Genomic DNA, 56,877 nt, shown 5'->3' with positions numbered 1-56,877 from the left:
CACCGTGGACTGGATGCTGGCCAACCTGAAGTAACCTTGCGCCTCCCGCACGCCACTGCGCCGCCTTCGGGCGGCGCATTCGTTTCCGCGCCCGTCGCGTGCCGGCGCAAACAAGGAGAGTGATCGCATGCGCATGCCGCCGCCATCGTTGTTGTCGTTGCTGCTGCTGGTCGCAGCCCCCGCCGCGCAGGCGCTGACGCCGCCGACGCTGCTGCCGATCGGGCAGTTGCGCCCGGGGCCGCAGGCGCAGGGTGTGGTGTTCGAGGGCGTGGTCACTGCGCGGGTGGAAGCCGGCGGCAGCGGCTACCTGGTGCAGGATGCCGGCGACGACGATCCGCTGACCGCCGACGCGCTGCTGGTGCGCGGCGATGCCGAGCGCAGCCTGGCACCGGGCGACCGCGTGCGGGTGTGGGGCGAGCTGGCGCCGCAGGCCGCCGCGTCGGCCAAGGCCGGCACGGCTTTCGTCGGGCGCAGTGTGCTGGAGCAAGGGCATACCGTGCTGGCACGGGCGCAGCCCTTGCCGCTGCAGGTGCTCGATGCGGCGCCGGCCGACTGGTCGGCGCTGGCCGGCATGCGCGTGCGCATCGCCGCGCCGCTGACCGTGGTCGACAACGATGCGCTGGGCAAGACCGGCGAACTGGGCGTGGCCTTCGGCGGACGCCTGTGGCAGCCCAGCGAAGTGGCCGCGCCCGGCAGCGCCGAGCAGGCGACGGTGGTGGCCGACAACGCGCGGCGCGGGCTGCGCCTGGGCACGCTCGGTGCGCCGACGCCGACGCCGACGCCGACGCCGACATCAACATCGGCAACGGCAACGGCAACGGCAAAACTTCCGGACTATCTGGGGAGTGCCGCTGCACCGCCGCGCGCGGGCAGCACGGTCCAGGACGTGGAGGGCATCGTCGGCGGGGTGATCGATGGCGTGGCGCGGCTGTACCCGACCGCCGCGCTGCAGCTGACGCCGCCGCAGGAACCGGCGCCGCCGCAGGTCGACGGCACCTTGCGCATCGCAGCCTTCAACCTGGAGAACTTCTTCAACGGCGACGGCCGCGGCGGCGGTTTCCCGACCTTGCGCGGCGCGCGCACGGCGGCCGAGTTCCAGGCACAGCTGCGCAAGCTGGTGGCGACGATCCGCCCGCTGCAGGCCGACGTCGCCGCACTGATGGAACTGGAGAACGACGGCTACGGCCCGACCTCGGCGATCGCCAGCCTGGTCGACGCGCTCAACGCCGGCGGGGGCGACTGGCGCTTCGTCGACGCCGGGCACGGTCCCGGCGACAACCCGATCCGGGTCGGGCTGATCTACCGCGCCTCGCGGGTGAGCCCGGTCGGCAAGCCGGCGATGCTGGAAGGCGGCCCGTTCGCCGAGCACAGCCGGGTGCCGCTGGCGCAGGCCTTCCGCCACGGCAGCGGCGCGCCGTTCGTGGTGGTGGCCAACCACTTCAAGTCGAAAGGGTGCGGCGAAGCCAGTGGCGCCGATGCCGACCGCGGCGACGGCCAGGGTTGCTGGAACGCGACCCGCACCGAGTCGGCGCGCCGCCTGGACGCCTGGCTGCGCAGCGACCCCACCGGCACCGGCAGCACGTCCAGCGTGCTGCTCGGCGATTTCAACGCCTATGCGATGGAAGATCCGTTGCGCCTGCTGCGCGACGCCGGCTGGCGCGACGCGCTGCAGGAGGCGCATGTCGCGCAGCCCTACAGCTTCGTCTATCGCGGCCTCAGCGGCCGGCTGGACCATGCCTTGCTGAGTCCGGCGCTGGCAGCGCGGTTGCGCGGCGCCGCCGAATGGCACGTCAACGCCGATCTGCCCGACAGTGATGGTTACCGCGAGCGCGATCTGCCCGGCCCGTGGCGCAGTTCGGATCACGATCCGTTGTTGCTGGGGTTTGATCTGTAGGCTGGGAGTGGGGAAACGGGAATGGGGAATCGGGAAAGCCGATTGTCGGCCTCCTTTTCCCATCCTCGCTGTGCGGGACGTTCCTACCTGGGATCTTGTCGTTCGCAAAGCGGACGACTGCTGTCATGTGGAGTTGCGCTGTGTTTCGGGGTGATCGGCCGCTGCGCATCCTGCCTTGCGTGTCACCAGCGATCTTGAAGGACGCTTTTGTCTCTCGCGGTGCTGGTTACGCGTTTTGCCGTTGTGCCGATCGAAGCTGATAGATGCGGTGCTTTTGCCCGATAGAGCGGCAGCATCGGCTGTCGCTGTCGCTGTCGCTGTCGCTGTCGCTGTGGCAGTTGCTGTGGCCTTGGCTTTGGCCGTTGCCCTTGCTTTTGACTTACCGGGTTCCCTTCCGAAGCGGCGGCCAGCGCGGGGAAAAACCCCGAAGGGGCGGCGCACAGGGACGTGCGCCGTCCGCGGCAGGGGCAGGATGCCCCTTCCGCGGATCCCCGGGCTGGACGCGGACCCGGAGCGCGTTAGCGCGGAGGGCGCGTAGGCAGGGTGTGCTTTCTTTTGGTTACTTTTCTTTGCACAAGCAAAGAAAAGTAACTCGCCGCAAGGCGAAAGCTTTGCTCTTGCACTTGCTGCTGCTTGATCTTAGAAGCGGCTTACGCAGCGACATGCATGACCGAGTACGTTTGTCGCGGCTGAAGCAGTTCCTACAGTTCTTCTTGTCCGACACGAGAGCTTGAAGCAACAGCAAAGGCTTTCGCCCTTTCGGGCGAGTTACTTTGATCAGCCTTCGGCTGCTGAGAAGCGCTTCTTTGCTCGCGCAAAGAAAAGGTAACCAAAAGAAAGCGCGCCCTGCCTTGCGCCCTCCGCGCTGCGCGCTCCGGGTCCGCGGATGCACCGGGGATTCGCGGAAGGGGCATCCTGCCCCTGCCGCGAACGGCGCACATCCATGTGCGCCGCCCTTCGGGTTTTTCCCCGGTCCATCCGCCGCTGCGGAAGGGAACCCGGTAAATCAAAAGCCAGAGCAAAAGCCAGAGCAGCAGCAACAACCAGAGCAACAACCAGAGCAACAACAGCAACTGCCAAAGCGTCGGCAACAGCAGAGGCAACGGCAACTGCCAAGGCGACCACCACAGCAAACCGCGCCTTGATCATGTTGCCGTTCGGCGACCGCACGTCATGCGCCATGCGGCATAGCGTGCGCCCGGGCTCAATGCCGGCAACGCCGCCGATGCCGGCGCCAGTTCCACAGATGCGCACTGGCCAACGCCAGACTGCCGCTCACCGTCATCGCGGTCTCGCTGGCCTCGTCGGGAATGCCAAAAGCGCCGGCCAACAGACCGAGCAGGCCCAGTGCCGCCAGCGTCCACAGCGGCCAGGGCAGCGCGTCGCGCTGGTGCCCGCGCCACAGCGCCAGCCCCGCCAACGGCGCGGCGATCGCCACGAACACCACGTGCACCCACTCGGCCTCGGCCCAGACGCCGAACAGCGGCAACGCCGCGGCCAGCAACGGCAACGCCAGGCAGTGCAGCAGACACAGCCCGGACAACACCATCGCCGAGGCGTCGAAGAAGGATTGCGGCAGGGATTTCATGGACGATCACTCCAATGCATCAAGTGTTATATAGTAACATTTCCAGCCCGCCACGCCTCCGCGCCGATGCCCGCCATGTCCACGTCCGCCGTTTCCGATTCCCGCCTTCCCGTCACCGTCCTGTCCGGCTTCCTGGGTGCCGGCAAGACCACCCTGCTCAACCGCGTGCTGCACAACCGCGATGGGCGCCGGGTGGCGGTGATCGTCAACGACATGAGCGAGGTCAACATCGACGCGGCGCTGATCCGCGACGGCGGCGCCGCGCTCAGTCGCACCGAAGAGACCCTGGTCGAGTTCAGCAACGGCTGCATCTGCTGCACCTTGCGCGACGACCTGCGCCAGGAGGTGCAGCGCCTGGCCGAGAGCGGGCGCTACGACTACCTGTTGATCGAATCCACCGGCATCTCCGAGCCGATGCCGGTGGCCGCGACCTTCGCTGTGCGCGATGCCGACGGCCGCGGCCTGGCCGATGTCGCGCGCCTGGACACCATGCTCACCGTGGTCGACGGGGTGAGCTTCCTGCGCGATTTCGGCTCGGCCGAGCGCCTGGCCGACCGTGGCCTGCAGGCCGGGGACGACGACGACCGCGGGCTGGTCAACCTGCTGGTGGAGCAGATCGAGTTCGCCGACGTGATCGTGATCAGCAAGGCCGACCTGACCGATACGGTCACGCTCGACCGCACCCGCGCGGTGCTGCGCGCGCTCAACCGCGATGCGCGCATCGTCGAGGCCAGCCGTGGCGACGTGCCGCTGGAGCTGGTGGTGGATACCGGCCGCTTCGACTTCGTGCGCGCGCAGCTGGCGCCGGGCTGGATGCAGGCGCTGCGCGGCGAGCACGCGCCGGAGACCGAACAGTTCGGCATCGAAAGCTTCGTCTATCGCGCGCGCCGGCCGTTCCATCCGCTGCGCTTCGCGCGGCTGGCGCAAGGCGGCCTGCGCGACGTGATCCGCAGCAAGGGCTTCTTCTGGCTGGCCAGCCGCATGGACTGGGTCGGCGAACTGTCCATCGTCGGCGCGGCCACCCAGACCCAGGCGGCCGGCTTCTGGTACGCGGCACGCGAGCGCGTGGACCGCGGCCTGCTGGACACGCCGCTGGCGCTGCCGCCATCGCCGCTGCCGTACACCGAGCTCGGCTGGCAGCGCCAGCAGACCGCGTGCTGGAACGCGCCGCCGCCGCAGGCCGAAGAGGTCGGCGACGCCCGCGAGTACGCGGCGCTGCGGGCGATGTGGCATCCGCTGTGGGGCGATCGCCGCCAGGAACTGGCGGTGATCGGCGTCGGCCTGGACGAGGCGCGGGTGCGCGCCGAACTCGATGCCTGCCTGCTCGACGACGCCGAACTGCGGCAGGGGCCGGTGGTGTGGCAGGGCTTGGAAGATCCGTTTCCGGTGTGGAGGCGCTGAAGGGCCGGGAATGGGGAATCGGGAGTGGGGAATCGTAAGAGCGGGGTGCGGGTGCTGATGGTTAGCTGCCTGCGCCAGGGCGCCCCACCGTGATTCCGGTGCCGTTGCTCGATTTGCGCCGGTCCGTCTCCAGCCTGGATGCGCTGAGGCGGGTGGGATGCGGAAGTCGCGCGTCGATGCGCAGGCGCGCTGTGGGCTAGACGCGCGTGCCCATCGCGATCAGGACGATCGCCGGCACCGCCAGCAGCAGGCCGAGGCGGTTCCAGCGGGTGGTGCGTTCGCCGAACACGGCGATGCCGAGCAAGGTGCCCAGGCCGATCACACCCAGGTTCATCGCCGCGAACACGCTGGCCGGGCTGTCCGGCAGGGCCTGGTGCGCGCGCACGTAGAACAGGATGTTGCCGAAGTTGAGCGCGCCCAGCAGCAGGCCGGCGCCGAGGTTGCGCCAGGCCAACGGGACGGTGCCGCGCAGGTGGCGCCACAGTTGCACGCCCAGCAGCAGCACGAAGGCCAGCGCGAAGGCGACCAGCAGCGAGGCGGCGAACGGCGTGCCGGCCTGGGCGATGCGCTTGAGCAGCACGTCGATCGCGGCGAAGCCGACCCACACCAGCAGCAGCCACGGCGTGGTGCGCGCGGTGCTGTGCGCGGCCGCCTGCGGTCGCTGCACGATACCGACGATCGCCAGCAGGCCCAGCGCCAGGCCGGCCAGCTTGGCGCCGTTGGCGCGTTCGCCGAACCAGAGGAAGGCCGCCGCCAGCGACAGCAGCAGCGACAGCCGCTGCGCCGCGTCGGTGCGCACGATGCCGGCGTTGGCCACCGTGCGGCCCAGCACCAGGAACAGGCTCGGCAGCAACACGCCCAGCGCCAGCAGCGACACCCACGGCGTGCGCGCATCGCCCAGCGCGGCCAGCGGCGGCTGCAGCAGGGCGGCGCACAGCAGCAGCGCCGCCAGGTAGTTCCAGGTCACCGCCTGGGCCAGGTCGATGCGCCGCTGCGGCGCCAGCTTCAGCAGCGCCGAGACCAGCACGCTGCACACCACACTCAACAGGACGAAGACCACACGCAGGATCCGGATCGGGAGGAAAAAGAACGCTGCGTGCACCGCTTCGGCATGTGGCCGCGACCCAGCCCCGGTATTATGACCGCATGACCTCTCCCGCTTTCCCCACCGCTTCCGGCGCACTGACGCTGCAAGGCCCCGCCGGCCCGATCGAGGCCGCGGTCGATCTGCCCGACGCCGACGTCGCCGCGCTGCCGGTCACCGCCATCGTCTGCCATCCGCTGTCCACCGAGGGCGGCAGCATGCACAACAAGGTGGTGACCATGGTCGCGCGCGCGCTGCGCGAGCTGGGCGTGCGCGTGGTGCGCTTCAACTTCCGCAGCGTCGGCGCCTCCGCCGGCAGCTTCGACCACGGCGACGGCGAGCAGCAGGACCTGGCCGCGGTGGCCGCCTGGGTGCGCGATCAGCGTCCGCACGACGCGCTGTGGCTCGCAGGTTTCAGCTTCGGCGCCTACGTCTCGCTGCGCGCCAGCGCCGCGCTGCAGCCGCAGGTGCTGATCTCGATCGCGCCGCCGGCCGGGCGCTGGGATTTTTCCGGCATGGCGCCGCCGCCGCAGTGGCTGGTGATCCAGGGCGAGGCCGACGAGATCGTCGATCCTCAAGCCGTGTACGACTGGCTGGAGACCCTGGAGGCACAGCCGGAACTGGTGCGCATGCCCGACACCAGCCACTTCTTCCATCGCAAGCTGATCGACCTGCGCGGCGCGTTGCAGCACGCGGTCAAGGCCTGGCTGCCGGCGGCACAGGCGTGAGCGCGGCGGCATTGCCGTCGCAGCGCTACGCCGAAGGCGTGGCGCGCGGCGACTGGCGCGACGATCCGGCGCAGCATGCGGCGCTGGCCGAACTGGACCGCATCCATACCGCGATCGTGGACGGCGACCAGGAGGGCTGGCTGGACCGGCTGTCGGCGTTCTGGAAAAAGCCCGAGCCGGTGCGCGGGCTGTACTTCTGGGGCGGGGTCGGCCGCGGCAAGACCTTCCTGGTCGATCTGTTCTACGACGGCCTGCCGATCGCGCGGAAGTACCGCACGCATTTCCACCGCTTCATGCGCGGCGTGCACGAGCGCCTGCGCGAGCACGCCGGGCAGAGCGATCCGCTGGCGAAGATCGCGCAGGAGTGGCGCAGCCGGCTGCGCGTGCTGGTGCTGGACGAGTTCTTCGTCACCGACATCGGCGATGCGATGCTGCTGTCGCGCCTGCTCGAGCGCCTGTTCGCCGAGGGCGTGACCCTGGTCACCACCTCCAACACCGCGCCGCAGAACCTGTACCTCAACGGCCTGCAGCGCGAGAGCTTCCTGCCGGCGATCGGCCTGCTGCAGACCTATTGCGTGGAGCTGTACGCCGAAGGCACCGAGGACTACCGCATGCGCGCGCTGACCCGCTCGCCGGTGTACCGCGCGCCGCTGGCCGAGGACAGCGATGCCTGGCTGGGCGAGCGCTGGAGCGCGCTGACCGGCAATGCCGAGGCGCGCCGCGGCAACATCGAACTGGAAGGGCGCAAGATCCCGGTGCGCGCGCGCGGCAAGAGCATCGTCTGGTTCGATTTCGTCGCCTTGTGCGAAGGCCCGCGCGGTCCCAGCGACTACATCGAGATCGCGCATGAGTTCACCACCGTGCTGCTCGGCGGCATCCCGCATTTCGGCCGCATGAACGAGGATGCGGCGCGGCGCTTCGTCAACCTGATCGACGAGCTGTACGACCGCCACGTCAACCTGGTCTGCACCGCGCAGGATCCGCCGCCGCTGCTGTACACCGGCGAGCGCCTGGCCGGTGCGTTCGAGCGCACCGCCTCGCGCCTGATCGAAATGCAGAGCGCCGAGTACCTGGCGGCGGCGCACCGGGTCTGAGCGCAGGAGCGTCTGCGGACGCTCAGCGCACCGCGCCGGGCGCACACAGCCCGGCGACGAAGCGCGGCATCAGGCCTGCGCCGGCGATCTCTTCCAGATAGGCGGCCGCCGGGCAACTGGCGCCGCCTGCGCTGTGCGCGCAGCGGGCCGGCCCGGACGCGCCGTCCTGCGGCAACTGCCGGTCCATGGCCTGGCGCTGCGCCGCGGACAGCCCATCGCGAAACGTCTCCTCGGCATCGAGCAGATCGGCCGGGGTGAGCCGGTCGGTCGGCACGCCGGGGCACTGGCGACGGGTTTCGCGGGCCAGCGCGTCGGCACCGGCACCCACCAGCACCGGGCCGTCGGGCAGGGTGTTGGGCACGGCCTTGGGCACGATGGGGGCAGCGCCGAGCGCGGCCAGCAGCAGGAACGATGCGCGCATGCGGAAGCTCCTCGAGTTGCGCGCAGCGTAGTCCTGCGCCGCTCGCAGCAGGAGGGGGAGGGCGGCGCCGGCTTCAGCGAGGAGTCTGCGGAGCATGAATATCGCTTGCTATTAAGTAGCGCGCTATGTAATGTAGTGCCCATGGACCGTACCTCCGCCCCCGACGCCACCGCGCTGCTGAAGCTGGATACCCAGCTGTGCTTCGCGCTGTATTCGGCCAACCTGGCCATGCACAAGCTCTACCGCGGGCTGCTGCGCGACCTCGGCCTGACCTATCCGCAGTACTTGGTGATGCTGGTGCTGTGGGAGCAGGACCAGCGCAGCGTCTCGGACATCGGCGAGAAGCTGTTCCTGGATTCGGCCACGCTGACGCCGTTGCTCAAGCGCCTGGAGGCGATCGGTCTGCTGACCCGCAGCCGCGCGGCCGAGGACGAGCGCCGCGTGCTGATCGCGCTGACCGCCGACGGCCAGGCCCTGCGCGCGCGCGCGCAGGCGGTGCCGGAAGGCGTGCTGTGCGCGGTCGCCTGCGACCTGCAGCAACTGACCCGGCTCAAGCACGACCTTGAAGAGGTCCGCGGCAAGTTGCAGGCCGCGGCCTGACCGATTCCCGTCCCGATCGCGCATTTCCCTCTACGCATTTCCCTCTACCCCATGGCGCCGCGGCGCCGCCCTCGAAGGAGAACCACCATGGTTTCACCGACCACCATCGCCTACACCGCCACTGCCACCGCCACCGGGGGCCGCGACGGCCGCGCCGCCACCCCGGACAAGGCGCTGGACGTCAAGCTGTCGACCCCGCGCGAACTCGGCGGCGCCGGCGGCGACGGCACCAACCCGGAGCAGCTGTTCGCGGCCGGCTACTCGGCCTGCTTCATCGGTGCGCTGAAGTTCGTCGCCGGGCAGGAGAAGGTGGCGCTGCCGGCCGAGACGAGCATCGAGGGTCATGTCGGCATCGGCCAGATCCCGGGCGGCTTCGGCATCGCCGTGGAACTGCGCATCGCCGCGCCGGGCCTGGAGCGTGCGACGCTGGAATCGCTGGTGGAGAAGGCGCACCAGGTGTGCCCGTACTCCAACGCCACCCGCGGCAACATCGACGTCAAGCTGGTCGTGCTCGACTGAGCCAGCGCGATGTCCGGGCCGGCGCCTGCGCCGGTCCAGGGCGACACACGACGGGCGGCCACTGGCCGCCCGTTCGCGTTGTGGGCGCCGCGCGTGTTGCCACGCACATTGAGGCCACCCCGCGGGGGTGCAATAGTGTGAGCTTGATCAAATCGGGCGCGCCATGCTCAGTTCCGCCTACAACGCCGAGACCGTCGCCGCCTTCATCCAGGGCGCACGCCGTCTGCTGGTGCTGACCGGTGCCGGCATGTCCGCCGAGAGCGGGGTACCGACCTTCCGTGGCCAGGACGACAGCCTGTGGTCGCGCTTCGATCCCGAGCAACTGGCCACCGAGGACGCCTGGCGTGCCGACCCCGCCCTGGTCTGGGGCTGGTACCGCTGGCGCATGGCGATCGTGGCGCAGGCGCAACCGCACGCCGGGCACCTGGCGCTGGCGCGCCTGGCCGAGGTCCGCCACACCACCCTGGTGACCCAGAACGTGGACGACCTGCACCAGCGTGCCGGCAGCGAGGTCGCCGCGCACGTGCACGGCCGCCTGTCGGCGCTGCGCTGCAGCGACTGCGGCCAGCCCTGGCGCGGCTTGCTGCCGCCGATCGACGTGCACACGCCCAGCCAGCGCCTGGTGCCGCCGGTGTGCGCGGCCTGCGGCGGCACGGTGCGCCCGGGCGTGGTGTGGTTCGGCGAGGCGTTGCCGGCGGCGGAGTGGGCGCGCGCGCAGACCGCGGCCGACGACGCCGACCTGGTGCTGGTGATCGGCAGTTCCGGCCTGGTCTATCCGGCCGCCAGTCTGCCGCTGCAGGCCAAGGAGCGCGGCGCCTGCGTGGTCGAGATCAATCCCGAACCCAGCGCGCTGTCGGCGCGCGCCGACCTGCACTGGCGCGACAGCGCCGCGGTGGCGCTGCCGTTGCTGCTGCAGCAGTGCATGGTGACCTGAGCCCGGTTGTCGTGGGGGCCGTGCGCGGCGCTCAGCGCAGCGTGTGCAGGAACGCGTCCACCGCCGCGGTATAGGCCGAGGGCAGGCCCAGGTCGCGGTTGATCTCCGCGTGGCTGGCATCCTGCGGCAGCACCTCGACGCGGATGCCGCGGGCGCCGGCCTTGCTGGCCAAGTGGCGCGCCTGCGCGCAGGCATCGGCACGGCGGCTGGAGCACACCGCCAGCAGCGGCGGCGCGCTGGCACCCATGACGTGGTACGGCGAGGCGGCGATCCAGTCGCTGCGGACACTGCCGAAGGCGCGGTCGTACAGCGGCAGATGCCGCTGCTGCATCACCTGCTCCACGTCCATCGCCGCACTGTCCAGCGCCACTGTGCCCAGCGGGCGGCGCGCCCCGGCCTGCGCCAGCAGGTCCGGCGACAGGTCCAGCAGGCTCACCAGATGCGCGCCGGCCGAGTGGCCCATCAACACCAGGCGCGCCGAGTCGGCGCCCCACTGCGGCGCCAGTTGCTGGATCCGCGCGACCGCGCGCGCCACGTCTTCCGCCTGCTGCAGCGGCGTCGCCTGCGGCAGCAGGCGGTAGTTCAGCGACACCAGCACATGGCCCTGCGGCAGCCAGTGCGCGACCTTGTTGGCGGCCACGCCGGGGTTGTCCTTGTCGCCGTCGGCCCAGCCGCCGCCGTGCACCATCACGATCAGCGGCGCCTGACGTGCGCCGGCCGGCAGGTACACGTCCATGCGCTGCGCCGGGTCCGGGCCGTAGGCGACGTCGCGCAGCACCTGAGCGCCGGTGGGCAAGGGCGCGCGTGCGCCGTCGGCGCCGTCGCGCGTGGCCAGGCGCTGCAGCAGGCGGGCGCGCAGGCGCCCGTCCTGGGCGTGGACGGGGGCGGCGAGCAACGGCAGCAGCAACATCAGGGCGAGCAGGCAGTGGGTGGGCGAGGGGCGGGACAGGCGCATGGGCGGATCACTCCATGGAGGACGGCGAGGAGGGGCGTGGCGCGGCCGACGCGTGCGGGCGTCGGCGCGCGCCGGGTTCAGGCCGGGCGCAGGTGCAGGATGGCGCACAGGCCGTGTGGGGCGATGGGTTGCAGCAGCAACGCGCCGCGATGCTGGCGCGCGACGCGCTCGACGATCGCCAGGCCCAGTCCGCTGCCGCCATGGCCGCCGTGCACGAACGGCTGCAACGCGCGCGCAGCCAGCGCCGGGTCCAGGCCGGGGCCGTGGTCGCGCATCTCGATGCGCCAGCCATCGCCGCCGTCGCCGTGCAGGCGCAGCCGGAACGGCGCCGCGCCATGCCGTTCGGCATTGCCGATGAGGTTGCCGAGCGCGCGCTGCAGCGCCAGCGGCCGCCCGTGCAGCGGCGCCTGCGCGGGCAGGACGGCCTCCCAGCCGGGCTGCGCCGCGCCCAGCGCCTGCCGGCAGAGGTCGGCCAGGTCCAGCGCGACGGCAGGTTCGTCGCGGCCGTCGCGGGCGTAGGCGATGAACTGCGCCAGGATCGCGTCGATCTCGCCGATGTCGCGCTCCATGCCTTCGCGCAGTTCCGGCTCCACCTGCGGCAGCAGCGCCAGCGCGTACTGCAGCCGGGTCAGCGGGGTGCGCAGGTCGTGGGAGATGCCGGCCAGCAGCAGCGCACGCTCGGCGGCGGCGTGGCGCACGTCGGCGCTGGCCGCGGTGAGCGCTTGCGCCAGCGCGGCGACCTCGCGCGGACCGCCGGTGGCGATCGGTGCGGCCTGTTCGCCGCGGACCAGGTGCGGCGCGGCCTGCGCCAGTTGCCGCAGCGGCCGCACCAGGCGCCGCGCGACCAGCGCAGCGGCCAGCCAGACCAGCAGCGCGCAACCGGCCAGCATCGCCACCGAGAACCGGCGCAGGCCGTGCTCGCGCGGCTGGCTGGAGAACGCCACCCACAGCGGGGTCGGCGTGGCCAGGTGCAGCCACAGGGTGCCGTCGGCATCGCGGCGCAACGCGCGCCCGGGGCCGAGCTGATCGGCCGCGCGGCGCTGCATCGCGTCGGCCAGCGGGCCGGCGGCGCTGGCGGTGGGCGGCGCGCTGCGCAGTTGCAGCCCGGCTTCGCGCAACGCCGGCGTCAGCGCCGCAGCGGCCGGCGAGCGCTGCAGCGCCTCGGCGACATTGGCGAAGCCGTGCAGCATGCGCAGTTGCTGCTGCGCTGCCGGCCGCACTGCCAGTTCGCGGCCGAGCAGCAGCGCCAGCAGGCCGGCGCCGGCCAGCACCAGCGCGATCACCAGCGCCAGTTGCCCGAACAGGCTGCGCGGCCAGCCGGCGACGCGGGAAGCCGGCGCGCTCACGCCTGCGGCTCCGGCGGCACGTACACATAGCCCACGCCCCACACGGTCTGGATCAGCCGCGGCGTGCGCACGTCGTCCTCCAGCAGCTTGCGCAGCCGCGCCACGATCACGTCGATGCTGCGCCCCAGCGGCTCGTGTTCGCGGCCGTGCGCCAGGCTGGAGAGGCGGTCGCGGCTCAGCGGCTGCTGCGGGTGCCGCAGCAGCACCGACAGCACCGCGAACTCGGCGGTGGTGAGTTTCAGCGGCTCGCCGTCGCGGCGCAGCTCGCGCCGCCCCAGGTGCAGGCGGAAGCGGCCGAAGCCGATCTCGCCGCCGTCAGGCTGCGGCGCGCCGGCCCCGCCCGGGCGGGTACGGCGCAGCACCGCGCGGATCCGCGCCAGCAGCTCGCGCGGGTTGACCGGCTTGGGCAGGTAGTCGTCGGCGCCGATCTCCAGGCCGACGATGCGGTCGATCTCGTCGCCCTTGGCGGTCAGCATCACGATCGGGGTGTGGTCGCCCTGGCCGCGCAGGCGTCGGCAGATCTCCAGGCCGTTCTCGCCGGGCAGCATCAGGTCCAGCACCACCAGGTCGTAGTGGCCGCGCGCCAGCGCCTGCTGCAGTTGCACGCCATCGGCCACCGCCTTGACCGCGAAGCCCTGGCTCTCCAGGTAGCGGCACAGCAGGGCGCGCAGGCGGTCGTCGTCGTCGACCAGCAGCAGGCGGGGAGCGGGCGCGGCATCGTCCATGGACGCCACTATCGGTTGCGCCGCGGCCCCGCGGCAACGGCCGCCGCGGCGCAACTGTAAGCGGATGTTTCCGCCGCGGCGTTCGGCAACATTTGCTGGTCGATGCGGCGCCCGCGGCGCCGGCGCCATGGCTACGGTGACGCTCGGCAGCACGCCGCTGCCGTCACCGGAGAACGCCATGTCGCTGTCCTGTCGCATCACTCCCTTGCTGCTGGCGCTGGCCGCCGGCGTCCTAGTCGCGCCCAGTGCACCGGCACGCGAACACACCCGCACGCGCACCGCCGGCGGCACCGACGGCGTCCGCCACGCCGCCGTGCAGGCCAGCGCCAGCGGCGCGCACGGCAGCGTGCAGCGCGCCCGCCAATGGCAGGCCGACGGCCAGGGCAACGCCAGCGCGCGCAGCGCCGCTACCCGCACGACCGCCGCCGGCGGCAGCGCCACGCGCCAAGGCAGCGCCGAGCGCAACGCCGACGGCAGCGCCAGCCGCCAGGGCAGTGCCAGCGTCCAGCGCGCCGACGGCGCCAGCGCGAGCAGCAGCGGTAGCCTGGCCCGGGCCGCCGACGGCACGCTCAGCGGCAGCCGCCAGAGCAGCGTCGATGGCACGCAGGGCAGCTACCAGGGCAGCACCAGCGTGCAGGACGGCAGCATCGTCCACACCGGCACCTGCACCGATGCGAGCGGCACCGTGGTGCCGTGCCGGCCGTAGGCGAGGGTGCGGTGTCGGCGGAAGTTCGGGGGCAGGGATGCGCCTGTCCGCGGCCGGCTTCACGGCCCCGTCACGGCCACGACTGGCTGCCGCGGCAGGGCCGGAATCGGCTGTCGTCGGCAAACCGTTGCCAGGCTTAGGTTTTCGTAATTTCACCCATATTTAGCGTTGACGTCGCCGACCGACCCCACTATCTTGGGGTGGTCGGTTCCGGCGGCCCCAAGCCGCGGGATCAAAAGGGAAGCCGGTGCGGCGTGCCAACGCCAACTCCGGCGCTGCCCCGCAGCGGTAATTGGGAACGAACCCGTCATCCGCACTGAGGCGCCCGCCTTGGGAAGCGACGGGCTAGGAACCGGCCACGGCCGTTGCCCATCAGCCCGAAGACCTGCCGACAGCCGCGCGAAGCACACCGCGCGGCGCCGACCGCGCGCTCTCCGGGGGGAGAGGGTCGGTGCAGCGTTGACCGCCCGCAGGCCCGGTGCCTGCGCCGTTTGCAGTCTTCGCGACACCGCCTGCCCACCATTGAACCCGGTCGGACCGCTGCCTGCGAGGGTCGGGCGGCCGCGTGCACTACGCTTGGAGACCTTCATGAGCCAGACCCACAGCCTGCCGGCCACCGCATCCGTCGACGCCGCCGTCGACCCCACGACCGCTGCCGCCACTGCCCAGCCTGAGCCGACGGCCAGCAGCGAGCCGAGCAACGACCAGCGCGCCGTGACCTGGATCGTCAAGGACGGCGGCAACCGCCGCATGGCCTTCGACCGCTCGCGCCTGCAGCGCACCCTGGACCGGATCCACGCCGAGTTCCCGCAGCTGGACGTGAGCGACTACGAGCGCAAGGCCTTCGCCTTCATCGAGAAGAAGGAAAGCCTGTCGGCCGACGACATGGTCGACTACCTGATCCGCGAGGCCGAGTCGCGCGTGGACATCGCCACGCCGGAGTGGGAGTACTTCGCCGCGCGCCTGTACCTGGACCGCCTGTACAAGCGCGCCAGCAAGAACCGTTTCTACGATGCCGGCGAGAAGTACGGCTCCTACGTCGGCCTCCAGGAAAGCCTGGCCGACCGCGGCGTGTACTCGATCGACATCCTCAAGAACTACTCCAAGGACGAACTGGCCGAAGCCGGCCGCATGATCGATCCGGAGCGCGACAAGCTGTTCGCCTACAACGGCCTGTACCTGCTGGCCACGCGTTACCTGGCCACCGACAACTCGCGCAAGGTCTACGAACTGCCGCAGGAGCGCTGGCTGACCATCGCCCTGTACCTGATGCAGGACGAGAAGCCGCGCGAGCGCCGCATGCAGCTGGTCGGCGAGGCCTACTGGGCGCTGTCCAACCTGTACATGACCGTGGCCACGCCGACCCTGGCCAACGCCGGCAAGATCGGCGGGCAGCTGTCGAGCTGCTTCATCGACACCGTCGACGACAGCCTGCAGGGCATCTACGACTCCAACACCGACGTGGCGCGCGTGTCCAAGCACGGCGGCGGCGTCGGCGCCTACCTGGGCTACGTGCGTTCGTCCGGTTCGGCGATCCGCGGCGTGAAGAACTCCAGCGGCGGCGTGGTGCCGTGGATCAAGCAGCTCAACAACACCGCCGTGTCGGTGGACCAGCTCGGCCAGCGCAAGGGCGCCATCGCCGTGTACCTGGACATCTGGCACCGCGACATCGAGGCGTTCCTGGACCTGCGCCTGAACAACGGCGACCAGCGCCTGCGCGCGCACGACGTGTTCACCGCGGTGTGCGTGCCGGACATCTTCATGGAAGCGGTGGAGCGCCGCGGCGAGTGGTACCTGTTCGACCCGCACGAGGTGAAGGAGGTCAAGGGCTGGTACCTGCAGGACTTCTTCGACGAGAAGCGCGGCGAAGGCAGCTTCCGCGCCCGTTACGAGGAAGTGGTGGCCGACGAGCGCATCGGCCGCAAGGTGGTCAAGGCCATCGACATGTTCAAGCGGATCATGGTCAGCCAGCTGGAGACCGGCAACCCGTTCATGTTCTATCGCGACGAAGTCAATCGCATGAACCCGAACAAGCACCAGGGCATGGTCTATTCCAGCAACCTGTGCACCGAGATCCTGCAGAACATGAGCCCGACGCGGGTCATCCAGGAGATGATCAGCGGCGACCAGATCGTCACCACCAAGCAGGCCGGCGACTTCGTCGTGTGCAACCTGTCCTCGGTGAACCTGGGCCGCGCGGTCACCGCGCAGCCGGACCTCCTCTCGCCGGACATCCTGGAGCGGCTGATCCGCGTCCAGGTGCGCATGCTCGACAACGTCATCGACCTCAACGAGCTGCCGGTGCCGCAGGCCACCATCACCAACCAGAAGTACCGCGCGATCGGCCTGGGCACCTTCGGCTGGCACCACCTGCTGGCGCAGAAGGGCATCGACTGGAATTCGCCGGACGCCGAGGCGTACAGCGATTCGCTGTACGAGCGCATCAACTACCTGACCATCCAGGCGAGCCTGGCGCTGGCCAAGGAGAAGGGCGCGTACAAGGTGTTCAAGGGCAGCGACTGGCAGAACGGCGAGTACTTCACCAAGCGCGGCTACGACAGCGCCGAGTGGCAGGAACTGGCCGCGCAGGTGAGCGTGCACGGCGTGCGCAACGCCTGGATGGTGGCGGTGGCGCCGAACATGAGCACCGCGCAGATCGCCGGCTCCACCGCGTCGATCGACCCGATCTACAGCGCGTTCTACTACGAAGAGAAGAAAGACTTCCGCCGTCCGGTGGTGGCGCCGGGGCTGACCGTGGACACCTACCCGTACTACGAGAAGGGCGCCTACAAGGTCGACCAGTTCGCCAGCGTGCGCCAGAACGCGCGCCGCCAGCGCCACGTCGACCAGTCGATAAGCTTCAACTTCTACGTGCCCAGCGGCATCCGCGCCAGCACCCTGCTGGACCTGCACATGACCGCGTGGAAGGAAGGCCTGAAGACCACGTACTACGTGCGTTCCAACGACATCGACATCAGCGAGTGCGAGTGGTGCTCGAGCTGATCGCCGGCGTCTGACGCCCGCGCCGCGCGGCAGGCCGGTCCTGTCGCGCGCGTCCCGCATTCCCGCGCCGTCCGCCGGCGCCGTTCACCCGACTACCGAAGCACATCCATGGCCATCGCGCTCGACCGCATCAAGATCCTCGAACCGCTGCACCCCAACCGTTCCACCGGCATCATCAACGGCACCACCAGCGGCATCCTCAACTGGAACGACATCCCGTACCCGTCCTTCTACCGGGCGTACAAGGAGCTGTCGACCAACTTCTGGATCCCCGACGAAGTGGACATGAAGGGCGATGCCAAGCAGTACGGGGAGCTGTCGGCGCGCGAGAAGAACGCCTACGACTCGATCATCGGCCTGCTGGCCACGCTGGATTCGCCGCAGACGCGCTTCATCTACAACGTCGCCGAATACATCACCGACCCGGCCGCGCACGCCAACGCCGCGATCATCGGCCAGCAGGAAGTGATCCACAACGAGAGCTACTCGTACGTGCTGGCCTCGATCGCCGGCCTGGCCGACCAGAACCGCGTGTTCGAGATCGCGCGCACGCATCCGACCATCATCGCGCGCAACCAGCCGATCATGCAGGCCTACGACGACTTCATGCGCGAGAAGACCGCAGAGACCCTGCTGCGCTCGCTGATCCAGTCCTCGATCCTGGAAGGCATCAACTTCTATTCCGGCTTCGCGTACTTCTACAACCTGGTGCGGCAGAACCGCATGACCGGCACCGGCAAGATCATCAGCTTCATCAACCGCGACGAGCTGGCCCACACCAAGTTCATCAGCGAGCTGATCCGCGCCATCATCGGCGAGAACGCCGAGCTGCAGACCAACGAACTGACCGACTACGTGCACCAGGCCTTCGAGCATGCGATCCGCCTGGAGACCGAGTGGTCCTCGGAAGTGCTCGACGGCATCGAGGGCATCGACGTGGACGAGATGATCCAGTACGTGAAGTACCGCGCCAACAAGATGTCCGGCATGCTCGGCATCGAGAAGCTGTACAGCGGCGCCAGCGACAACGTGATGCCCTGGATCAAGGCCTACGCCGACAACTTCACCGAAACCAAGACCGACTTCTTCGAGATGCGCAACGCCAGCTACAAGAAGACCAACTCGGACAACGGTTTCGACGATCTGTGAGGAGCCGGGATTGGGGATGATCAGCCGTTCGGCTGCTGAAAAGCCCGGCATTCGGGATTCGTAACAGCAACGTCGAACCCCGCTTTTGCGAATCCCCAATCCCGAATCCCAAATCCCCGCCCCATGCACATCCTGCTCGCCTACGCTTCGCTCAGCGGCAACACCCGCGACGTCGCCCGCCGCGTGCATGCGCAGTGCGAGGCGGCCGGGCACGCGGTCACCTGGATCCACACCGACCTGCAGACGTTGCAGGGCGCGCTCGGCGACGCCGCGCGTGCGGCGGACTTCGACCTGCATCTGCTCGGCAGTTGGAGCGACAACGCCGGGCGCACGCCGGCGGAGATGAAGCGCTATATCGCCGAGTTGGTCGAGGCGGCCGGCAAGACGATCGAGGTGGCGGCGTTCGGCACCGGCGAAACGCAGTGGGGGCTGGAGTACTACTGCGGGGCGGTCAAGCGCATCGCGCGGTTCTTCGACAGCGCTTATCCGTTGCTGGAGATCGAGCAGATGCCGCACGGCGACCGCGACAACGCGGCCATCGACGCGTGGTGCGCGCAGGTGCTGGCGTTGCGCGCGGCGCGCGCGTCGTTGGCAGGCGATGTGCCGGTGGCCGCTGCCGAGTCCGCTCCCGCGGGCACGGCTGGCTTCGCTGCGAGGGTGTTGCCGTTGCCTGGCAACGGCTGACGCCGTCGTCGTTCATCCGTTTCCTGGCATTGCCGGCGTTCCCATCGCACGCCGGGCTTCTTCCGACATCAGACAAGGTTTCGTTCCATGCTCACCACCATCACCGTTTCCAGTGCCGAACAGTTCGCCGATGCCCTCGCCGCGCACCCGCGCGTGCTGGCCGATTTCAACAAGGACAACTGCCCCGGCTGCCGCATGCTCGACAAGTCGCTGGAGCGTTTCGCCGAGGGCGAGAGCGCGCAGGGCGTGACCCTGCTCAAGGTGAAGATGGAAGACGTGGGCGAGGAGTTCTTCCGCGCGCAGGGCCTGCGCCAGACGCCGACGCTGATGCTGTTCCGCCAGGGCGAGGAAGTGGCGCGGGTGCCAGGCTTCGTGCCGCCGGCCAAGATCGACGAAGCGGTGCGCACGCATCTGGGCTGAGCGCGTCGCGTTCCTCGTACCTCGTATCTCATAGGAGCGGCTTCAGCCGCGACGGGCTTCACCGATAGAGCTTATCGCTGCCAAAGCTCACTCTTGCGGTTGTGCTTGTCCGACGCGTAAATCAAGCAGCAACAGCAATAGCAATAGCAATAGCAATAGCAACGGCTTTCGCCTTGCGGCGAGTTACTTTTCTTTGCTTGTGCAAAGAAAAGTAACCAAAAGAAAGCACACCCTGCCTCGCGCCCTCCGCGCTAACGCGCTCCGGGTCCGCGGATGCACCGGGGATTCGCGGAAGGGGCATCCTGCCCCTGCCGCGAACGGCGCACATCCATGTGCGCCGCCCTTCGGGTTTTTCCCCGGCCCATCCGCCGCTGCGGAAGGGAACCCAGTAAGTCAAAAGCCAACGCAACATCAATAGCCAACGCAACATCAATAGCAAAAGCTATTGCGGAGCGCATACATACGGCATTGCAATGGTGATGCGCCTGAGCTGGGCACACGCCGGCACAGCCACCTGCACGCCACGCACAACCGCGCCTGCAGCTTCTTCGAAAACCAGCGTCGTTGCGCGTCCACCACAATCAACAGCCGACATGGGCTACCACGCGAAGTGCATTCGCTGGCGGCCGCTGGAATGACGGGGGTGTGCGCTGCAGCGGCAGTCGCTTCGGTCTTTGCTGTTGCTTCGGCTTTTGACTTACCGGGTTCCCTTCCGAAGCGGCGGCCAGCACGGGGAAAAACCCCGAAGGGGCGGCGCACAAGGACGTGCGCCGTCCGCGGCAGGGGCAGGATGCCCCTTCCGCGGATCCCCGGGATGGACGCGGACCCGGAGCGCGAAGCGCGGAGGTCGCGTAGGCAGGGCGCGCTTTCTTTTGGTTACTTTTCTTTGCGCGAGCAAAGAAAAGTAACTCGCCGCAAGGCGAAAGCCGTTGCTATTGCTATTGCTGTTTCTGCTTGATTTACACGTCGGACAAGCACACCCGCACGAGTGAGCTTTGGCGGCGATGAGCTCTATCGGTAAAGCCCTTCGCGGCTAAAGCCGCTTGTGTCAAATAAGGGTCTATCGTTGTAGGTGAGAGCGGAGTGCGGCAGGCCGTTTAGCCGCAGTGCCAGCAAGCACGAGTAGGAGTCAGCGCCGCCGCACTCCGGTTCTCCTGCCTGACAAGCCCGAACAGTTGCCCGAGTGACGAGCTCGAACTCCACAAGCATGGGCATCGGCAGGAGCGCTCTCGTCCATGAGTCTACTGCGGAGAACGTCTATGCGGCGCCATGTCGGGATCGATGTATCCAAGGCTGAGCTGGTCATTCATGTCCTGCCGGACGAGCAGGCCTGGACCCAGCCCAATACGCCACAGGGGCAGCGTGCGCTGGCCCAACGTCTGGCTGGGATGGACTGCGAGCGGATCGTGCTGGAAGCCAGTGGCGGCTACGAACATGCCGTGCTGCAGGTGCTCCGAGAGGCGGACCTGCCGGCAGTGCGGATGGCCGCCGATCGTCCGCGCAAGCTCGCCCAGGCCTTGGGCCTGCATGCCAAGACCGATGCCCTGGACGCGCGCCTGCTGGCCATCGCCGCCCAGCACATCCCGACCACCCCCACGCCCGTGGTGCCCGGGCACCAGCAGTCTCTTCGCGAACTGCTGGACCTGCGTGCCACCCTGGTGGGCCAGCGCGATGCCCATCGGCGGCGCTTGGAACACATTACCAGCGCCAAGGCGCAACACCGCTGCCGAGAGGTGATCGCCCTGCTGAACCAGCAGATCCAGACGTTGACGCAGGAGATCGAGCAGCAGGGCAAGACCTGCTCGAGCCTACCCAAGGTGCCTGGGCTCGGGACGATCCTGCGCGCGGTTCTGGCCGCGCGGCTGCCAGAGCTGGGCACGCTGCCGCCACGCAAGCTCGCTGCCCTGGTCGGGCTGGCCCCGTTCAATCACGACAGCGGTTGCTGGAAAGGCCAGCGCCGCATCAAAGGCGGACGTGCCGACGTGCGGCGCGTGCTGTACATGGCCACCTGGGCCAGCATCCGCGCCAAATCCCCCTTGGCCAACACCTACGCACGTCTGCGCGCAGCGGGCAAGCCGGCCAAGGTCGCCATCGTCGCCTGCATGCACAAGTTCCTGCGCTGGCTCAATGCCATCGCGCGCGATCAGGCCCCGTACGCTCCTCCTGTCATCGCAGGTGCATGACAGTTGACTCCTACATTGCCGCTAGGGGAGTGCTGCCACCACTACCCACGCCTGCCCGCCGCACGCCCCTGCGCCAACTGCCACAGGTGGCGCACGATCGGCATCGCCTGTGCGGTGGCCGGCAGCGCGGCCAGGGCCAGGCGCGCCATAGGCACGCGGCCTTCGATGTCCAGGTAGCGCACGCCGGGCAACTGCACCTGCGCGGTCGAGGCGGGGACCACCGACACGCCCAGTTCGGCGGCCACCAGGTTGACGATGGACGACATCTGCGGCGCTTCCTGTTCGATCTTCAGTTCGAAGCCGGCCTGGCGGCAGGCATCGAGGATCTCGTCGTACAGGCTGGTGCCGAAGCTGCGCGGGAACAGGATGAAGGGTTCGCCGGCCAGCGCCGACAGCGGTGCGCGGCGGCGCTTGGCCAGGCGGTGCGCCGCCGGCACCGCGATCTTCATCGGTTCGTCGGGCAGCTTGAGCAACTGCAGTTCCGAGGGCGTGGCTACGCTGTAGCGGATGAAGGCCGCATCCAGCCGTCCCTGCAGCAGTGCGGCGAGCAGGCCGGCGGTGTTGGTCTCTTCCAGCGCCAGTGTCACCGCCGGCCAGCCGCGGCGGAAGCCGCGCACCAGGGTCGGCACGATCGGGTTGAACGCGGCCGAGGCGGTGAAGCCGAGCCGCAGCACACCGCTCTCGCCGCGCGCGGCGCGGCGCGCGGCATCGCCGGCGCGTTCCAGGTCGGCGAGCACGCGCCGGGCTTCGGTGCGGAAGGCGCGACCGGCATCGGTGAGTTCGGCGCCGCGCGGTGTGCGCACGAACAACGGCGTGCCCAGTTCCTCCTCCAGTGCGCGGATCTGCTGGCTCAGCGGCGGTTGCTGGATGCCCAACTGCGCGGCGGCGCGGGTGAAGTGCCCGGCCTCGGCCACGGCCAGGAAGTAGCGCAGGTGGCGCAGTTCCATGTCATATCCAGAACATATGGAGAGTGGGTCGATCATATATTGGACGCCGGGTGACGGCAGGCGAATACTGGCCATCCGTTTTCCGCCGCGACCCACACCGTGAACGCCTCCAGCCAATGCCCGCCGGTGCACGCCGTGGACGATGCGCCGCTGTTGCGCATCCGCCTGGCGCTGTTCCTGGCCGGCTTCGCCACCTTCTCGCTGCTGTACAGCGTGCAGCCGCTGTTGCCCGAGTTCGCACGCGAGTTCGGGCTCAGCGCGGCGGCCAGTTCGCTGCCGCTGTCGCTGGCCACCGGCGGCCTGGCGATCGCGATCTTCTGCGCTGGCGCGGTGTCGGAAACGCTGGGCCGGCGCGGGCTGATGTTCGTGTCGATCGCGCTGGCCGCGCTGCTCAACCTGCTGGCGTCGTGCCTGCCGCACTGGGGTTCCCTGGTGGTGGTGCGCGCGCTGTCCGGCATCGCCCTGGGCGGCGTGCCGGCGGTGGCGATGGTGTACCTGGCCGAGGAACTGCCGGCGAGCCGGCTCGGCGCTGCCACCGGGCTGTATGTGGCCGGCAATGCGTTCGGCGGCATGGTCGGCCGCATCGGCATGAGCATGCTCGCCGACCACTTCGACTGGCGCGTTGCGCTGGCCACGCTGAGCACGGTGGATCTGCTGGCCGCGGTCGGCTTCGTGTGGCTGCTGCCGCCGTCGCGGCACTTCGTGCGCCGCCAGGGAGTGAATCTGCGCTTCCACCTGCGCGCCTGGGGCGGGCATCTGCGCGATCGCCACCTGCCGTGGCTGTTCGCGATCCCGTTCCTGGCGATGGGCGTGTTCGTCAGCGTCTACAACTACGCCGGCTTCCGCCTGGGCGGACCGGAGTTCGGGCTGAGCCAGAGCCAGCTCGGCATGATCTTCAGCGCCTACGTGTTCGGCATCGTGTCGTCCTCGGTCGCCGGCGCAGCCTCGGACCGGTTCGGCCGCGGCCCGGTGGTGCTGGCCGGCATCGCCACCGCGGCGCTCGGCGTGGCGCTGACCCTGGCGCATGCGCTGGTGCCGGTCATCGCCGGCATCGTGCTGCTGACCATCGGCTTCTTCGTCGCGCATTCGGCGGCCAGCGCCTGGGTCGGGCGCCTGGGCGGGCAGTTCAAGGGCCATGCCGCCTCGCTGTACCTGCTGGCGTACTACGCCGGCGCCAGCGTGATCGGCTCGCTCAGCGGTGCGGCGTGGCAACACGGCGGCTGGAACGCACTGGTCGCCTGCTGCCTGGTGTTGCTGGGCATCGGCCTGGTCGCCGCGCAGGTGCTGCGCCGCGGCGCCGACGACAGCCGCCCCTACGGCCGCTTCGGGCCGCATCCGCCGCGCGGCGAGTGAACCGCGCTGCCGTCATCCAACGAGGGTTCCGCAATGCAGATCGACCATCTCGACCATCTGGTCCTCACCGTCGCCGACATTGAGGCGACCTGCGCGTTCTATGCGCGGGTGCTGGGCATGCGCGTGGTGACCTTCGGCGAAGGCCGCAAGGCGCTGGCGTTCGGCGAGCAGAAGATCAACCTGCATCGGCATGGTCACGCGTTCGACCCGAAGGCCCAGGTGCCTACGCCGGGCTCGGCCGATCTGTGCTTTCTCACCGCCACGCCGCTGGCGCAGGTGGCCGAGGAACTGCGCGCTGCCGCCGTGCGGATCGAGGACGGGCCGGTGCAACGCACCGGCGCCCGCGGCCCGATCCTGTCGCTGTACTTCCGCGATCCGGACGGCAACCTGATCGAGGTCGCCAACCCGTTGTGATGGGAGCCGCGTTGGCACCAGACGTGTGCCGTCCGCGCGCTGCCTGACCCTGTGCCGCCGCCGGTCCATCGTTCGTGCCGAGCGCTGTCCGCACGTGCGGCAATCACAGGCCTTGTGTTGCCGGCCAGCACGCACTACATACAGCGGCACGGCCGCCGCATTGGCGCGCGCCTTCACACCGACGGGAGCCGCCTGATGTCGCAGTTGCTGCAGGATCACGCCGCGTCCGCACAGCCAGCGGCGTCCGCGCTGGAAGCGTTCGTCGACCGCCATCGGCGCCTGTTCGTGCTGACCGGTGCCGGCTGCAGCACCGATTCGGGCATTCCCGACTACCGCGACGCCGCCGGCGACTGGAAGCGTGCGCAGCCGGTGACCTACCAGGCCTTCATGGGCGAGCTGGCGACGCGGCAGCGCTACTGGGCGCGCAGCCTGCTCGGCTGGCCGCGCTTCGGCCATGCGCGGCCCAATGCCACCCATGCCGCGCTGGCGCAGTTGGAAGCGCGCGGCCAGGTCGAACTGCTGCTGACCCAGAACGTGGACGGCTTGCACCAGGCCGCCGGCAGCCGCGCCACCATCGACCTGCACGGGCGCCTGGACGTGGTGCGCTGCATGGGCTGCGAGCGGCGCATGCCGCGCGAGGCGTTCCAGCAGCACCTGCTGCAGCACAATCCGCAGTGGGCGACGTTGCAGGCCGCGCCGGCGCCCGACGGCGATGCCGACCTGGAGGGCGAGGATTTCGCCAGTTTCGTGGTGCCGGCCTGCACGCACTGCGGCGGCGTGCTGAAGCCGGATGTGGTGTTCTTCGGCGAGAACGTGCCGCGCGAGCGCGTTGCCAGTGCCTTCGCGCATCTGCAGTGCGCCGACGCGGTGCTGGTGGTGGGCTCGTCGCTGATGGTCTATTCCGGCTTTCGCTTCGTGCAGGCCGCGGCCAAGGCCGGGCTGCCGATCGCCGCGGTCAACCTGGGCCGCACCCGCGGCGACGATCTGCTGAGCATGAAAGTGGAGCAGTCGTGCGCGCAGGCGCTGTCCTTCCTGCTACCGGCGGCGGCGCGCGTTCCGAATCCCGGCACGAACTGATCCATCGGCAGTGGTTGATCGCGCTGCATGGCAGGAGTGCAATGGTCGCTTCCCGCGCCGCGCGCGGCGTTTCCATGGATCCGTATCGTGAGTCACTTGTTCTCGCCCCTCGCGCTGGGGCCGCTGTCGTTGTCCAACCGCATCGTGATCGCGCCGATGTGCCAGTACTCGGCCGAGGACGGCCGTGCCAGCGACTGGCATGTGCAGCATCTGGGCCAACTGGCGCAGTCCGGCGCCGGGCTGCTGATCCTGGAGGCGACCGCAGTGGAGCCGCGCGGGCGCATCAGCTACGCCGACCTGGGCCTATGGGACGACGCCACCGAGGCGGCGCTGGACACGGTGCTGCGCTCCGTGCGGCGCTGGTCGCCGATGCCGCTGGGCATCCAGCTCGCGCATGCCGGGCGCAAGGCGTCCACGCACAAGCCCTGGGACGGCGGCGGCGCGATCGCGCCCGAGCAGCCGAACGGCTGGCAGACGGTGGCGCCGTCGGCGCAGGCATTCGCCGACGACGGCCCGTCGCCGCAGGCGCTGGATCTGGCCGGCATCGACACCATCGTCGAGGCGTTCGTGGCGTCGGCGCGGCGCGGCGAACGCCTTGGCTTCGAGCTGATCGAATTGCACGCCGCACACGGCTACCTGCTGCACCAGTTCCTGTCGCCGCTGAGCAATCAGCGCGCCGATGCCTATGGCGGCAGCCTGGAGAACCGCATGCGCCTGCTGCTGCGCGTGCATGCGGCGGTGCGCGCCGCGGTGGCGCCAAGCATCGCGGTGGGCGTGCGCATCTCCGCCACCGACTGGGTCGACGGCGGCTGGGATCTGGCGCAGAGCGAGGCGCTGGCGCAGGCATTGCAGGCGCAGGGCTGCGATTATCTGCACGTATCCAGCGGCGGGCTGGACCGGCGTCAGCGCATTCCGGTGGCGCCCGGCTACCAGGTGCCGCTGGCCGAGGCGCTGCACCGCGCGGTGCGCATGCCGGTGATCGCAGTGGGCCTGATCACCGAGCCGCAGCAGGCCGAGGCCATCCTCGCCGAGGACCGTGCCGATGCCATCGCGCTGGCCCGCGGCATCCTCTACGATCCGCGCTGGCCGTGGCACGCGGCCGCCGCGCTGGGCGCGCGGGTACGCCCGTCGCCGCAATACCTGCGTTGCGAGCCGCATGCGGCGCGCGGCGTGTTCGACGCCTGACCGGCGCGCTGCGCGCGCTGGTGGCGTCCTCCATTTCGATTCCTTCAGGGAGCCTGCAATGACGACGATTGGATTTCTCGGCCTGGGCACGATGGGCCAGCCGATCGCGCTCAACTTGCTGCGCGCCGGCCATGCGTTGACGGTCTGGAACCGCAGCGCCGCGGCGGCGCAGCCCCTGCTCGAGGCCGGCGCGCAGCAGGCCGCGCAACCGGCCGATGCGGTGCGCGGGCCGGTGCTGTTCTCGATGCTGGCCGACGACACCGCGGTGCGCGAGACCCTGCTCGATCGCGGCGCGCTGGACGCGCTCACCGCCGGCAGCGTGCACGTCAACATGGCCACCATCTCGGTGGCCTTGGCGCGCGAACTGCACGCGCTGCATGCCGAGCGTGGCGTCGCCTACCTGGCGATGCCGGTGCTGGGGCGGGTGGAGGTGGCCGCGGCCGGCCAGCTCAATTTGCTCGCCGCCGGCGACGCCGCGGCACTGGCGCGGGTGCAGCCCTTGCTCGACGTCATCGGACGCAAGACCTGGTATTTCGGCGCCGCCCCGGAACAGGCCAACGCGGTCAAGCTTGCCGCCAACCTGTGCCTGGCCAGCGCCATCGGCACCATGGCCGAGGCGTCGGCGCTGGTGCGCGGGCACGGCGTGGAAGCGGCCGATTTCCTCGACATGCTCACCAGCACCGTGTTTGCCGCACCGGCCTACCAGACCTACGGCGGGATGATCGCCGAACAGCGCTACAGCCCGGCCGGCTTCAAGGCCACGCTGGGCCTGAAGGACGTGCGCCTGGCCCTGAACGCCGGCGAGACCCGGCACGTGCCGATGCCGCTGGCGGCGGTGCTGCGCGATGCCTTCATCGAGGCGATCGCGCACGGCGACGGCGACCTCGACTGGGCGGCGCTGGCCAAGGTCGCCGCGCGCCGCGCCGGCCAGGCCTGAAGCGCCGACGGATCTTCAGCGGACCTTGGCGGCGCATGCCGCACACTGCGCACCCGCTTGAGCCTGGCGCGCGCTTGCCGCTAAGGTGCGGCGATTTGCTGGCGCATCACAGGAGGATGCCATGAGTCCGAATTCGTCCGATCCCGGCGACAGAGCCCCGATCCAGCCACCGCGCGCGGTGGTGCGCGAGCCCGTGCCCGGGCCCGATCACCCGGAGCATCCGGACCATCTCCTGTACGCGCAGATCCGCGAGGGTGTGCACGCGCTGGACGCCGCCTGTGGGCGCGCGCCGGACGCGATCAGCGAGCGCATGGTGGCGCGGCTGCTGCCGCTGGCCAAGGAATACGGTTTCGACCAGGTCGACCACGTGGTGCTCAGCCGCGAGATCGGCGACGTGGAGGATGGCGAGAATGTGTTCCTGGTGCGCGGCGACCTGGACGATCCGGCGCACCTGCGCGCGCACATCACCACTCACGAAGCGGTCGGCATGTCGGTGGAGGACTCGCTGGCGCGCCTGGAAAAGGTCAACCGTCGCCTGGCGCTGCGCCTGCGCCCGGAGTGAGCGCAGGCGAGTGAGCAGCGTCCTGGGTGAGGCGTCAGCTTCGACCCTGTTTCCGGGTAAGCATGGCTGAGCCCCTCTCCCTCCGGGAGAGGGGTTGGGGTGAGGGTCCGGACGCGCAGGGCACGCGGTGTTTCGACTGCACGAGGCTTCGCCCGAACCCTCATCCGCCCCTTCGGGGCACCTTCCCCCAAAAAGGGGGCCATGGTCCCGAGGGGAGAAGGAGAAGCCGGCCTCGGCTGGATGGCTCTTAGCCCCTCTCCCTCCGGGAGAGGGGTTGGGGTGAGGGTCCGGGCGCGCAGCGCATGCGGTGTTTCGACTGCACGAGGCTCCGCCCAGACCCTCATCCGCCCCTCCGGGGCACCTTCTCCCGGAGGGAGAAGGAGAAGCCGGCCTCGGCTGGATGGCGCTTAGCCCTTCTCCCTCCGGGAGAGGGGTTGGGGTGAGGGTCCGGGCGCGCAGCGTATGCGGTGTTTCGACTGCACGAGGCTCAGCCCGGACCCTCATCCGCCCCTTCGGGGCACCTTCCCCCAAAAAGGGGGCCATGGTCCCGGAGGGAGAAGGAAAAGCCGGCTGCGGCTGGATGGCGTGGCCTCTTCTCACCGTCCTGGTTGAGGCCGCGCCCACACTGCAGCACCGGCACGGTCAGGGACTGCACTGTGGGAGGGACTTCAGTCCCGACGTCGTGCAAGATCGGATGCACAGCGGACTTCGCCCGCCGTCGCTGCATGACAGTTGCCCCACCACGTTCGAGAAGTGGACTGTCCCGAATCCCGAATCCCCGTCTTTCCCCTATCATCGCCGGATGCGCCCCGACTACATCCTGACCCTGTCCTGCCCGGACTGTACCGGCATCGTCTTCCGCGTCAGCGGCCTGCTGTTCGAGCACGGCTGCAACATCCTCGATGCGCAGCAGTTCGGCGACGAGGAAAGCGGCCGTTTCTTCCTGCGCGTGCACTTCGACGTACCCGCCGACGGCATCGTCGCCGCGGTGAAGCTGCAATTGGAGCCGCTGGCCGCCGACTACGCGATGGACTGGCAACTGCACGACGCGCGCCGCCGTGCGCGCCTGCTGGTGCTGGTCAGCAAGCAGGGTCATTGCCTCAACGACCTACTGTTCCGCGCGCACAGTCGGCATTTGCGGGTGGACATCGCCGCGGTGGCCTCCAACCATCCCGACTTCGCCGCGCTGGCCGGGTCCTACGGCGTGCCGTTCCACCACCTGCCGGTGAGTGCCGCCAACCGCGCCGAACAGGAGGCGCAGTTGCTGGCGCTGGTCGAACGCGAACGCATCGATCTGGTGGTGCTGGCCCGCTACATGCAGATCCTGTCGCCGACGCTGTGCGCGGCGCTGGCCGGACGCGCGATCAACATCCACCACAGCTTCCTGCCCAGCTTCAAGGGCGCGCAGCCGTACCACCAGGCGCACGCACGCGGGGTCAAGATCATCGGTGCCACCGCGCACTACGTCACCGGCGACCTGGACGAAGGCCCGATCATCGAGCAGGACGTGGCCCGCGTGGACCACGCCATGACCCCGCGCGAACTGGTGCGCCTGGGCAGCGACACCGAGTCGCAGGTGCTGGCCCGCGCCGTGCGCCGCCACGTCGAGCATCGCATCCTGCTCAACGGGCATCGCACGGTGGTATTTCGCTGAGGCGGGGAGTGGAGATTCGGGAATCGGGAATGGGGAGCAGCAACAGCAACAGCAACAGCGGCTAAGAGCACCCGCTTGCCGTAATCCATGGTCGCGGCGCCGACTGTCTGCATCGACGATCATCCCCGCTCTCCAGTCACTGCACGGTGGCATTTCCGATGAAGCTGGGAATGGGGGTCGGGAATAGGGAAGGGCACCATCAGCAGCCGCAGCGCGGCGTTTGCTCTGCCGATTCCCCATTCCCGATTCCCCATTCCCAGCCCTCAACGCGCCGCGTTGGCGTTCATCGTCGCGTTGCGGCTGGCGTCCAGGTACTGCGCCGGATCGCGCATGCCGGTGGTGTGGCATTCGCCGGTGGTGTGGCCGCGATTGACGCCGCCGGGCAGCTGGCCGTTGACCTGCTCCACCGTGCCGTCCTCCGGGTCGCTCAGCACCAGGTCCGAGGCCGCATTGCAGTAGTCGTTGGTATACCAGTTGGTCTTGGCGAAGGAGGTGGTGTAGTAGTTCACCAGCGCCCGCGCCGAGTTGGGGATGCCGGCCAGCCAGGCCTTGGCGCCGTCGTAGGTCAGGTCGTTGTTGGTGCCGCAGCCCACGCCGAACCACGAGCCCACCGTGGCCAGGATGCCGGCCAGGTTGGTGCCCTGGTAGGGCGTGCCCACCGACTGCATCACCCGCCCGCCGCTGGCGTTGTCCAGGCCGCTCCAGTAGTACACGTACAGGTGCAACGCGGCCATGCCGCCCTGGCTGTGCGCCACCGTGCCGAACGAGTTCCACTGGCTGCCGAACTGCGCCAGGCGCTGCGCGAACTGGTCGTTGCTGCGGTTCTGGTTGACGTCCAGGAACGCGGAGGCATTGGTGAACTGCGCCACCGGCCACACCCCGCCCGAGCAATAGCCGTGCACCAGCACCAGGCGCTTGCCGGTGGCCTGTGCCTGCATGTCGGTGGCGGCGGTGCTCAGCTGTGCCGGGCGCTCGCCCATGCGCATGCTCTCGTCGATCGCGCCGGTGCTGCGCGCCACGCTGCTGCGGCGCAGTGCCGGCAGGGTCAGCGGCAACGTCGCGCGCGTGGCCAGCGGCACGAAGTTGTCCGGATCCTCCACGCGCAGGTTGCGCAGGGTGAACGGCGCACGCGCGCCGGCGCGGACGATCCAGCGCTCGTCCACGCTCAGCGGCAGGCGTCCGTCCTGCGGCGCGAGCATGCCGCCGAGCCAGGCCACCGGCACCGCGCTGCCGTCGCGGCCGGTGCCCCACAGTTCGCCGAGCACGCGGTAGTGCGCCGGCGCCTGGCCGGCGCCGATGCGCACCGGGATCGGCAGGGTCAGCCGGGTGCCGGGCTGGGCGCTGGCGGCGACCGCATCGGCGGTGATGCGCAAGGTGGTGTCCAGCACCGGCAGCACGTGCTCGCTGGTGCGCACGAAGGCCTGGCCGCCGGCGTCGTGACCATGCACCACCACCTGCGCGATGTAGGTGCCGGTGGCGATCGCCGGGAAGTCGCCGGCATACACGCCATCGCCCGCGGCACCGTCGCCGTGGCGGCCGTCGTCGGCCATCGGCCATTGGCTGACGGAGCCGTCCGGCGCGATCACGCGCAGCTGTGCGGTGTCGATGCGGCCGCTGCCGGCGCTGCGCGCCAGTGATACGCCGCCCTGCGCATCGATGCCGCCGAGCAGCGCGGTCAGGCCGATGCGCTGGCCGCGCTGCAGTTGCGCGCGGTCGCTGGGATAGGACGCCAGTTGCGTGCGTGGATCGCCCTCCATCAGCACGTAGCCACGCTGCACCGTGTTGCTGCCGTCGGCCTGTAAGGTCAGGGTCCAGTCGCCGTTGGCGGCGCTGTCCACGCGGTACTCGCGAGCCGGCAACGCGGCGCCGCCGGCGCCCAGTTGGGTGGCCTTGGCGCTGGGCGCGAGCATCGGCGTGGCGGCGGCGGTGCCCATGCGGGCGCTGGCCGTGGCCGGTGCGCTCAGGCGCGGCTGCCAGTCGTGCTCGCCGGACAGCACCACGAAGCGCAGCTTGCCGTTCTCCACCGGCAGGGTGGTGTGCCACTGCGCCGGGCCACTGCTGCGTGCGGCGGAGAACTCCACCGGCAGCAACGCGCTCTTGGACAGGATCGCCGCTTCCGCCGGGGCGGGCGCGCGCATCTGCGCGAACTCCTCCGGCGGTCCGGCCAGTTGTTTGGGAATCAGTTCGGCCGCGTGCAGCGCGGCGGCGGGGACGACGAAACACAGGACGCAGACGGCGGACAGGTTCGACAGCTTCGGCATGACGCGCTCTCCCTGGCGGTGCTGAGAAGCAGACGCACATGCCGGAGACCGCGGCGCAGTGCGCCGCCGGCAGCACGTCGGCGAGGACGCAGCGCCCCCTCGCCACGCGTTCGCCTGCGGTTATAGCCAGCGCACATTGCCGGACAAAGACGCAATGCAGCAATGCGTGCCGAACTGGGATGCCGGACATGCTGCAACCATCGCGATGCCCGGCGCACGTGGCGCCGGGCATCGCCAGGTCACGCTGCCTGCGCGTGCTGGCTGCGCAACTGCTGCGCCGCCGCCACCATCGCCTGCAGCGCATTGCGGGTTTCCGCCCAGCCTCGGGTCTTCAGCCCGCAATCCGGATTGACCCACAGTTGCTGCGGATCCAGCACCGCACGCGCCTTCTCCAGCAACGCCACCATCTCCTGCGTGCTCGGCACGCGTGGCGAGTGGATGTCGTACACGCCCGGCCCGATCGCGTTCGGGTAGCGGAAGCGCACGAAGGCATCGAGCAGTTCCATGCGCGAGCGCGAGGTCTCGATCGAGATCACATCCGCGTCCATCGCCGCCACCGCCTCGATGATGTCGTTGAACTCCGAGTAGCACATGTGGGTGTGGATCTGCGTGGCATCGCGCACCCCGGCCGCGGCGATGCGGAAGCACTGCACCGCCCAGTCCAGGTACGCCTGCCAGTCGGCGCGGCGCAGCGGCAGGCCTTCGCGGATCGCCGGCTCGTCGATCTGGATCACGCCGATGCCGGCCGCCTCCAGGTCGCGCACCTCGTCGCGCAGCGCCAGCGCGATCTGCCGGCAGGTCTGCGCACGCTCCTGGTCGTCGCGCACGAACGACCACTGCAGCACCGTCACCGGCCCGGTCAGCATGCCCTTCATCGGCCGCTCGGTCAGCGACTGCGCGTAGGTGGTCCAGCGCAGCGTCATGGGCGCCGGGCGCTGCACGTCGCCGTAGATGATCGGCGGCTTCACGCAGCGCGAGCCGTAGCTCTGCACCCAGCCATGACGGGTGAAGGCGAAGCCGTCCAGCTGCTCGCCGAAGTATTCGACCATGTCGTTGCGCTCGAACTCGCCGTGCACCAGCACATCCAGGCCCAGTTGCTCCTGCGCACGCACGCAGCGTTCGGTCTCGGCGGCCAGGAACGCGTCGTACGCGGCATCGTCGAGCTTGCCGGCCTTGTGCTGCGCACGCGCCTGCCGCACCTGCTCGGTCTGCGGGAACGAGCCGATGGTGGTGGTCGGATACAGCGGCAGCCGCAGCGCCGCCTGCTGCGCCTGCCGGCGCTGCGCATACGGCGATTGCCGACGGCCGGCGTCGTCGGTCAGCGCGTCCACCCGCCGCGCCACCTCGGCGCGGTGCACGCGCGCAGAGGCGCGACGGCTGGCCAACGCATCGCGCGCCGCGTCCAGCCCCGCCTGCGCCTGCGGCTGGTCGTCCAGCGCATCGGCCAGGGTGCGCAGTTCCTGCAGCTTCTGCCTGGCGAAGGCCAGCCAGCCGACCAGTTCGCGGTCCAGCCTGGTCTCCTGCTGCAGATCCACCGGCACGTGCAGCAGCGAGCACGAGGGCGCCAGCCACAACCGCTCGCGGCCGACATGGCCGGCGGCGTAGCGGGCCAGGGTCAGCGCGTTGTCCAGCGGGGTACGCCACACGTTGCGGCCGTTGACCAGGCCGGCCGAGAGCACGCGCCCGGCCGGCAGCGCCTGCAGCACGGCGTCCAACTGCGCCACGCCACGCACCAGGTCCACGTGGATGCCGTCCACCGGCAACGCCATCGCCAGCTCGAGGTTGTCGCCCAACTCGCCGAAGTAGCTGGTCAACAGCAGCTTCGGCCGCGGCGCCTGCGAAAGGACATCATAGGCGCGGCGATAGGCGGCGCGTGCGGCCTCGTCCAGGTCCAATACCAGCGCCGGCTCGTCGAGCTGCACCCAGCCAGCGCCGGCCGCATGCAGGCGCTGCAGCAATTCGGCATACACCGGCAGCAGGCTGTCCAGCAACGCCCAGCGGTCGCTGCCGTCCACGGTCTTGGACAGCGCCAGGAAGGTCACCGGCCCGATCAGCACCGACCGGGTCTGGATGCCCTGCGCCTTGGCTTCCAGGAACTCCACCACCGGCTTGTCGCCGCGCAGGCGGAAGTGCTGGCGCCGCGCCAGCTCTGGCACCAGGTAGTGGTAGTTGGTGTCGAACCACTTGGTCATTTCCAACGCGTGCAGATCCAGGCCGTTTTCCTGGGTGCCGCGCGCCATCGCGAAGTAGCCGGCCAACGGATCGGCATCGGCCAGCGCGCGGTAGCGTTGCGGGATCGCATCGAACAGGAACGCGGTGTCGAGCATCGCGTCGTACAGGCTGAAGTCGTTGCTGGGCGGCACGTCCACCCCGGCCTCGCGTTGCAGTTGCCAGTGGCGCTGGCGCAGTTCGCGTGCGGTGTCCTGCAGTTGCGCGCCGTCGATGTCGCGGCGCCAGTAGCGTTCCAGCGCCTGCTTGAGCTCGCGCCGCGCACCGATGCGCGGAAAGCCCAGGTTGGTCACGATCGTCATGTTGCGTTTCCTCATTGCGTTCAAGGGCATTGAGGAACGAAGGAACCGCGCGCCGCGCGTCCCGTTCGCACGGACCGCCCGCCACGCCAGCGACCTTCGCCCCCGCGGGCGAACCGGTACCGCGCGGGCAGGCGGACGGCGCGGCGCGGCGCAAGGCCGGGTCGCGGTCCGGCCGCCTCCCCGCGGAGGCGCCAGGTCGAATCGGAGGACGCACGGTCCTCCGGCCGGGGCCGGTATTCGGGCTGATGGACACGCGCACCACGTTGGCTGCGCACCTACTGTCCGTCGCTTCCCAGGCCGGCATGCGCCGGCCCAGTGCCATTGACGGAGGTCGTTTCCATTCACCGCTGCGGGGCAGCTCCGGAATGGGCAGGCGCTTGCGGCGCCGGCCGTCACCGGATTCCCGTTTAAATCCATCCCTTCATCCGAATGAAGCGATGAATACCTTCGGCGAGCGCACGATAGGCCGGATGCGGCGGCGGGTCAAGCGCCAGTGCGTTTGCTGACTGTGGCTCTGCAGCGCGAAGAGCGGTCATCTACGTCATTGATGCCAGTCGATGATTTGAATCTGCCGTTGATGGCTGGCAGCACTGGTCCGCCCTACGATGACGCTCCCCTTCCTCCGCTAACCCCGCAAGCAAGCTACGGCGAAAAACGCGTTGTAGCTTCTGATGCTTTTATTTGTCTCGAGAAAGTTACGGGACACATCGCTATCAATATTCTTGCGTATTCATCTCTATGATCAGTGGATAAAGGGGAGCTCACACGGGAACTGTACAGACCGGACTTGGGCGCGGCCCCCAATTCGTGGTTGCGAGAACGCGGTGGACATGGCAAATATGGCAAGGCAGGATCTGTAACATCGGATGCGGCTAGGGCGCCAAGAATGCTCCGGCCAGGGAAAGTTATCCAGCGGGTGTAGCCTAGGGGGCGCGCACATGGGCGCGAGGGGAAGCAGATGGTGGGGATTAAAGACTGGTGAGCAAGCAGGCTCATCGTCGGGGTATTGGCACGACGAGGTCTCCGATGCGGAGTTGCTAGATCTGCTGGCGTATGAATCCTCCATTGCGCAGGCGCCAGAGATTCTTGCAGATTTCGATTTATCTGAGAAGAGTGCCTACGATGAACGGAAATTCATTGAGGACGAGGTTGAGCGCATAACGTCCGACACGACCGGCTCCTCCTTTCTCGGCATTCTAGACACATTCGATATCGATACGGAGGTGAGCGCTTCGCTCGAAGGAGCCGCTTGGTCGGATCTTACGTTCGAAGTTCCGGATTTCAAGTTCGACCAATCAGGCCAGCCCACCGACTTTGTACCAGAGATAGAGATCACGCACGACGCTCGCGCACTCCAACAAGCCATCGAGTTCCTGCGGCGCATTGACGAGCTGTCCTGCCGGAACGTGGCTTGGATTGCCGACATCATCCTCGCTCGCCGTTGGAGCGCCGCCCAGCGGTGCGTGGTAGAACTGCTGAAATCTGGATTTTCTCTGCGATCAATCTACCTTTCATTTCTACTATCGGAGCATTGGCGGGAGTCAGATGTCTACGACGAGCGCTTCGACCAAGGTTTGCACCAGTTTTCATGGCAAAGAAGCTGCTTCCCAAGGATCACTTGGGAGGAGGCGGTGCAATTGATCGCCTTCCATGGCGAGGACTGCACGCTAGAAGAAGTTATAGAATTTATCGAACAGGAGCGAGAATTGTGGCGGCGAAGCAGTGCGCTCAAGCGTGATTTTCCGAGATTCAAGGGTTATCTCCTTCGACAACGTCTAGCAAAAGCATGTCAAGTCCCGTCAGGTTTGTGGTATCGAACCCTGGATCCGCGCGATGCTCGCCGTTTCGATGGCTCCGCCAATCCCGAATATACATCGCAGTGGTGGGAGGATGAGCTACCTGTCGTGGGCGGCGTGAGCTATCTCCAGCGCAGGATATACGTGGGCGATCCACTAAGTTTTTTGATCGTTGAACTCGATGATGGTCTGCATTGGCTGGAGGAATAGGAATGTCAACAGAAGCGCTATTGCCCGCTATCGGCTGCTGGGTCGTTCGTTGTGAAGGTGAAGATAGGGAAAAGCGGCCGGGACACGTGAAGCGTATCCTGAAATCCGGTCTAAAGATCAGCCTGTCAGTACACTGGATTTTCGAGAAACAAGACGATGTTATCGCGCTTGACCGTGTCGAGTGCGGCCTGCGTCCAGGGTTCGACGTATGGCATTCGCCGGAGTCTCAGAGCGAGCCATCTTTGGGGTTTGGCACCGTCGTTAAGAGCCGTGTTCTCGGTGGACGCCAGCAACTGTTGGTTGATTTTACGGAGCAGGGGAGCCGGCTGTGGATTCCTTGGCAGCGTCTTCGCTTCGCCAAGAGCGCTGCTTTTAGGTTCCGCCATGGGGACAAAGGTGGCGCGCAGGCAGCGGAGCGGCTACGCCTCCGTAATCTTGCCTATGCACTCAAACTATGGAATGAAAACACAGGTTCTCTGTCTAAGTTCGATATCGACCCATTGCCACATCAGATCCACCTCGTTCACCACATCCTCGCGAGCGGTAACCTCAATTGGCTGGTAGCCGACGATGTAGGTCTGGGAAAGACGATCGAAGCGGGACTCTTGATTGCAGCTCTACGACAGCGAGGAGCTGCTAAACGCGTACTTTTAGTCGTGCCGGCTGGATTAACCCGCCAGTGGCAGGATGACATGAAGATCAAGTTTGGTCTAGATGACTTCCTTATATATGGCTCTGATTTCAGCATTGCTGATAACGCATATTGGAAAATGTATGACCGCGTTATCGCTTCGATGGACAAGCTTAAGGGTGTAGATCATCTTGAGCGCATTCTAGCTGCAGAGCCCTGGGATCTCGTCATCTTCGATGAGGCGCACCGACTGACCCGCCGCCAATGGGGTATGAAGTTCGAGCGATCGGATCGCTATCGACTAGCCGAACAGCTACGCAATCGTACCCCCGCGTTACTTATGCTGAGTGCAACGCCGCACCAAGGGCGCTCGGACCAGTTTACGTCCCTCTTGGAATTGTTGCGGCCAGAGATGTCAGATCAGTTCAAGAATATAGACATGGACGCAAGTGTTTTGTCACAAATGGTCTTTCGTAATAGAAAGTCTGACGTGACAGATATGGATGGGAATTTTGTCTTCCATGGTCAGACATCAAGGATGGTCCAGGTTGAATCAAATCCCGACATGCGAGAGCTGGAGCGCCATCTTCGCGAGTACTTTCAGCAGGGGTACAGTGCGGCCGATCGACTGCCGGGACAGCAGGCTAAGGCCATTGGCTTTGTTATGACGGTTTATCGAAAGCTTGCGGCATCCTCAATTGTTGCTTTAAGAAAAGCGCTCGCACGACGCCTAGCGAGGCTGAAATCCATGCCCGCCGTAACAAGAGAGACGGTCGATGAAGATTACCGGTACATTGGTGAGTGGGAAGAGACGGCTGATAACTCACGGGAGGAATTCTTTGGAGGGGAGAAAGACCGCATAAATACACTGGTGCAGATGTGCATGGCAGCAGAGGGCGATGACCTAAAGATGTTGGCCTTCCTCAATAAAATTATTGATCCTATCCTGCAACGAAACGATCATGAGAGAGTGCTCGTTTTCACCGAGTATCGTGGTACCCAGGAATATATAGTTCGTGAGCTGGCTGCGCGCTATGGAGCGGGAAAGGTACACGTCGTCAATGGCTCCATGGACGTTGAGGAGCGACTGCAGTCGATAGCTAGATTCGAGAAAGAGGGTCAGTTCCTCGTTTCCACCGAGGCTGGCGGTGAGGGCATCAACCTGCATCGTCGTTGCCATCTCTTAGTAAACTACGATCTTCCCTGGAATCCGATGCGGTTGGCACAGCGAATCGGGCGCTTATACCGCTACGGACAAAAGCGTCATGTTGTTGCCTTTAACCTTCAGGGCATTGAATCTGCAGATGAACTGATCGTTGCAAAGATGTATGAGCGGTTAGATCAGGTTGCCAAGGATATGGCGCAAGTAGATGGCGCCACCTCTGAGAGCCTCGTCAGCGATATTGTTGGTCAACTTGCTGCCCTCATTGATGTTGAAGATATTCTAGAAGCCGCGCGAAATACCGATGTCCAGAGAACGGAAGAGCGAATCGAGGACGCCCTTAGGCGTGCCCGAGAATCTTCAGATCTTCAGAAGGCTCTTTTTCAGCACGCAGTGAGTTACGATCCGAACGAGATGCGCGCAGCCTTTCCTGTCAGTATGGACCATCTGCGTGCATTCACTTTTGGAATGCTGGAGTTCCTGGGTGGCAGTGTTCATGACAGTCGTCTCTTCTTTGGAAAAGCGTGGCGCATTGGGTTGCCTGATATGATTGTGGCTGCGGTGCCTGGACTTGGCCGAGAACCATTGGTGACGTTCGATCGAGAAGTTGGAAGGGAAGAGCAGATCATCCTGCTCGACATGGATAATCGGCTGATTCGATGGCTACTAGCTGTCGCTTGTGATTACGACTTCGAAGGGCTAACGGCGGCCATTGTTTTAAAGGGTGCTGGCCACGTTATGACCAGCATTCTCCGCTGGCAAGATGAGCGTGGCAACCGAATGCGACAAGAGTTTGTCGTGGTATCCCTGACGGCTAAGCGGTTCGAGCTGAATCCGGGGTGGTTTTCTGAGTGGCTATTGGTGCCTGCACGTGCAATCACTTTGAGTGAGAATTCGGTTGACCGTGAGATTGCACGAACAAGGATTGACGATGCTTTAGACGGCGTCCTTGCCGAGCGCAGCAGCAGGAACCTGCATCCTGAAAGTCGCGAATGGCTCTCCGCGACTTGGTGCGACTCGGGGACGATATCTGACGAACTATTGAGCCAATAACTGTTCGTCGTGGGCATCGGCGCTTGGTCGTCCATGCAGGTGAGCGATGCCGCCATCGAGGATGGCGACGCCTATGCGAGCTAGGCGCGTCCGGACGATGAGGCCAATGGCGGAATGCTGGGATCGGATTTTCTGACCAACGGCGGTGCGATTATCGACTTCGGCGACAAGACGCTGTAACAGCGGCTGTAACTGCGTAAGTCAGCGCGGCGAAAACCGCGGGATGATCCCGCTGCGTTCTAGCTCTGCGCGCATCCGCACCGGAAGCATTCATGGCGACGGTGTAAGCTTATTGGTCCCTAAGCCAATGACCTGGCGCTGCGGCGAATGCCGGCGGCGCTCGTCCGCCGTGCCGATGACGCCTCCGCTCCCCGCCGCCGACCTCTCCGCGCGCTACGCCGCCTCGCTGCGCCTGTCCGTGGCGCCCATGATGGACTGGACCGACCGCCATTGCCGGGTCTTCCACCGGCTGCTGGCGCCGTCGGCGCGGCTGTACACGGAGATGGTGCACGCCAATGCGGTGGTGCTGGGCGATCGCGCGCGGCTGCTGGATTTCGATGCGACCGAGCATCCGCTTGCCCTGCAACTCGGCGGCAGCGAGCCGGCGCTGCTGGCGCAGGCGGCGCGGATCGGCCAGGACTGGGGCTACGACGAGATCAACCTCAATTGCGGCTGCCCGTCCGACCGGGTGCAGGCCGGGCGCTTCGGCGCCTGCCTGATGCGCGAGCCGGCGCTGGTCGCCGAGTGCGTGGCGGCGATGGTCGCGGCGGTCGACATCCCGGTGACGGTGAAGTGCCGGCTGGGCGTGGACCAGGACGACGACTACGCGGTGTTCCTGGCCTTCGTCGACCAGGTCGCCGCGGCGGGCTGTGGGCTGTTCGTGGTGCACGCGCGCAATGCCTGGCTGCAGGGCCTGTCGCCGAAGGAGAACCGCGAGGTGCCGCCGCTGCGCTACGACTGGGCGCACCGGCTCAAGCGCGAGCGGCCGCAGTTGCAGGTCGTGCTCAACGGCGGTCTGGCCGCGGTGGAGACGGCGCAGGCGCAGTTGCAGGCGGTGGACGGGGTGATGCTGGGCCGCGCCGCCTACCACGATCCCTACGTCCTGCACCGGCTGGACGCGGCCCTGACCGGCGCCGCGCCGCGCCCGCGCGCCGAGTTGCTGCGCGCGCTGCGCCCCTACGTCGAGGCGCGCCTGGCCGAGGGCCTGGCGCTCAAGCACATCACCCGGCACCTGCTCGGCCTGTTCCACGGCCAGCCCGGTGGCCGCGCCTTCCGCAAGGTGCTCAGCGAGGGGGCGCACCGGCCGGGCGCGGACTGGGCGCTGCTGGAGCGGGCGCTGGCGGTCACCGACGGGGCGGCACGCGCGGCGGCGTGATCCGACGGGCGCCGCCGCGTGGTGCGGGGCACCTTTCGCATCGATGACCTGATCGCTCTCATCGCCAAGCGGTCGCCGACCCATGCGGCGTCTCGATCGACGACTGCCACGCCGCCGTCTTCCGCGCGTCGTTCAGGGATTCCGTTCAGGTTTCTGGGGCTAATCTCTGGTCCTGCGGAGACGCCGCGAAGCACCTGCCGAAGCGCCTCTCCAGCCCCCTGGCGCGGCCCTTGCATCGGCCTTCGACAGGTTCATTTGACTGAATGCTACCGGGGGCGTCCGGAAAAGTTCAGACCGGATTCACCCCGAAAAATCAAGAATTTGCCTCGATTTCTCGAGGTCGTCTTCGTTCCCGCGAGGTGTCGCGCTTCACAAGTTTTGAACGTTTCCGATCAGTCCGTTAGGATGCCCGTCGTGACTTCTTCCGCTTCCCGCCACTACCGCTTTGCCGCTGTCTTCGCGCTCGCGCTGGCGTCGGTCGCGGCTGGGCACGGCCGTGCGCAGCAGCCGCCCATGCCGGGTGTGATGGCGCCGCCGGAGCGCGATGCGGGGCGTAATCGGGACTATGGCGGTAGTTCGCTGTCCGACGCGGTGCGCCGGGTGCAGCGCTCCACCGGCGGGCAGATCCTCGGCGCCGAGCGCGTGCCGTTCGATGGCCGCGACATCAACCGCGTCAAGTACATGGACGGCCGTGGGCGGGTACGCTACATGGACGATCCGCAGCCTGGCCGTGCGGCGCCGCCGCGGGCGCCGCGGTCGGGCGAGCCTCCCGAGCCACCACGCGACGATCACCCGTGAGTCCGGATAGTTCGGTTCAGGTTCCACACACCGCCCCGGCCACCGGCCACCTGTAAGTTACTAGGGAGAGTTCATGCGTATCCTTCTGGTCGAAGACGAAGCTCCGCTGCGAGAGACCCTGGCCGCTCGCCTGAAGCGCGAAGGCTTTGCGGTGGATGCGGCGCAGGACGGCGAGGAAGGCCTGTACATGGGCCGCGAAGTGCCCTTCGACGTGGGCATCATCGATCTGGGCCTGCCGAAGATGTCGGGCATGGAGCTGATCAAGGCGCTGCGCGACGAAGGCAAGAAGTTTCCGGTGCTGATCCTCACCGCGCGTTCCAGCTGGCAGGACAAGGTGGAAGGCCTCAAGCAGGGCGCCGACGACTACCTGGTCAAGCCGTTCCACGTCGAAGAGCTGCTGGCGCGCGTCAATGCGCTGCTGCGCCGCGCCGCCGGCTGGAGCAAGCCGACCCTGGAATGCGGTCCGGTTGCGCTGGACCTGGCGGCACAGACCGTCAGCGTCAGCGGCAGCAACGTCGACCTGACCAGCTACGAGTACAAGGTGCTCGAGTACCTGATGATGCATGCCGGCGAACTGGTCTCCAAGGCCGACCTGACCGAGCACATCTATCAGCAGGATTTCGATCGTGATTCCAATGTGCTGGAAGTCTTCATCGGCCGCCTGCGCAAGAAGCTGGACCCGGACGGCGAGTTGAAGCCGATCGAGACCGTGCGCGGCCGCGGCTACCGGTTCGCGATTCCGCGTACCGAAGGCTGATCGCAGGCGCCGGCGAGCACACCGAGGAAGCGACCGCGTGGCGGCACGACCCAGGTGGTACAAGCGCTGGCGCCCGCGTTCGTTGCAGGCGCGCCAGCTGCTCGCCGCCAGCCTCAGCCTGCTGGCGTTCCTTGCCGCGGCAGGTTACGCGCTGGACCAGGCATTCGCCGATACCGCGCTGAGCAACCTGCGCGAGCGCCTGAAGAGCTACGCCACCGCGTACGCCAACAACATCGACGTCGCCCGCGACGGTTCGCTGTACATCAACAACGACAAGTCCTCGCCGGACCCGCATTTCGACCGGCCCGGCAGCGGCCTGTACGCGCAGATCGAGTTGCCCAACGAGCGCTGGATCTCGATGTCCAGTGAGGGGCCGCTGCCGCCCAAGGGCGGCATGCTCGAACCGCGTCAGGAAACCTTCGACGGACCCTGGCCGATGACCCAGATCGACGGCAGCGAAGGCGAGGTCTACCGCTACGGCATCGGCCTGGCCTACGTGCGCCACGACAAGGAAACCCCGGTCACCATCTACATCATGGAGGACACCCGCGCGCTGGGCGCGCAGCTGCGCGTGTTCCGCGGCCGGGTGTGGTTCAACCTCGGCGGCGCCGGCCTGATCCTGCTGGTGCTGCAGGCCTTCATCCTGCAATGGAGCCTGCGCCCGCTGCGCCGGGTGATCAACGAACTGACCAAGGTGCAGCGCGGCGAAGCGGTGCGCATGGGCGATCGCCATCCGCGCGAACTGGAACCGCTGACCGACAGCATCAACGCCTTCATCGAGAGCGAGCGCGAGAACCTGGACCGTCAGCGCAACACCCTGGCCGACCTGGCGCACAGCCTGAAGACGCCGCTGGCGGTATTGCGCACCCAGCTCGACAGCGGTGCGCAGGGGCCGGAGCTGCGCGAAGAGTTGGACGTGCAGCTACGGCGCATGAACAACCTGGTGTCCTACCAGCTGGCGCGCGCCGCCTCCAGCGGCCACAAGCTGTTCGCCGCGCCGTTGCCGATCGAGCCCAACGCCGAGGAGATCGTGCGCGGCCTGGAGAAGGTCTATGCCGCCAAGGGCGTGCTGTGCGAGTTCGACATCGAGCCGAGCGCGCGCTTCCACGGCGAGCCCGGCGACCTGCAGGAACTGCTCGGCAATCTGCTGGAGAACGCCTTCAAGTGGGCACGCCGGCGGGTTTTGCTGAGCGTGCGCCCGGAGCCGGCCGCCGGCAGCCGTCGCGCCGGCCTGATCATCGCGGTGGAGGACGACGGCCCCGGCATCGCGCCGGAAGAGGTCGCCCACATCCTGCAGCGCGGCGTGCGCGGCGACGAGCGCGTGCATGGCCACGGCATCGGCCTGGCGATCGTGCAGGACCTGGTCAAGGGCTACCGCGGCGAGCTGCAGGTCAGCCGCTCCGAGGAACTGGGCGGGGCGCGCTTCCTGGTCACCCTGCCGCCGGGGTTGTAAGCCCGACAACGCGCTCCTGTGCTGGTCTGGGACCGGCATCCCGCTGCGCAGCGACGACCCGCGCCAATCGAGCGGCCGCGCGCGGCGCTGCAGTGCAGCAGCAGGTGAATCCCGTGCAAATGACCGGGAGGTTTCCGACAGTGGCTTAACGCGACCGACGTCCAGCTGGCGATACTGCGCCGGTCTTCACGCCGCTTTTCGTCCAGGAGCCCCGCATGTCCGCATCCCGGCATCGTCCTGCAGCAACGCGTCTGCGCGTGCGCGGCCGGCGCGCGCTGCGCAATACCCAGCGATTGCTGCTGTCGTTGCTGCTGGTGCTGTTCACCGTCGGCGCCATCGCTGCCACCGACAAGGTGCTCAAGCGCGACGACGCGCGCTGGCTGCAGTCGATGACCACCGGCCTGGACAGCGCCAGCGTGGCGCAGTTCGAGCGCGATGGCCGCAAGCGCTTCCTGCGCGAGCAACTGCAGGCCGACGGTGGCGATGCCGCCCTGCCGGCGCCGGTGCGCGCGCAACTGGACGGCTACGCCGCGCTGCACACGCCGGTCCAGGAACTGCTCAAGCAGCAGGCCGCCGCACAGCAGGCGATCAAGGCGATGCCGGATGGCGATGCCAAGGTCGCGGCGAAGAAGGCCGCGCAGCAGCGCGGCGATCTGCTGCTGAACCAGGCACGCCAGGCGCAGCTGCTGCGTTCCATCTACGCGCCGGATCAGCTGCGCGAGCAGATGGTGTGGTTCTGGCTCAACCATTTCAGCGTGTTCGCCGACAAGGGTCGCCTGCACTGGACCGTGGCCGACTACGCCGACAACGCGATCCGCCCGCACGCGCTGGGCAAGTTCTCCGACCTGGTGATGGCGACGCTGGAGAGTCCGGCGATGCTGGAGTACCTGGACAACGCGCAGAACGCCAAAGGCAAGGTCAACGAGAACTACGCGCGCGAGTTGATGGAACTGCATACCCTCGGCGTCGATGCCGGCTACACGCAGAAGGACGTGCAGCAACTGGCGCTGATCCTCACCGGCGTCGGCATCGCGCCGGTCGACCGCGACGGTCCGCCGAAGTTGCCGCCGGCGCTGCAGGGGCAGTATGTGCGTCGCGGCGCGTTCGAGTTCAACCCGGCGCGGCACGAACCCGGCGACAAGACCTTGCTCGGCCAGCGCATCGCCGGCGGCGGCTTCGACGAGGTCGAGCGCGCGGTGCAACTGATCGTGCGCCAGTCGGCATGCGCGCACTTCATCTCGCGGCAGTTGGCCGAGTACTTCGTCGCCGACGATCCGCCGCCGGCGCTGGTGGAGAAGATGGCGCGCACGTTCCAGCGCAGCGACGGCGACATCGCGGCGGTGCTGCAGGTGATGTTCACCGCACCGGAGATGGCCGCCGGCGCGCCGCACAAGTTCAAGGATCCGTACCGCTTCCTGGTCTCGGCGCTGCGCCTGGCCTACGACGGGCAGACCATCGTCAATCCGCAGCCGTTGCTGGGCTGGTTGAACCAGATGGGCGAGCCGAGCTTTGGACGGATCACGCCCGATGGCTGGTCGCTGCAGTCCAGTGCCTGGAACAGTTCCGGGCAAATGGCGCAGCGCTTCGAGATCGCGCGTGCGATCGGCAACGGCAACACCCAGCTGTTCACCGTCGAGGGGCAGCAGCGCGGCGGCTTCCCGCAACTGAGCACGCCGCTGTACTACCACGCGATCGAGCCGCAACTGAGCGACGCCACGCGCCAGGCGCTGGCGCAGGCGCGCTCGCAGCAGGAGTGGAACGGCTACCTGCTGGCCTCGCCCGATTTCAATTACCGCTGACCGCGGCCTTCGCCGCACGGAGATCCGCCATGCACCGTCGCCGCTTCCTGCTCGCGTCCGCCGCCGCCGCGGCCAGCCTGCCATTCGCCGGGCGCCTGTTCGCCGCACCGGCGCCGTCGCCGCGTTTGTTGGTGGTATTCCTGCGCGGCGGCTACGACTGCAACAACCTGCTGGTGCCTTACGCGAGCGATTTCTACTACGCCTCGCGGCCGAGCCTGGCCATCGCCAGGCCGGATCCGGCCAATCCCAACAGCGCCATCGCGCTGGACACGCAGTGGGGCCTGAACCCACGGCTGCGCGACACGCTGATGCCGCTGTGGAACGACAAGCAGCTGGCCTTTGTGCCTTTCGCCGGCACCGACGACCTGTCGCGCAGCCACTTCGAGACCCAGGACAGCATCGAGGCCGGGCAACCGGCCGGGCAGCGCAGCGACTACCGCACCGGCTTCCTGGCGCGGCTGTCGCAGGTGGCCACCGGCACGCCGTCGATCGCCTTCACCGATTCGCTGCCGCTGAGTTTCCAGGGCGGCGGCGACATTCCCAATCTCTCGCTCAAGCGCAATCCGACCCCGGCGTTCGACCAGCGCCAGGCCGACATCCTCGCCGGCATGTACCACGGCACCCAGTTGGCCAGTGCCGCGCACGACGGCCTGGCGCTGCGCCAGCAGGTCTCGCAGGCCCTGCGCGACGAGATGCAGCAGGCCAACCGCGGCGCCGCCAGCGCACGCACCTTCGCCGACGAAACCCGCCGCATCGCCACGCTGATGCGCGAGCGCTACCGGCTCGGCTTCGTCGATGTCGGCGGCTGGGACACGCACGTCAACCAGGGCAGCACCGACGGCGCGCTGGCCAACAACCTGGCCAACCTGTCCGAGGGGCTGTCGGCCTATGCCGAGGCGCTGGGGCCGGAGTGGCGCAATACGGTGGTGGTGGTGCTGTCCGAGTTCGGCCGCACCTTCCGCGAGAATGGCGACAAGGGCACCGACCACGGCCACGGCACCACGTACTGGGTGCTGGGCGGCGGGGTCAACGGCGGCCGCATCGCCGGCGAGCAGGTGGCGGTGAGCAAGGACAAGCTGTTCCAGGACCGCGACTACCCGGTGCTGACCAACTACCGCGACATGTTCGCCGGCTTGCTCGGCCGAATGTGGAGCCTGTCGCCGACGCAACTGCAGAAGGTGTTTCCGCAGGCGCATGCGCGGGATTTGAAGTTGGTCTGAGGCCTTGCCACGGATCGCTGCGTCATGCGCTGTGATGGGTGGAAGCGTCCGGGTGGCTGGAGTCCGCTCTTACAAGGGACGTGCGCCAAATCCGTGCGCGCATGGCAGGTGTTTAGCCGCCCCCTTCCGAACGGGTGAAGTTCCGAGCGTCGTTCGTCGCGGCTTCAGGGCAGCTCCAACAACGACGGAAGCCAGGTTGTAGGAGCGGCTTCAGCCGCGATGAGCGTTACCGGTAACGCCTATCGCGGCTAAAGCCGCTCCTACAATCGCGACGCTGTACCACGCCGGAGCGCGGTAATGACGCCTTGTTGGAGGTGCCCTGACGTTGCTTCCGCACGCGCGCGCGGTCGGCATGACGGGTGCACTGTGGGAGGGACTTCAGTCCCGACGCCTTCCGCGCTCCGCTTGCCGTATCCCGTGCTTCATCGCGTCCATTGCGGCGGAGACCATTCTCCGTCACTGACACAGTCCCGCCAGAGGCGTGCGTGATTCAGGCCGCAGCGAACGGCGATGGCCCGTAGAACCGAGCCAAATGCGCGGCCACCTCGGGCATTTCGCGCTCCAGCCGCTGCGGCGCGGAGAAGTGATATTCGCTGACCACGGCGAAGAACTCTTCCGGCGCTTCCGCGGCGTAGGCGTCGATCTCGCTGGCGCGGCCGCGCTCCACGCGCGCACAGAAGGTGTCATAGCTGCGCTGGAAATCGTCTGCCCATTGCCGCTGCCAGGCGCGCGGCAGCAGCGGTGTGCCGTCCAGGGCGCCGTCGAGCACGTCGAGCTTGTGCGCCATCTCGTGCACCGCCACGCAGTAGCCGGCACGTGGATCGTCCAGGTCGGCCTGCACGTCGGCCCAGGACAGGATCAACGGGCCGCTGTCCCAGGATTCGCCGATCAGTTCGTCTTCCCACTCGTGCAGCACGCCGGCCGCGTCGACATGGCTGCGCTGCACGCGGAACGCGTCCGGGTAGACCAGCACTTGCGACCAGCCGCGCATCCCCTCGCTGCCGTACTCCAGCAGCGGCAAGCAGCACAGCGCGGCGAGCAGGCCGCACTGCGGGGCATCCAGCTGCAGGCCGCCCAGCGGCGAGATGGTCTTGTGATGCAGGAATTCGCTGGCCAGCGTACGCAGGCGCTGTTCGCGCGGCGCATCCAGGGCGGCGACCCAGGCGCAGTCGCGGCGCACGGCCTGCCAGGTAGGGTCATCAATGGCGGCGGGTTTCGACCACAGCCCGCGCAGCCAGCGTGGAATCAGCGGAACATCCCCGGCAGGAAGCTGTGCCACTTCGGCATGCGCATGCGCGGCACCAGGTCGCTGTCGCTGCCGCCGCCGGTGGTGGTCGAGGCCGGCTTGCCGGTGGAGGCGGGCGCATGCAGCGCCGCGGGCGGGCGCGTCGGCGTGCTGTCGGCATCGGCCGCGTCGCCGTAGGTGCAGTCGGTGTGCGGCTTCTCCGCCAGCACGTTGGACGCGTGGGCGGCGGCGAGTGGCAGCAGCAACAGGAGCAGGCAGGGCAGGGAACGGCGCATCGTCGGCATCCAAGGCGAGCGGCGGTGAATCCCGATTCTAACGCGGTTTTCACCCAGCGCAGGGCCCCGGCCCTGGGCGCCCGGGGGGCGTTGCCGCATACTTTTCGGTTCACGAGGGCGCGCCATTGCACGCCCAGGGGCGGAACGAGGCGATGGAACCGGCGTTGGACGAGCGCGAACTGTTGGCCAGGCTCAGCAAGGGGCCCCTGTCCGGCGATGCCCTGGCGCGCGCCTGCGGGCTGACCCGGGCGGCGGTGTGGAAGCGCATTCAGGCGCTGCGCGCGGCCGGGGTGGAGATCGAGGGCCGGGCCGGCGAAGGCTATGGCCTGGCACGGCCGCTGGAACTGCTCGACGCCGCGGCGATCCGGGCCGGACTGAGCGGGCCGGCGGGCGCCGAGCTGGCCGGGCTGGAGATCGCCTGGAGCCTGGTCTCCAGCAATACCACCCTGCTGCAGCGGCCGGCGCCGGCGCAGGGCAGCGAAGTCCTGATGGCCGAGCGCCAGACCGGCGGCCGTGGCCGCCGTGGCCGGGTCTGGGCGTCGCCGCTGGCGGCGCATCTGTATCTGTCGGTGGCGCGCAGCTTCCAGGGCGGGCTGGGCCGGCTGGGCGGCTTGAGCCTGGCGGCCGGCGTGGCCGTGGCCGAAGCCCTGCGTGCGGCCGGATTCGCCTCAGTCGGGCTGAAGTGGCCGAACGACCTGCTGGCCGACGGGCGCAAGCTGGGCGGCCTGCTGGTGGAAGGCGGCGGCGAGTTCGCCGGGCCGGCGCGGGCCGTGATCGGCCTGGGCCTGAACGTGGCGATGCCGGCGGCCACCGCCGCGGACATCGACCAGCCGTGGACCGACCTGACGCGGCTGGCCGGCGGCGCGGTGTCGCGCAACGCGATCGCCGCGACGGTGCTGTCGCAGCTGCTGCCGGCGCTGGCGCTGTTCGACGCGGAGGGACTGGCGCCGTTCCTGCCGCGCTACGCCGCGCTGGATCTGCTGGCCGGACGCGCCGTGCGCATCGACGATGGCGGCCAGGTGCGCGAAGGCACGGCCCTGGGGCTGGCCGAGGACGGCGCGCTGCGGGTGGCCTTCGCCGACGGCGAGCAGCTGGTGCACGCGGGCGACGTCAGCGTGAGGCCGGCATGAGCGACTGGCTGTTCGACCTGGGCAACTCGCGCTTCAAGTTCGCCGCGCTGGAACACGGGCAGGTGGGCGCGGTGCAGGCCTGGCCGCATGGTGCCGAGGCGATGGACGCGGCGGCGGTCGCGGCGCTGCCGCAGGGTGGCACCGCCTACGTTGCCAGCGTCGCCGCGCCGGCCCTGACCGCCACCGTGCTGGAGGCGCTGCGCAGCCGTTTCGCGCAGGTGCAGGTGGCGCGCACCGAGGCTGCCTGTGTCGGGGTGCGGATTGCGTACGCGCGACCGCAGGCCTTCGGCGTGGACCGGTTCCTGGCCCTGCTCGCCGCGCATGGCGGCGGCGACGTGCTGGTGGTGGGCGTGGGAACGGCGCTGACCGTGGACCTGCTCGACCGCGATGGACTGCATCGCGGCGGCCGCATCGCGCCGTCGCCCACGGTGATGCGCCAGGCCCTGCAGCAGAAGGCGGCGCAGTTGCCGGCCGAGGGCGGCGATTACCACGAGTTCGCCGCCGACACCGCCGACGCCCTGGCCTCCGGCTGCGACGGCGCCGCGGTGGCGCTGATCGAGCGCAGCCTGCAGCAGGGCGAGGCCTTGCTCGGACGTCGACCGCGGCTGCTGCTGCACGGCGGTGGGGTGCCGCCGCTGTTGCACGCGCTGCCGCCGGCCGAGCAACGCCCCGCCTTGGTCCTGGACGGACTGGCGCTGTGGGCGCAGGCGCACGCCGTGGCCGGTGCCGGTGCCGCCTGAGCGGGCCGGCGAAGGCGGACGTTGCGCCGAAGTCGCAACGTCCCACGCAAACGCCACTGTCTCTCCCAACGTGCATCGCACGCTCTAGAATCCGGCCATGCTCGTTCGCGCCCTGCTCGTCGTCCTGACCATCCTCAACCTTGGCGTCGCGGTGTGGTGGGCGATGCAGCCGCCGACCCCGCCAGCGGTGCCGATGCCGGCAGTGCCGGCCGGGGTGGCGACGCTGCAACTGGTCAATGAAGCGCCGGCGCTGGCTGCTGCGCCGCCCACGCCGGCTGCCGCGTCTGTCGCCGCGCCAGCCGATGCGCAGGCCGACACCGCCGTCGCCGCCGATGCGGCCGACTCCACCCAAATATCGGCCAGTACACCTGCGGCTCCCGCCACCGCCGCGCCCGAAACTGCGCCCACACCGCCTGCTGCCACCCCTGCGCCCGCTCCCACCCAGGCCCAGGCCGAGCCTGCAGCGGCGCCCGCGGCCGACGCGGCGGTGTGCCTGAGCGTAGGACCGTACCCGGACCGCGACGCGGCGCAGGCGGCCGTCGCCGCGCTGGCCCCGGGAGCGCCGCGTCCGCGCCTGCGCGAGGCCGCCGACAGCGACGCCACCAGCTTCCGCGTGATCCTGCCGACCATCGGCGGCGAAGACGGCCTCAGGCAGGCCACCGAGCGCATCGTCGCCGCCGGCATCCGCGACTATTACCCATTGCGCCAGGGCGATGCCGGCAATGCCATCGCCCTGGGCCAGTACCGCAGCCGCGAGGGGGCCGAGCGCCGCCGCCAGGAACTGGCCCGTGCCGGCTTCAACGCCGACCTGATCCCCAGCGGCGGCAGCGGCCAGTCGCGCTGGTGGCTGGACCTGCGCGCCGACTCCGCGGCGCAGGCCGCGACCCTGCGCCGCCAGTTCGGCGCCGCGCGCCAGCGCACCGTGGACTGCGGCACGCTGCGCTAGAATGCCGCGCCTGCCGGTGTTCGGCGCCGCGCCGTCGCGCGTGCCGAGGCCCGCGCCAGCAGGTAGACTGCCCCGGGCCCGCCCGCGGGCGTCGTCCACCTTGCCGCTTTAGCTCAGTCGGTAGAGCAACTGTCTTGTAAACAGTAGGTCATCCGTTCGATTCGGATAAGCGGCACCACCTTCCGATCCACTGGCATCTGTAGATGTCCACGGGGGAGAGATGGACCAAGTGGGTGAGGACTTCGAGTTCTAGCCGCATGCGGAGCCTTATGGGGAGGCTCAATCAAACTGCGCGAAGCTCTCGCAATCAAGTAGTGTGTCCAGCGAGCTCGACAAGTTCACTCGGTACTTGCGGCCAAGTCCTGCTTGGCGTGCCCTTGAGATTGATGCCTTCTCGGCTATCACGTGTGTCGAATAGGGTATAGACGTGTACATCGCCTGCATATCAAACAGGTCATTCGGGCTAATCTTCCCAGTTTCAGCTTCACGGCGGGCTGAGAGTTCCGCCTCAATGCTTAGGGTGGGAGTATTAGTAATCAGGCTTGTGATTGCGCAGTCACCAAGTGCAGCCAGATCAGCGATGCTTTTATTCAGATCACTCAGCACGCGCTGGAATAGCTCTTGCTGTTCATTGAACAGCATGGCCGACATCACTCGAACCCGTAGCTCTATTGGAATCCCCTGCAGTTGAATGCGCCGTTCTTCGATGCCCGAAACGGCCTTGTCGGCTAGTTCAAATAACATTGCATGGGCGTGCCGTCTCTCGCCGTCGTCTTGGCCGGTCATGAAGCTCAGGTACGCTTCGGCTGGGCTTTGGCTGGATTGAGGTGCCTCCGGCAGTGCGTTGCCTCCATGTGTCGCAACGAGGCTGTCAAGTGGCGCAAATGCCTGCCAGAAGCTAGGCACAAGTGCCCAGCGTGGGGCTCGTACTGAAGCCTCCAGGCCGAATCTGTTGCAGAGTAGATCTTTAACCTCGGCTTCTATTCGCGCTGTGCGACTGCGGTAGACATAGCCTCTACTCAGTATGGCCTGGGCAGAGGCCAGATTCCACCTGCTCTCAGCATCGTTTCTCTTTGAAGTCTCTAGGATGTGCGACAGTGAGAGTGGAAATATTGCCCGTCCTGTCGCCACCGCGCGAAGGCCCCTTCTATACAGGTCTTGGATATCCTCTGCTCCTTTGCCTGCTTTGGCGCGGGCAATGGATATCCAGTGGTTCTGGTCTAGATAGATGACGTCCATATAGTAATCCTACTCTTTGCAACCGACGTCCCCCCGATATTCTACGTGGTCCGTATGCAAGATCAGCTTGGGGTTGAGGCTGTTGTGCGCCCACGCGAACCAGGGAAGGAACGTCAACCCGGCGAATGCCGCTTCCAGGGTCACGATCAAGGATTTTTCCAAGGCGATCTCCAGAAACGGCGGAGCAGCTTAGTCAGGCGCTGCCATCGATGTCTAACCGCGCGCCTCCGCTGCTGCGACGCGGCGAGTCGTGACATGCCGGTCCCGCTAGACTGGGTCACTTTTTTGGCTGGAGCGTATGCGCATGAAGTCGTCTTTTCTGCCGGTGTCCCTGATCGGCGTGCCTACCGACATCGGGGCCGGCCATCGCGGTGCGCGCATGGGGCCGGAGGCACTGCGCATCGCCGGCCTGCACGAGGCGCTGGCCAATCGCGGCGTCGAGGTGCGCGACATCGGCAACATCGATGGCCCGCGCAATCCCTGGCAGGCGCCGGTCGACGGCTACCGCCACCTGGACGAGGTGGTGGCCTGGAACCGCGCGCTGATGGAGGCCAGCTACGCCGAGCTGCGCGCCGGACGCATGCCGATCGTGCTCGGCGGCGACCATTGCCTGGGCATCGGTTCGATCACCGCGGTGGCGCGGTACTGCCGCGAGCAGGGCCGCAAGCTGCGGGTGCTGTGGCTGGACGCGCATTCGGACTTCAATACCAGCGAGGTCACGCCGTCGGGCAACGTGCACGGCATGCCGGTGGCCTGCCTGTGCGGGCTGGGCCCGCAGGCGCTGACCGAGCTCGGCGGCAGCGCCCCTGCGTTGCGCCCGGAGCAGGTGCGGCAGATCGGCATCCGCTCGGTCGACCCGGACGAGAAGCGGCTGATCAAGCAGCATCGTGTGGACGTGTACGACATGCGCTACATCGACGAGATGGGCATGAAGCGGACCATGGAGGCGGCGCTGGACGGGCTCGACGCCGACACCCATCTGCACGTCAGCTTCGACGTGGACTTCCTCGACCCCAGCATCGCCCCGGGTGTCGGCACCACAGTGCCCGGCGGCCCCAACTACCGCGAGGCGCAACTGGTGATGGAGATGATCGCCGACAGCGGGCGCATGGCCTCGCTGGACATCGTGGAGCTGAATCCGGTGCTGGACCACCGCAACCTGACCGCGGAGCTGGCCGTGGACCTGGTGGAGAGCCTGTTCGGCAAATCGACCCTGATGCGGGACTGAGCGATGCGGGCTCACCCTGAATGGGTCGCCGGTTCATTCACGTGAAATCCACAGTCGTGACGGCAGATTCACCCCCAGACGGTAGCGCGGCGACGCCTATCGCCGCCCACCCCGACCACCTGCGATTGCCGAGGACGACCCGATGAAGCGACTGACCACCCTGTTGATGCTGACCCTGTTTTGCGCTGGTGTGCTGACCGGCTGCAACACCGTTGCCGGCGCCGGCAAGGACATGCAGAAGGCGGGCGAGAAGGTGGAAGACACCGCCAAGGATTGCAGCGCGGGCAAGTGCTGAGTTTCGCGCGGCCTGCGTGCCGCGTCCCATGACCAAGTAAGCAAGGAGTGAACCTATGAAGCGTACGTTTGCGTGGATGCTGCTGGCGATGTTCTCGGTGGGCCTGCTGGCCGGTTGCAACACCGTTGCCGGTGCCGGCAAGGACGTGCAGAAGGCGGGCGAGAAGGTCCAAGACGCCGCCAAGAACTGAGCCTCGTCTCGGTGACCAGAAACGGGTCGGCTTGCCGGCCCGTTTTTTTTTGCGCGACTGCCGACCACCGCGTAACGGTTCACGATGCTCATGCATCGCTGACGCTGCGTTGATCGGTTCGCGACGCGGGCCGCGCAATGCTGCGCGGGCGGCGTACGGCGCCGCTTACACATCACGAGAGATGCCATGAACAAAGACATCATTGCCGGCAAGTGGACCCAGCTCAAGGGCAAGATCAAGGCGCAGTGGGGCGACCTCACCGACGACGACTTCGACGTCGCCGAAGGCAACACCCAGTACCTGGCCGGCAAGCTGCAGGAGCGCTACGGCTGGGCGCGCGATCGCGCCGAGAAGGAAGTGCACGCGTTCCGCGACAGCCTGGGCAAGGAATACCACGACTGAGGCGCACACCGCCGCAGCGTCGTCGACACGGGCCGCGTTGCGGCCCGTGCTTTTTGCACGCGCGGGAAGTTCAGCGCTCCGGCGGATCGGGCACGTAGTCGCCGGGAAACGCGCTTGGCGCAACCGCCACGCGCCGCGGCGGCAGGTTCCGCGGCAGCACGCCGCGTGCGATCAGCCGTGCGCGGCTGTCGTAGCGCAGCTCGGTCCGTTGCATCGGTACGTCGCTGGCGCGCTCGAATTCTGTGACGCGCGAAGGCGACCATTCGCGCGCGCCGTGGCCGGTGCCCAGGCGCTGCTGCACGCGGGCAGCGGAGGTGCCTTCGCGCGCATACGCCCGCGCGTCCGCGGACGGTGCCGCCGCGAGGGGCGCGGCCGCACTGCGTTGCGGGACGTCGGCGGTCGCTGCCGGTGCAGGCGGCGCGTCCGGCGCCGGGACGCCGGGCGTTGCCGCGCGCGCGGCTGCGTTGGCAGCTCTCTCGGCGTCGACGCCTGGGTCACCCGGGACGGTATCGGGCCATGCCCGCGCTTCGTCGAACACCGCCATGCCGATCACGCCGACGTTGCGCGGGCGCCCGGTGCGTGCCGCATAGCTGTCCTCCAGGTCGGTGAACACGAACTGCGCCACGTCCTCGGACGATTTGCGCCACCCGGCGATCTCGATTTGTTGCCACGGCGCCAGCACATAGCCGCGCTGGTCGCTGGCCGCGGTCTGGCCACTGACCGCGTTGACGCCGTCCACCGACAGCACCACCAGCACCCGTGCCCCGGTCAGGTTGGTCAGGCGTAGCGCGTAGCGGTGGCCGGGCGTGGCGGCGATCCAGCGCTCGCCGCGCCAGGCACGCGCGGGCAGCGGATCGTCGCCGGCATCGCGATCGATCACCTGCAGCTGCACCGCCGGCGCCGAGCTCGGTGGCGACGGCCATGGACGAAAGCCGCACAGCCCGCCGATGCACAGCATGGCGAAGGCGAGCACGGCGAGGGAACGGGAACGGCGGGGCAGGTAAGGAGCAGGAACGTGCATCGCGGCGACTCCAGGACGGGGACGCCGGATTGAACGCACCACGCGCCGGAACGGGGTTGTCGCGCAGCGGGTAAACTCGCCGGGTTTCCCCCTGACCGTCCATTCCGCATGACCACCCGCGTTCTCACCGGCATCACCACCTCCGGCACGCCGCACCTCGGCAACTACGTCGGCGCCATCCGCCCCGCGCTGCAGGCCAGCCGGCGTCCCGGCATCGAGAGCTTCTTCTTCCTGGCCGATTTGCACAGCCTGATCAAGGCGCAGGACCCGGCGCGGACCCAGCGCTCGACCCTGGAGATCGCGGCGACCTGGCTGGCGGCGGGGCTGGATCCGGCGCAGGTGTGGTTCTATCGCCAGTCGGACGTGCCGGAGACCAACGAGCTGACCTGGTTCCTGACCTGCGTCGCCGGCAAGGGCATCCTCAACCGCGCGCATGCCTACAAGGCGGCGGTGGACAAGAACCGAGCCGACGGCGAGGACGACGATGCCGGGGTCACCGCCGGCCTGTTCATGTATCCGGTGCTGATGGCCGCCGACATCCTGCTGTTCAAGGCGCAGCAGGTGCCGGTGGGCCGCGACCAGATCCAGCACATCGAGATGGCGCGCGATTTCGCGCAGCGCTTCAATCACGTCTACGGCCGCGAGCACTTCGTCCTGCCCGACGCGCTGATCGACGAGCAGGTGGCGACGCTGCCCGGGCTGGACGGGCGAAAGATGAGCAAGAGCTACGACAACACCATTCCGCTGTTCGCCCCGCGCGAGGAGCTGAAGAAGCGGGTGTTCGCCATCGTCACCGATTCGCGCGCGCCGGGCGAGCCGAAGGAGACCGAGGGCTCTGCGCTGTTCCAGCTGTACCAGGCCTTCGCCAGCGCCGAGGAGACGGCCGCGTTCGCGCAGGCGTTCGCCGCCGGCATCGGCTGGGGCGAGGCCAAGCAGCAGCTGTTCGAACGCATCGATGCCGAGATCGCGCCGATGCGGGTGCGCTACGAGGCGCTGATGGCGCGCCCGCAGGATATCGAGGCGATCCTGCGCGACAACGCGCAGCGCCTGCGCGAACGCTATGCGATCCCGTTCCTGGCCGAGTTGCGGCACGCGGTGGGCCTGCGCGACCTGTCGGCGCAGGCCGATGGCGCTACCGAAGCGGCCACGGCCAAGCAGGCGCTGCCGAGCTTCAAGCAGTACCGCGAGGCCGACGGCCAGTTCTACTTCAAGCTGCTCGATGGCGAGGGCGTGCTGCTGTTGCAGAGCGGCGGCTTCGCCTCGCCGCGCGACGCCGGGCAGACCATCGCTGCGCTCAAGCAGGCCGCACAGGCCGAGGCGCTGCAGGCGGCGCCGGTGACCCTGGAGGCATCGGCCGAGACGGTGCTGGCGGCGCTGGCGCGGCTGCGCGAGGCGGGCTGAGCGCTCGCACGGCGGTCCGTCTTAGGGTCGGCTTCAGCCTTGTCGGAGGATTGCATTGTGGGAGGGACTTCAGTCCCGACGACGGAAGGTGTCAGGCGGCGTTCGGCTTCGCTTGTCGCGGCTGCATGACGGTCGACTCCTACAGACAAATGTGA

At 68.2% G+C, this 56,877-nt stretch carries 51 protein-coding genes, 1 tRNA gene and 2 riboswitches (1 of these 54 only partly in view); of the genes, 38 read left to right on the top strand and 14 right to left on the bottom strand.

Annotated elements, in window-relative coordinates; translation table 11 throughout:
• On the top strand, nt 1-34 hold the final stretch of the coding sequence (locus tag CEK69_RS18275) for a c-type cytochrome (RefSeq protein WP_017915253.1). It extends 485 nt beyond the left edge of the window; only the last 34 of its 519 coding nucleotides appear in the window; the start codon falls outside the window, past its left edge; its stop codon occupies nt 32-34.
• A gap of 93 nt (nt 35-127) precedes the next feature.
• Complete coding sequence (locus CEK69_RS18270) at nt 128-1,894, top strand: ExeM/NucH family extracellular endonuclease (protein ID WP_152247194.1); 1,767 nt, start codon at nt 128-130, stop codon at nt 1,892-1,894.
• Between the two features lie 777 nt (nt 1,895-2,671).
• Here the strand turns inward: CEK69_RS18270 and CEK69_RS21130 are convergent.
• Together CEK69_RS21130 and CEK69_RS18255 are read right to left on the bottom strand one after the other, a co-directional pair.
• Nucleotides 2,672-3,076, bottom strand: a complete 405-nt coding sequence (locus CEK69_RS21130; protein ID WP_193314035.1) for a hypothetical protein — start codon at nt 3,074-3,076, stop codon at nt 2,672-2,674.
• A gap of 22 nt (nt 3,077-3,098) precedes the next feature.
• Nucleotides 3,099-3,482 (bottom strand): MerC domain-containing protein, encoded by a 384-nt coding sequence (locus CEK69_RS18255; RefSeq protein ID WP_152247190.1) that lies wholly within the window; start codon nt 3,480-3,482, stop codon nt 3,099-3,101.
• Nucleotides 3,483-3,557: 75 nt separating this feature from the next.
• On the opposite strand from CEK69_RS18255, the gene CEK69_RS18250 reads away from it, so the two are divergent.
• Nucleotides 3,558-4,883, top strand: a complete 1,326-nt coding sequence (locus CEK69_RS18250; protein WP_152247188.1) for a GTP-binding protein — start codon at nt 3,558-3,560, stop codon at nt 4,881-4,883.
• Nucleotides 4,884-5,079: 196 nt separating this feature from the next.
• On the opposite strand, the gene CEK69_RS18245 is transcribed toward CEK69_RS18250, so the two are convergent.
• Nucleotides 5,080-5,943 (bottom strand): EamA/RhaT family transporter, encoded by an 864-nt coding sequence (locus tag CEK69_RS18245; protein WP_152247186.1) that lies wholly within the window; start codon nt 5,941-5,943, stop codon nt 5,080-5,082.
• An 86-nt stretch (nt 5,944-6,029) separates the two neighbouring features.
• Here CEK69_RS18245 and CEK69_RS18240 point away from each other — a divergent pair, with 86 nt between their 5' ends.
• The gene (locus CEK69_RS18240; RefSeq protein ID WP_017908253.1) at nt 6,030-6,695 is read left to right on the top strand and encodes an alpha/beta family hydrolase; all 666 of its coding nucleotides are present in this window, start codon (nt 6,030-6,032) and stop codon (nt 6,693-6,695) included.
• Nucleotides 6,692-7,789: a cell division protein ZapE gene (zapE, locus tag CEK69_RS18235; protein WP_152247184.1), complete on the top strand. Its 1,098-nt coding sequence runs from the start codon at nt 6,692-6,694 to the stop codon at nt 7,787-7,789. Before CEK69_RS18240 ends, zapE begins: the two co-directional genes overlap by 4 nt.
• Nucleotides 7,790-7,811: 22 nt before the next feature.
• Here zapE and CEK69_RS18230 read toward each other — a convergent pair whose 3' ends face one another.
• Complete coding sequence (locus CEK69_RS18230; protein WP_152247182.1) at nt 7,812-8,210, bottom strand: hypothetical protein; 399 nt, start codon at nt 8,208-8,210, stop codon at nt 7,812-7,814.
• A 141-nt stretch (nt 8,211-8,351) separates the two neighbouring features.
• Between CEK69_RS18230 and CEK69_RS18225 the strand changes: the two genes are divergently transcribed.
• The 3 genes from CEK69_RS18225 to CEK69_RS18215 all read left to right on the top strand — a co-directional run bounded on the left by CEK69_RS18225 (nt 8,352) and on the right by CEK69_RS18215 (nt 10,263).
• Nucleotides 8,352-8,810 carry a MarR family transcriptional regulator gene (locus CEK69_RS18225; protein WP_017908250.1) on the top strand — a complete coding sequence of 153 codons (459 nt, stop codon included), beginning with the start codon at nt 8,352-8,354 and terminating at the stop codon, nt 8,808-8,810.
• Nucleotides 8,811-8,897: 87 nt separating this feature from the next.
• Nucleotides 8,898-9,329, top strand: coding sequence for an organic hydroperoxide resistance protein (locus CEK69_RS18220; protein ID WP_152247180.1), 432 nt, complete (start codon nt 8,898-8,900; stop codon nt 9,327-9,329).
• A 163-nt stretch (nt 9,330-9,492) separates the two neighbouring features.
• A complete protein-coding gene (locus tag CEK69_RS18215; RefSeq protein ID WP_152247178.1) occupies nt 9,493-10,263 on the top strand; it encodes an NAD-dependent deacylase in 771 nt (256 codons plus the stop codon).
• 31 nt (nt 10,264-10,294) lie between these two features.
• Here the strand turns inward: CEK69_RS18215 and CEK69_RS18210 are convergent, their stop codons facing one another.
• The 3 genes from CEK69_RS18210 to ompR form a co-directional block, all read right to left on the bottom strand.
• Entirely contained in the window at nt 10,295-11,218 is a 924-nt protein-coding gene (locus tag CEK69_RS18210) for an alpha/beta hydrolase (protein ID WP_152247176.1), read from the bottom strand.
• Between the two features lie 77 nt (nt 11,219-11,295).
• Entirely contained in the window at nt 11,296-12,564 is a 1,269-nt protein-coding gene (locus tag CEK69_RS18205; protein ID WP_152247174.1) for an ATP-binding protein, read from the bottom strand.
• The gene (gene ompR, locus CEK69_RS18200) at nt 12,561-13,289 is read right to left on the bottom strand and encodes a two-component system response regulator OmpR (RefSeq protein ID WP_152247172.1); all 729 of its coding nucleotides are present in this window, start codon (nt 13,287-13,289) and stop codon (nt 12,561-12,563) included. The genes CEK69_RS18205 and ompR overlap by 4 nt, the downstream gene beginning before the upstream one ends.
• Before the next feature lie 127 nt (nt 13,290-13,416).
• Between ompR and CEK69_RS18195 the strand changes: the two genes are divergently transcribed.
• The 6 genes from CEK69_RS18195 (at nt 13,417) to CEK69_RS18165 (ending at nt 21,434) form a co-directional block, all read left to right on the top strand.
• Complete coding sequence (locus tag CEK69_RS18195; RefSeq protein ID WP_226975222.1) at nt 13,417-13,995, top strand: hypothetical protein; 579 nt, start codon at nt 13,417-13,419, stop codon at nt 13,993-13,995.
• Nucleotides 13,996-14,183: 188 nt separating this feature from the next.
• Nucleotides 14,184-14,403, top strand: a riboswitch (cobalamin riboswitch).
• Nucleotides 14,404-14,583: 180 nt separating this feature from the next.
• Complete coding sequence (locus CEK69_RS18190) at nt 14,584-16,998, top strand: ribonucleoside-diphosphate reductase subunit alpha (RefSeq protein ID WP_017908331.1); 2,415 nt, start codon at nt 14,584-14,586, stop codon at nt 16,996-16,998.
• Between the two features lie 108 nt (nt 16,999-17,106).
• Nucleotides 17,107-18,147, top strand: a complete 1,041-nt coding sequence (locus CEK69_RS18185; protein ID WP_010340146.1) for a ribonucleotide-diphosphate reductase subunit beta — start codon at nt 17,107-17,109, stop codon at nt 18,145-18,147.
• Between the two features lie 123 nt (nt 18,148-18,270).
• Nucleotides 18,271-18,831, top strand: coding sequence for a flavodoxin (locus CEK69_RS18180; protein WP_152247170.1), 561 nt, complete (start codon nt 18,271-18,273; stop codon nt 18,829-18,831).
• An 87-nt stretch (nt 18,832-18,918) separates the two neighbouring features.
• On the top strand, nt 18,919-19,251 hold the full coding sequence (locus tag CEK69_RS18175; RefSeq protein ID WP_017911175.1) for a thioredoxin family protein: 333 nt from the start codon (nt 18,919-18,921) through the stop codon (nt 19,249-19,251).
• A 1,259-nt stretch (nt 19,252-20,510) separates the two neighbouring features.
• On the top strand, nt 20,511-21,434 hold the full coding sequence (locus tag CEK69_RS18165) for an IS110 family transposase (protein WP_026143295.1): 924 nt from the start codon (nt 20,511-20,513) through the stop codon (nt 21,432-21,434).
• Between the two features lie 41 nt (nt 21,435-21,475).
• On the opposite strand, the gene CEK69_RS18160 is transcribed toward CEK69_RS18165, so the two are convergent.
• A complete protein-coding gene (locus CEK69_RS18160; protein WP_152247168.1) occupies nt 21,476-22,381 on the bottom strand; it encodes a LysR family transcriptional regulator in 906 nt (301 codons plus the stop codon).
• A gap of 99 nt (nt 22,382-22,480) precedes the next feature.
• On the opposite strand from CEK69_RS18160, the gene CEK69_RS18155 reads away from it, so the two are divergent.
• From CEK69_RS18155 to purU, 7 genes are all read left to right on the top strand, one after another.
• A complete protein-coding gene (locus CEK69_RS18155) occupies nt 22,481-23,734 on the top strand; it encodes an MFS transporter (protein WP_152247166.1) in 1,254 nt (417 codons plus the stop codon).
• Nucleotides 23,735-23,767: 33 nt separating this feature from the next.
• Nucleotides 23,768-24,148 (top strand): VOC family protein, encoded by a 381-nt coding sequence (locus CEK69_RS18150; RefSeq protein ID WP_148827242.1) that lies wholly within the window; start codon nt 23,768-23,770, stop codon nt 24,146-24,148.
• A gap of 195 nt (nt 24,149-24,343) precedes the next feature.
• Entirely contained in the window at nt 24,344-25,225 is an 882-nt protein-coding gene (locus tag CEK69_RS18145) for an NAD-dependent protein deacetylase (protein WP_152247164.1), read from the top strand.
• 27 nt (nt 25,226-25,252) lie between these two features.
• Nucleotides 25,253-26,410: an NADH:flavin oxidoreductase/NADH oxidase gene (locus tag CEK69_RS18140; RefSeq protein WP_193314034.1), complete on the top strand. Its 1,158-nt coding sequence runs from the start codon at nt 25,253-25,255 to the stop codon at nt 26,408-26,410.
• A 58-nt stretch (nt 26,411-26,468) separates the two neighbouring features.
• On the top strand, nt 26,469-27,347 hold the full coding sequence (locus tag CEK69_RS18135; protein WP_081613553.1) for an NAD(P)-dependent oxidoreductase: 879 nt from the start codon (nt 26,469-26,471) through the stop codon (nt 27,345-27,347).
• 121 nt (nt 27,348-27,468) lie between these two features.
• Nucleotides 27,469-27,909: an XVIPCD domain-containing protein gene (locus tag CEK69_RS18130; protein ID WP_017908683.1), complete on the top strand. Its 441-nt coding sequence runs from the start codon at nt 27,469-27,471 to the stop codon at nt 27,907-27,909.
• An 802-nt stretch (nt 27,910-28,711) separates the two neighbouring features.
• Entirely contained in the window at nt 28,712-29,563 is an 852-nt protein-coding gene (gene purU / locus CEK69_RS18125; RefSeq protein ID WP_152247160.1) for a formyltetrahydrofolate deformylase, read from the top strand.
• Between the two features lie 263 nt (nt 29,564-29,826).
• Here purU and CEK69_RS18120 read toward each other — a convergent pair whose 3' ends face one another.
• Both CEK69_RS18120 and metE read right to left on the bottom strand, forming a co-directional pair.
• Complete coding sequence (locus CEK69_RS18120) at nt 29,827-31,824, bottom strand: choice-of-anchor X domain-containing protein (RefSeq protein ID WP_152247158.1); 1,998 nt, start codon at nt 31,822-31,824, stop codon at nt 29,827-29,829.
• A 239-nt stretch (nt 31,825-32,063) separates the two neighbouring features.
• Nucleotides 32,064-34,355 (bottom strand): 5-methyltetrahydropteroyltriglutamate--homocysteine S-methyltransferase, encoded by a 2,292-nt coding sequence (gene metE, locus CEK69_RS18115; RefSeq protein WP_152247156.1) that lies wholly within the window; start codon nt 34,353-34,355, stop codon nt 32,064-32,066.
• A gap of 210 nt (nt 34,356-34,565) precedes the next feature.
• A riboswitch (cobalamin riboswitch) is annotated at nt 34,566-34,819 on the bottom strand.
• 570 nt (nt 34,820-35,389) lie between these two features.
• Between metE and CEK69_RS18110 the strand changes: the two genes are divergently transcribed.
• From CEK69_RS18110 to CEK69_RS18075, 8 genes are all read left to right on the top strand, one after another.
• Nucleotides 35,390-36,361 carry a hypothetical protein gene (locus CEK69_RS18110; RefSeq protein ID WP_152247154.1) on the top strand — a complete coding sequence of 324 codons (972 nt, stop codon included), beginning with the start codon at nt 35,390-35,392 and terminating at the stop codon, nt 36,359-36,361.
• 2 nt (nt 36,362-36,363) lie between these two features.
• Nucleotides 36,364-39,207 carry a helicase-related protein gene (locus CEK69_RS18105; RefSeq protein ID WP_152247152.1) on the top strand — a complete coding sequence of 948 codons (2,844 nt, stop codon included), beginning with the start codon at nt 36,364-36,366 and terminating at the stop codon, nt 39,205-39,207.
• A 355-nt stretch (nt 39,208-39,562) separates the two neighbouring features.
• A complete protein-coding gene (dusA, locus tag CEK69_RS18100) occupies nt 39,563-40,582 on the top strand; it encodes a tRNA dihydrouridine(20/20a) synthase DusA (RefSeq protein WP_152247150.1) in 1,020 nt (339 codons plus the stop codon).
• A 414-nt stretch (nt 40,583-40,996) separates the two neighbouring features.
• On the top strand, nt 40,997-41,380 hold the full coding sequence (locus CEK69_RS18095; RefSeq protein ID WP_039726258.1) for a hypothetical protein: 384 nt from the start codon (nt 40,997-40,999) through the stop codon (nt 41,378-41,380).
• Nucleotides 41,381-41,453: 73 nt separating this feature from the next.
• Nucleotides 41,454-42,137 carry a response regulator transcription factor gene (locus CEK69_RS18090; RefSeq protein ID WP_003469280.1) on the top strand — a complete coding sequence of 228 codons (684 nt, stop codon included), beginning with the start codon at nt 41,454-41,456 and terminating at the stop codon, nt 42,135-42,137.
• Nucleotides 42,138-42,219: 82 nt separating this feature from the next.
• The gene (locus CEK69_RS18085) at nt 42,220-43,590 is read left to right on the top strand and encodes a sensor histidine kinase (protein ID WP_017908164.1); all 1,371 of its coding nucleotides are present in this window, start codon (nt 42,220-42,222) and stop codon (nt 43,588-43,590) included.
• 215 nt (nt 43,591-43,805) lie between these two features.
• Nucleotides 43,806-45,389 (top strand): DUF1800 domain-containing protein, encoded by a 1,584-nt coding sequence (locus CEK69_RS18080; protein ID WP_152247148.1) that lies wholly within the window; start codon nt 43,806-43,808, stop codon nt 45,387-45,389.
• A 29-nt stretch (nt 45,390-45,418) separates the two neighbouring features.
• Nucleotides 45,419-46,609 carry a DUF1501 domain-containing protein gene (locus tag CEK69_RS18075; protein WP_152247146.1) on the top strand — a complete coding sequence of 397 codons (1,191 nt, stop codon included), beginning with the start codon at nt 45,419-45,421 and terminating at the stop codon, nt 46,607-46,609.
• Nucleotides 46,610-47,099: 490 nt separating this feature from the next.
• On the opposite strand, the gene CEK69_RS18070 is transcribed toward CEK69_RS18075, so the two are convergent.
• Complete coding sequence (locus CEK69_RS18070; protein WP_152247144.1) at nt 47,100-47,888, bottom strand: M90 family metallopeptidase; 789 nt, start codon at nt 47,886-47,888, stop codon at nt 47,100-47,102.
• Nucleotides 47,855-48,139, bottom strand: coding sequence for a hypothetical protein (locus CEK69_RS18065; RefSeq protein ID WP_017917075.1), 285 nt, complete (start codon nt 48,137-48,139; stop codon nt 47,855-47,857). The genes CEK69_RS18070 and CEK69_RS18065 overlap by 34 nt, the downstream gene beginning before the upstream one ends.
• 155 nt (nt 48,140-48,294) lie before the next feature.
• On the opposite strand from CEK69_RS18065, the gene birA reads away from it, so the two are divergent.
• From birA to CEK69_RS18045, 4 genes are all read left to right on the top strand, one after another.
• Nucleotides 48,295-49,260 carry a bifunctional biotin--[acetyl-CoA-carboxylase] ligase/biotin operon repressor BirA gene (gene birA / locus CEK69_RS18060; RefSeq protein WP_193314037.1) on the top strand — a complete coding sequence of 322 codons (966 nt, stop codon included), beginning with the start codon at nt 48,295-48,297 and terminating at the stop codon, nt 49,258-49,260.
• Nucleotides 49,257-50,000, top strand: coding sequence for a type III pantothenate kinase (locus tag CEK69_RS18055; protein WP_152247140.1), 744 nt, complete (start codon nt 49,257-49,259; stop codon nt 49,998-50,000). Before birA ends, CEK69_RS18055 begins: the two co-directional genes overlap by 4 nt.
• Before the next feature lie 97 nt (nt 50,001-50,097).
• Nucleotides 50,098-50,946, top strand: coding sequence for an SPOR domain-containing protein (locus CEK69_RS21125; protein WP_193314033.1), 849 nt, complete (start codon nt 50,098-50,100; stop codon nt 50,944-50,946).
• Nucleotides 50,947-51,048: 102 nt separating this feature from the next.
• Nucleotides 51,049-51,124: transfer RNA gene (locus CEK69_RS18045), tRNA-Thr, on the top strand.
• Nucleotides 51,125-51,225: 101 nt separating this feature from the next.
• Here CEK69_RS18045 and CEK69_RS18040 read toward each other — a convergent pair.
• On the bottom strand, nt 51,226-52,185 hold the full coding sequence (locus CEK69_RS18040; RefSeq protein ID WP_152247138.1) for a hypothetical protein: 960 nt from the start codon (nt 52,183-52,185) through the stop codon (nt 51,226-51,228).
• A 304-nt stretch (nt 52,186-52,489) separates the two neighbouring features.
• Here CEK69_RS18040 and rocF point away from each other — a divergent pair, with 304 nt between their 5' ends.
• From rocF to CEK69_RS18020, 4 genes are all read left to right on the top strand, one after another.
• A complete protein-coding gene (rocF, locus tag CEK69_RS18035; protein ID WP_026144365.1) occupies nt 52,490-53,413 on the top strand; it encodes an arginase in 924 nt (307 codons plus the stop codon).
• A gap of 142 nt (nt 53,414-53,555) precedes the next feature.
• A complete protein-coding gene (locus CEK69_RS18030; RefSeq protein ID WP_017908941.1) occupies nt 53,556-53,708 on the top strand; it encodes an entericidin A/B family lipoprotein in 153 nt (50 codons plus the stop codon).
• Nucleotides 53,709-53,763: 55 nt separating this feature from the next.
• Complete coding sequence (locus CEK69_RS18025; protein WP_026143575.1) at nt 53,764-53,898, top strand: entericidin A/B family lipoprotein; 135 nt, start codon at nt 53,764-53,766, stop codon at nt 53,896-53,898.
• Between the two features lie 186 nt (nt 53,899-54,084).
• Nucleotides 54,085-54,300, top strand: coding sequence for a CsbD family protein (locus CEK69_RS18020; protein WP_010341025.1), 216 nt, complete (start codon nt 54,085-54,087; stop codon nt 54,298-54,300).
• A gap of 70 nt (nt 54,301-54,370) precedes the next feature.
• On the opposite strand, the gene CEK69_RS18015 is transcribed toward CEK69_RS18020, so the two are convergent.
• Nucleotides 54,371-55,258 (bottom strand): hypothetical protein, encoded by an 888-nt coding sequence (locus tag CEK69_RS18015; RefSeq protein ID WP_152247247.1) that lies wholly within the window; start codon nt 55,256-55,258, stop codon nt 54,371-54,373.
• A gap of 171 nt (nt 55,259-55,429) precedes the next feature.
• Between CEK69_RS18015 and CEK69_RS18010 the strand changes: the two genes are divergently transcribed.
• Nucleotides 55,430-56,722: a tryptophan--tRNA ligase gene (locus CEK69_RS18010; RefSeq protein WP_152247136.1), complete on the top strand. Its 1,293-nt coding sequence runs from the start codon at nt 55,430-55,432 to the stop codon at nt 56,720-56,722.
• Nucleotides 56,723-56,877 lie beyond the last annotated feature (155 nt).

This window comes from Xanthomonas sp. LMG 12462, assembly GCF_009192885.1.
Lineage (GTDB): Bacteria > Pseudomonadota > Gammaproteobacteria > Xanthomonadales > Xanthomonadaceae > Xanthomonas_A > Xanthomonas_A sontii.
The sequence above is the reverse complement of the archived record's forward strand: the minus strand, read 5'-3'. Positions and strand labels throughout refer to the sequence as shown.

Coding starts and splice junctions, on each gene's coding strand:
- CEK69_RS18270 (WP_152247194.1), top strand. CDS start 128: ATGCGCATGCCGCCGCCATCGTTGTTGTCGTTGCTGCTGCTGGTCGCA.
- CEK69_RS21130 (WP_193314035.1), bottom strand. CDS start 3,076: ATGGCGCATGACGTGCGGTCGCCGAACGGCAACATGATCAAGGCGCGG.
- CEK69_RS18255 (WP_152247190.1), bottom strand. CDS start 3,482: ATGAAATCCCTGCCGCAATCCTTCTTCGACGCCTCGGCGATGGTGTTG.
- CEK69_RS18250 (WP_152247188.1), top strand. CDS start 3,558: ATGTCCACGTCCGCCGTTTCCGATTCCCGCCTTCCCGTCACCGTCCTG.
- CEK69_RS18240 (WP_017908253.1), top strand. CDS start 6,030: ATGACCTCTCCCGCTTTCCCCACCGCTTCCGGCGCACTGACGCTGCAA.
- CEK69_RS18230 (WP_152247182.1), bottom strand. CDS start 8,210: ATGCGCGCATCGTTCCTGCTGCTGGCCGCGCTCGGCGCTGCCCCCATC.
- CEK69_RS18225 (WP_017908250.1), top strand. CDS start 8,352: ATGGACCGTACCTCCGCCCCCGACGCCACCGCGCTGCTGAAGCTGGAT.
- CEK69_RS18220 (WP_152247180.1), top strand. CDS start 8,898: ATGGTTTCACCGACCACCATCGCCTACACCGCCACTGCCACCGCCACC.
- CEK69_RS18215 (WP_152247178.1), top strand. CDS start 9,493: ATGCTCAGTTCCGCCTACAACGCCGAGACCGTCGCCGCCTTCATCCAG.
- CEK69_RS18210 (WP_152247176.1), bottom strand. CDS start 11,218: ATGCGCCTGTCCCGCCCCTCGCCCACCCACTGCCTGCTCGCCCTGATG.
- ompR (WP_152247172.1), bottom strand. CDS start 13,289: ATGGACGATGCCGCGCCCGCTCCCCGCCTGCTGCTGGTCGACGACGAC.
- CEK69_RS18195 (WP_226975222.1), top strand. CDS start 13,417: ATGGCTACGGTGACGCTCGGCAGCACGCCGCTGCCGTCACCGGAGAAC.
- CEK69_RS18190 (WP_017908331.1), top strand. CDS start 14,584: ATGAGCCAGACCCACAGCCTGCCGGCCACCGCATCCGTCGACGCCGCC.
- CEK69_RS18185 (WP_010340146.1), top strand. CDS start 17,107: ATGGCCATCGCGCTCGACCGCATCAAGATCCTCGAACCGCTGCACCCC.
- CEK69_RS18180 (WP_152247170.1), top strand. CDS start 18,271: ATGCACATCCTGCTCGCCTACGCTTCGCTCAGCGGCAACACCCGCGAC.
- CEK69_RS18175 (WP_017911175.1), top strand. CDS start 18,919: ATGCTCACCACCATCACCGTTTCCAGTGCCGAACAGTTCGCCGATGCC.
- CEK69_RS18165 (WP_026143295.1), top strand. CDS start 20,511: ATGCGGCGCCATGTCGGGATCGATGTATCCAAGGCTGAGCTGGTCATT.
- CEK69_RS18160 (WP_152247168.1), bottom strand. CDS start 22,381: ATGGAACTGCGCCACCTGCGCTACTTCCTGGCCGTGGCCGAGGCCGGG.
- CEK69_RS18150 (WP_148827242.1), top strand. CDS start 23,768: ATGCAGATCGACCATCTCGACCATCTGGTCCTCACCGTCGCCGACATT.
- CEK69_RS18145 (WP_152247164.1), top strand. CDS start 24,344: ATGTCGCAGTTGCTGCAGGATCACGCCGCGTCCGCACAGCCAGCGGCG.
- CEK69_RS18140 (WP_193314034.1), top strand. CDS start 25,253: ATGGCAGGAGTGCAATGGTCGCTTCCCGCGCCGCGCGCGGCGTTTCCA.
- CEK69_RS18135 (WP_081613553.1), top strand. CDS start 26,469: ATGACGACGATTGGATTTCTCGGCCTGGGCACGATGGGCCAGCCGATC.
- CEK69_RS18130 (WP_017908683.1), top strand. CDS start 27,469: ATGAGTCCGAATTCGTCCGATCCCGGCGACAGAGCCCCGATCCAGCCA.
- purU (WP_152247160.1), top strand. CDS start 28,712: ATGCGCCCCGACTACATCCTGACCCTGTCCTGCCCGGACTGTACCGGC.
- CEK69_RS18120 (WP_152247158.1), bottom strand. CDS start 31,824: ATGCCGAAGCTGTCGAACCTGTCCGCCGTCTGCGTCCTGTGTTTCGTC.
- metE (WP_152247156.1), bottom strand. CDS start 34,355: ATGACGATCGTGACCAACCTGGGCTTTCCGCGCATCGGTGCGCGGCGC.
- CEK69_RS18105 (WP_152247152.1), top strand. CDS start 36,364: ATGTCAACAGAAGCGCTATTGCCCGCTATCGGCTGCTGGGTCGTTCGT.
- dusA (WP_152247150.1), top strand. CDS start 39,563: ATGACGCCTCCGCTCCCCGCCGCCGACCTCTCCGCGCGCTACGCCGCC.
- CEK69_RS18090 (WP_003469280.1), top strand. CDS start 41,454: ATGCGTATCCTTCTGGTCGAAGACGAAGCTCCGCTGCGAGAGACCCTG.
- CEK69_RS18080 (WP_152247148.1), top strand. CDS start 43,806: ATGTCCGCATCCCGGCATCGTCCTGCAGCAACGCGTCTGCGCGTGCGC.
- CEK69_RS18075 (WP_152247146.1), top strand. CDS start 45,419: ATGCACCGTCGCCGCTTCCTGCTCGCGTCCGCCGCCGCCGCGGCCAGC.
- CEK69_RS18065 (WP_017917075.1), bottom strand. CDS start 48,139: ATGCCGACGATGCGCCGTTCCCTGCCCTGCCTGCTCCTGTTGCTGCTG.
- CEK69_RS18055 (WP_152247140.1), top strand. CDS start 49,257: ATGAGCGACTGGCTGTTCGACCTGGGCAACTCGCGCTTCAAGTTCGCC.
- CEK69_RS21125 (WP_193314033.1), top strand. CDS start 50,098: ATGCTCGTTCGCGCCCTGCTCGTCGTCCTGACCATCCTCAACCTTGGC.
- CEK69_RS18040 (WP_152247138.1), bottom strand. CDS start 52,185: ATGGACGTCATCTATCTAGACCAGAACCACTGGATATCCATTGCCCGC.
- rocF (WP_026144365.1), top strand. CDS start 52,490: ATGAAGTCGTCTTTTCTGCCGGTGTCCCTGATCGGCGTGCCTACCGAC.
- CEK69_RS18030 (WP_017908941.1), top strand. CDS start 53,556: ATGAAGCGACTGACCACCCTGTTGATGCTGACCCTGTTTTGCGCTGGT.
- CEK69_RS18025 (WP_026143575.1), top strand. CDS start 53,764: ATGAAGCGTACGTTTGCGTGGATGCTGCTGGCGATGTTCTCGGTGGGC.
- CEK69_RS18020 (WP_010341025.1), top strand. CDS start 54,085: ATGAACAAAGACATCATTGCCGGCAAGTGGACCCAGCTCAAGGGCAAG.
- CEK69_RS18015 (WP_152247247.1), bottom strand. CDS start 55,258: ATGCTGTGCATCGGCGGGCTGTGCGGCTTTCGTCCATGGCCGTCGCCA.
- CEK69_RS18010 (WP_152247136.1), top strand. CDS start 55,430: ATGACCACCCGCGTTCTCACCGGCATCACCACCTCCGGCACGCCGCAC.